Origin of the sequence: Phaeospirillum tilakii (genome assembly GCF_042683125.1) — a bacterium.
Lineage (GTDB): Bacteria > Pseudomonadota > Alphaproteobacteria > Rhodospirillales > Magnetospirillaceae > Phaeospirillum > Phaeospirillum tilakii.
This window is the reverse complement of the sequence record NZ_JBHUIY010000001.1, coordinates 171187-225304: the sequence shown is the minus strand read 5'-3', so window position 1 is coordinate 225304 and position 54118 is coordinate 171187. Positions and strand designations below refer to the sequence as shown.

Below are 54118 nucleotides of genomic sequence, written 5' to 3'. Positions count from 1 at the left end.
TCGGCAGCGCCGAGCGACGGTTGTTCGCCGAGGCCAACCCGCTCGGCTTCATTCTGTTTGGCCGCAACATCGACACGCCGGATCAGGTCCGCGCCCTGGTCGCCGAATTGCGCGCCTCGGTCGGGCGCGACGACGCCCCGGTACTGATCGACCAGGAGGGCGGCCGGGTCCAGCGCCTGCGGCCGCCTTACTGGCGCAAGGCCCCGCCCGGCGCCCCGTTCGCCCGGCTGGCCGCGCTCGACCCCGAGGCGGCGCGGCGGGCCCTGCGGCTCAATTTCCGGCTGATCGGGCGCGAACTGGCCGCGCTCGGGATCGACGTCGATTGCGCCCCGGTGCTCGACGTGCCGGTCGATGGCGCCCACGACGTGATCGGCGACCGCGCCTATGGCAGCGAGCCCGGGCAGGTCGCCACCCTGGCGCGCGAGGCGATCGAGGGGCTGCTCGACGAGGGGGTGATGCCGATCGTCAAGCACATCCCCGGCCATGGCCGCGCCACGGTGGACAGCCACGTCGCCCTGCCGGTGGTCACCACCCCGGCCGACCAGCTCGAAGCGTGGGATTTCGCCCCGTTCCGCGCCCTGGCCGACGCGCCATGGGCGATGACCGCGCATGTGGTCTATGACGCCTTCGACCCCGCCCATCCCGCCACCACCTCGGCCCGGGTGATCGGCGAGGTGATTCGCGGCCAGCTCGGCTTCGACGGGGTGCTGGTGTCGGACGACCTGTCGATGAAGGCCCTGGGCGGGCGGTTCGAGGACCGCGCCCGCGACAGCCTCGACGCCGGCTGCGACCTGCTGCTGCATTGCAACGGCGACATGGACGAAATGGCCGCGCTGGCCCGCGCCGCCCGGCCGCTGACCCCGGCGGCCGAGGCCCGCCTCGCCCGCGCCGACGCCCGCCGGCGCAAGCCCGCGCCGTTCGACGCCGAGGAAGCCGACGCCTGGATCGCCGCCCAGTTGGCCCGGGTCGGCGGATGAGCGAGCTGCTGGCCGGACTGGCGGTGTGGGCGCTGCCGGTGCTGCTGGCGATCACCCTGCATGAGGCGGCGCACGGCTTCGCCGCCCAGGCGATGGGCGACGACACCGCCCGCCGGCTCGGCCGGGTCTCGCTCAACCCGCTGCGTCATGTCGATCCGTTCGGCACGGTGATCCTGCCGCTGCTGCTGCTGGCGGCGGGGGGGATCCTGTTCGGCTGGGCCAAGCCGGTGCCGGTCGATTTCACCCGGCTGCGGCCGGCCCGGCTCGGCCTGATCGTGGTCGCCGCCGCCGGGCCGGCGATCAATCTGGCGCTGGCGGCGCTGGCGGTGCTCGGCTTCTGGCTGGTGCCCGAGGTGCCCGAGGCGTTCCAGGGCTGGCTGTTCGCCAGCCTGCGCGCCCTGATGGAAATCAACCTGCTGCTGGCGGTGTTCAACATGCTGCCGATCCCGCCGCTCGATGGCGGGCGGGTGCTGACCGGGCTGCTGCCGCCCCGGCTGGGCTGGCGGCTGGCGCGGCTGGAGAAGGTCGGCCTGCTGGTGGTGCTGCTCGGCCTGTTCGTGCTGCCGCTGCTGGGCGAACGGGCCGGGATCAATTTCGATCCGCTCGGCTGGCTGGTCGGCGGACCGGTCGACAGTCTGGCCGGCGCCCTGGTCGGGCTGCTGGGACCGCGATGAGTCCCTCCGCCCCGCCCGACGCGGCGCGGGCGGCGGCGCCCGCCGGGGACGCGGAGGCGACGGAAACCACCGCCTCGGAACGGCTGCATGTCGATCTCGACGGCTGGGAGGGGCCGCTCGACCTGCTGCTGGCCCTGGCCCGCGAGCAGAAGGTCGATCTGACCCGGCTGTCGATCCTGCGGCTGGCCGAGCAATATCTCGCCTTCATCCACCGCCTGCGCGCGGCCCAGATCGACCTTGCCGCCGATTATCTGGTGATGGCGGCGTGGCTGGCCTATCTCAAGTCGCGCCTGCTGCTGCCTGAGCCCGAACCCGACCCCGAGGACGCCCCCAGCCCGGAGGAGATGGCGGCGGCGCTGGCCTGGCGGCTGCGCCGGCTGGAGGCGATGCAGCGGGCCGGCGGCGGCCTGTTCGCCGGCGCCCTGCTCGGGCGCGACCGTCACCCGCCGGGAGCGGCGCCGGGGCTGCGGCGGGTCGATCGGCCGGTTTTCTCGCTCAGCCTTTACGCTTTGTTGAAGGCTTATGCCGATCATATTTCCCGACGCTCGGTGACGGTGCTGCGGGTCGAAGCCGCCGACCTCTGGTCGGTCGATGACGCGCTGGGCCGGCTCGAAGCGATGCTGGGAACGGGGCTGTTGCCCGACTGGTCGGAACTGATGACCCACCTGCCGCTGTTCGAGGGAGAACCGCTGCGCCGCAAGTCGGCGATGGCGGCGACCCTGGTCGCCGCGCTGGAACTGGCCCGGCAGGGGCGGCTCAGCCTGCGCCAGGACGGCCCGCCCGGCACGCCGATCTATGTGCGGGCCGGCGTGGCCCCCGAAGGACATCCCGATGACCCCGCCTGAACCGGACGACGACAGCCTGCGGCTGCTCGAAGCGGTGATCTTCGCCTCGGGCGAGCCGGTGGCCGAGCGCGCCCTCGCCCTCTATCTGCCGCCCGGCACCGCGCTGGCGCCGCTGCTGGAGCGGCTGCGGCGGGACTATCAGGCGCGCGGCATCGTGCTGGAACGGGCCGGCCAGGGCTGGGCCTTCCGCACCGCGCCCGACCTCGCCGGCCGGCTGACGCTGGAACAGCCGCGCGAACGCAAGCTGTCGCGGGCGGCGGTCGAGACCCTGGCGATCATCGCCTATCACCAGCCGGTGACCCGGGCCGAGATCGAGGAGATAAGGGGCGTCGCCCTGTCCAAGGGCACCCTCGACGTGCTGTTCGCCGCCGGCTGGATCCATCCGCGCGGCCGGCGCCAGACCCCCGGACGGCCGCTGACCTGGGGCACCACCGATTCCTTCCTCGATCATTTCGGGCTGGGCTCGCTCGACGAACTGCCCGGGCTGGCCGAACTGCGCGCCGCCGGCCTGCTCGATCTGGCCCCCGGTGCCGGCGCCTATGCCAATCGCGGCGGGCTGGGCGGCCCGGCGGCCGATCTGCTGCCCGAGCCGGCCGCGACCGAGCAGGACATCGCCGCCCTCGACGCCTTCGAGGCCGGGCTGGCGAGCGAGGACGAGAACGAGCGCTCCCCTCCCGGGGGACGGGCGGCTTGACAGCAAGCGGCGCATGACCTATGTGCGGCTGACGATAAGCCGAAGGTATGGAGATGGGAATGGGCCGAGGCGGGAGAACGGGATGGGCGGCGTCGGGATCGATCCCGGCGCTGGCCCTGGCACTGGCCCTGGTGCTCGGCCCGGCCAGCCGGGGCGACGCCACCGCCGCCCCGGCCGCCCCGGTGGTGGCGGTCAAGACCGATTCCTACGCCCTGGTCGAGGCCGCCCCGGTGCGGGAAGGCTTCGCCGCCTTCCGGCTGGAGGCGGCCGAACTGCAACCCACCCCGCGCGCGATCGATCTGCTCGGGTCCGAGACCGACACCCGCTTCTATGCCCTGCGCCGCAGCGTCGAGCGCATGCTGCAACGCAAGGGGATCGCCCGCGACTGGTCGCAGTCCAACCGCGCCGGCCTGTCCTTCGGCGACGAACTGCCCCGCGTCGCCGGGCTTGACGGTCTGGCCTATGCGGTCGAGGGCGAACTGGTGGTGCATGGCGACCGGCAGGTGCCGCTCGGGCTGCGGCTGGGCGGCGCGACCGATCGCCGGGTGCGCTATGCCGTCGGGCTGATGGTGGCCGATCAGGTGGTGATGAGCGAAAGCGGCGAACTGGGCGCCGACACCCCCTCGGCGCAATGGCTGGTGCGGGTGCAACCGAACGGCCCCGATGCCGCGGTGCCGGTGCGGGCGGTGTTCGCGGTCCAGGGGCTGGGCGACAGCGTCGATGAACGGCGCGAGGCGGTGGCGGCGCTGTCGGGCGGCATGATCTCCTCCGCCGACGGCCGGCTCGCCGTGGCGGAGCGGGCCGAACCGGCGGCACAGTGGCTGGTGCCGCTGCCGGCCTTCCTCAAGCCCGATCAGGTCGCCACCCCGGCGCCGGAAAAAGCCAAGCCGAAGAAGAAGAAGCAGAAGAAGGAAAACCCCGAAAGCGAGGGGGGGCATTAAGGCGGAGCGGGGCGAACGCGCGAGCCCCCGTGGCGGATCGCCGCCCGGACACACGCTTATGGCGCGTGACTCGGCCGGGCAATCGCGGGCATGCTGAGGTCCGATCAAATCCGGGGGCGCGTCCGCTTGCGCCGCCGATCCCGCCCTTGCCGTCCGGAGCTGTCGATGTTCGAGCGTGCCTCCTCCTCCCGCCCGCTGTCCTCGGTGCTGATGATCCCGCTCGGCGTCGCGGTGATGCTGGTCGAGGACTATGTCTGGAAGGGCCTCAAGCGGCTGATGGCCCGGCTCGGCCGGCTGGCCCCGATCGCAAGGATCGAGGCGGCCATCGTCGCCCTGCCCCCCACGGCCGCCCTGTTCGTCTTCCTCACCCCGACCCTGTTGATCCTGCCGGTCAAGCTGGCGGCGGTGTGGGCGGTGGCCACCGGCCACATCCTGGCCGGGCTGGGGGTGCTGATCGGGGCCAAACTGGTTGCCACCGCGCTGTTCGCCCGCATCTACACCCTGTGCCAGCCCGGACTGATGAGCTTCCGCTGGTTCGCCCGGATGCATGACGCCCTGGTCCGCGCCAAGACCTGGGCCCATGCCAAGCTCGAAGCCTGGCCGGCGTGGCGCCAGGCCCGCGCCGTGGTTCACGCCGTGACCGCCCGCGCCCGCGCCGTACTCGCCCGCCTGCGGACCCGGCCCGAGACCACCGGCCCGGTCTGATCGCCTCCCCCCTGCCCGATTCGTTGCCCCGGCGCCGCTCGGCCCCGGGGCTTTTGCCATTGGCGCGACGGGACGACACAAATCCCCCGGCAAATCAACCTCAAGGGAAAAGGCGTCATTACCATCAACGATACGACGCCGAACAAGGCTTTCCACTGTGGTCAGAGGATCTCGCTATGTAGTCAAACTGCCGCACGCCCCAATGACAGGCGCTTTATTGAAAATGTTTATTGACTGAGCAGGGCATGGTCCTACAATAACCCCATCAATCGTTTTAGGCCTGCGTCCAAAGGAGAGGGTTATGACACTCAGCGCTCGCAATGTCCTGGCCGGCAAAGTGACCGAAGTGACCAAGGGGCAGATCGTCGCCAAGGTGAAGGTCGATATCGGCGGTCAGACCGTGACCTCGGTGATTTCCAACGAAGCGGTGGACGATCTCGCCCTCGCCGTCGGCGACAAGGTCGAAGCGATCATCAAATCGTCGGAAGTGATCGTCGCCAAGGGCGCGGCGGGCATCAAGATCAGCGCCCGCAACATCCTGGCCGGCACCGTGACCGGCGTCACCAAGGGCCAGATCGTCGCCAAGGTCAAGATCGACATCGGCGGTCAGACCGTGACCTCGCTGATCTCCAACGAGGCGGTCGATGACCTCGCCCTCGCCGTCGGCGCCAAGGTCGAGGCGATCGCCAAGTCGTCGGAAGTGATCATCGCCAAGTAAGTTTCCCCCGGTCCCACAACCGGTCCCAGGGCCCCGGCCATCGTGCCGGGGCCTTGTTTTTTGGCGGGCTCTGCCCGCACCCGCCAAGGGCCGCAAGGCCCTTGGAACCCTTTCCCTGCCCTTCGCGCGGCAAGCACCCGCGCCCAAGCTGACAGGCCACTCCGCGCCCGACCATCAAGGGGTTCCAAGGGCCTTCCGGCCCTTGGCGGGGGTGGGCGGAGCCCACATCGCCCCGGTTGGGTTGGGACGAAAGCCCAACAACCAGCCCTATTTTTGGGCACAGACGAAGCGCGCCCAAACTTTGTGCTGCAAGGTCAAGCGGGGTGGGCCGACGGCTGGCATGATCGTGGCGAAGATCGAGCCACGCAGGAGCCGCCTCATGTCGCGCTTTGCGGTGATCGCCGGGGGCGAACGCCACGTTTTCAAGGATCTGGCCGGTGTGATGGCCTGCGCCTCGCCGCGCCGCTCGGGTGACGAGCTGGCCGGGATCGCCGCCGACAGCGAAAAGCGCCGGGTGGCGGCGCGGATGGTGCTGGCCGACCTGCCGCTGACCACCTTCCTCGACGAGGCGCTGATCCCCTACGAGGAAGACGAGGTGACCCGGCTGATCCAGGACGGCGCCGACCGCGCCGCGCTGGGGCCGGTGGCGGCGCTGACGGTCGGCGGCTTCCGCGACTGGCTGCTGTCCTATGACGCCACCCCCGAGACGCTGGCGGCGCTGGCGCCCGGCCTGACCCCGGAAATGGTGGCGGCGGCGACCAAGCTGATGGGCAATGCCGACCTGCTGGCGGTGGCCGGCAAGTGCCGGGTGGTCACCGCCTTTCGCTCGACCCTCGGCCTGCCCGGCCGGCTCGGCTCGCGGCTGCAACCCAACCACCCCACCGACGATCCGCTCGGCATCGCCGCCGCCACCCTCGACGGGCTGCTGTTCGGCATCGGCGACGCGGTGATCGGGATCAACCCGGCCAGCGACAATGTCGCCGACTGCGTCACCCTGCTGGAGATGCTCGACGAGGTGCGGCAACGCTTCGCCATCCCGACCCAGAGCTGCGTGCTGACCCACGTCACCAACAGCCTGCGGGCGATCGAGCGCGGCGCCCCGGTCGATCTGGTGTTCCAGAGCATCGCCGGCACCGAGGCGGCCAATCGCGGCTTCGGCGTCAGTCTGGCCCTGCTGGCCGAGGCCGAGGCGGCGGCGCGGTCGCTCGGGCGCGGCACGGTCGGCGACAACGTGATGTATTTCGAGACCGGCCAGGGCAGCGCCCTGTCGGCCGACGCCCATCACGGCATCGACCAACAGACGCTGGAGGCGCGGGCGCACGGGGTGGCGCGGGCGTTCTCCCCCCTGCTCGTCAACAGCGTGGTCGGCTTCATCGGGCCGGAATATCTGTACGATTCCAAGCAGATCATCCGCGCCGGGCTCGAAGACCATTGCTGCGGCAAGCTGCTCGGCCTGCCGATGGGACTCGACGTCTGCTACACCAACCACGCCGAGGCCGACCAGGACGACATGGACGTGCTGGCCACCCTGCTCGGCACCGCCGGCATCACCTTCCTGATCGCGGTGCCGGGCGGCGACGACGTGATGCTCAATTACCAGAGCCTCAGCTATCACGATCTGCTCGGCCTGCGTCACCGCCTCGGCCTGCGCCCCGCCCCCGAATTCGAGTCCTGGCTCGACCGGATGGGGATGCTGGCCCCGGACGGGCGGCTGGCGCCGCTCGATTCCGCCGCCGGCCCGGTGCGCGCCCTGCTGGCCCAGGGAGGGCGCTGACCATGACCGACGACCGCAACACCCCGCCGGCGCTCGACCCGTTCGCCCGCTTCCGCGCCGCCACCCGCGCCCGCATCGGCCTCGGCCGCGCCGGCGACGCCGCCCCGCTGGCGGCCCGGCTCGATTTCCAGCTCGCCCATGCCGGCGCCCGCGACGCCGTCCATGGCCGGGTCGATTGGGACCGGCTGGAGGCCGAGCTGCCGCCCTGGCCGTCGGGCCGGGCGGTGCGGGTGAAGAGCGCCGCCCCCGACCGCGATACCTATCTGCGCCGGCCCGACCTCGGCCGCCGGCTCGATCCGGCCGGCGCCACCCTGCCGGCGGCCGGCGACTGGGATCTCGCGGTGGTGATCGGCGACGGCCTGTCGGCGGCGGCGATCCAGGCCTGGGCCGCCCCGGTGCTGGCCGCGCTGCTGCCGCTGCTGCCGGGCTGGCGGCTGGCGCCGCTGGTGCTGGCCGAGCAGGCCCGGGTGGCGCTGGGCGACCCGATCGGCGCCGCGCTCGGCGCGCGGCAGGTCGCGGTGCTGATCGGCGAGCGGCCCGGCCTGACCTCGGCGGATTCGCTCGGGATCTACCTGACCTGGGATCCCCGCCCGGGGCGGCGGGATTCCGAACGCAACTGCATCTCCAACGTCCACGGCGCCGGGCTGCCCCCCGCCCGCGCCGCCGCCAAGCTGGCCTGGCTGGCCGGCGCGGCGCGGCGGCTCGGCCTGACCGGCATCGACCTCAAGGAGGATGCCGACGCCGCCCTGACGGCGGCACCGGCCGCCCCCACCCTCCTCTCTTCCGTCTCCTCCTGATCCTCCCCTGCCTGTCGCAAGGAACCTCACTCATGTCCAACCCCTCGAAAACCGTGCTGAACCGCAGCCTGACCGGGCTGCATCTGTGGGGCATCGCCGTCGGCCTGGTGATCTCCGGCGAATATTTCGGCTGGTCCTATGGCTGGGCGGCGGCGGGAACCCTCGGGTTCCTGGTCACCACCGTGCTGATCGCCCTGATGTACACCACCTTCATCTTCAGCTTCACCGAGCTGACCACCGCGATCCCCCATGCCGGCGGCCCGTTCGCCTATTCCTACCGCGCCTTCGGCCCGCTCGGCGGCTTCCTCGCCGGCCTCGCCACCCTGGTTGAATTCGTGTTCGCCCCCCCGGCGATCGCGCTGGCGATCGGCTCCTACCTCAACGTCCAGTTCCCCGGGCTCGACCCCAAGCTGGCGGCGGTCGGGGCCTATGTGGTGTTCATGGGGCTCAACATCGCCGGGGTGACCATCGCCGCCACCTTCGAGCTGTTCATCACCCTGCTGGCGATCATCGAATTGCTGGTGTTCATGGGGGTGGTGTCGCCCGGCTTCTCCTGGGCCAATTTCGTCGCCAACGGCTGGGCCGGCAGCGAAACCTTCTCGTCGGCCTCGCTGTCGGGGATCTTCGCGGCGATGCCGTTCGCGATCTGGTTCTTCCTCGCCATCGAGGGCGCGGCGATGGCCGCCGAGGAAACCCGCAATCCGTCGCGCACCGTGCCGATCGCCTACATCGCCGGCATCCTGACCCTGGTGGTGCTGGCCTTCGGCACGATGGTGATGGCCGGCGGCGTCGGCGACTGGAGCACGCTCGCCAACGTCAACGACCCGCTGCCCCAGGCGATGAAGATCGTGGTCGGCGCGGATTCGGGCTGGCTGCACATGCTGGTGTTCATCGGCCTGTTCGGCCTGATCGCCTCGTTCCACGGCATCATCATGGGCTATTCGCGCCAGATCTTCGCCCTGGCCCGCGCCGGCTTCCTGCCGCCCGCCTTCGCCGTGCTCAACCCCACCACCAAGACCCCGGTCAAGGCGATCCTCGCCGGCGGCGTGGTCGGCATCGCCGCGATCTTCTCCGACGAGCTGATCCAGATCGGCGGCCAGCCGCTGACCGCCAACATCGTCACCATGTCGGCCTTCGGCGCCCTGGTGATGTACATCCTGTCGATGGCCGCCCTGTTCAAGCTGCGCCAGAGCGAGCCCGGCCTGGCCCGGCCGTTCGCCGCGCCGTTCTATCCGGTGTTCCCGGCCATCGCCCTTGGCACCGCCCTGCTCGCCCTGGTGACGATGATCTACTTCAACGCGGTGGTGTTCGGGCTGTTCTGCGCCCTGTTCGTCCTCGGCGCGGTGTTCTACCACTTCACCGGCAGCCTGCGCGACAGCGCGGAAAGCGACTCGCTGCTGGCCGGCACCAGCTTCGACGCCGCCAATCTCGAAGCCCGCACCCTGGCCGACTGAGGACAGGGACAAAAAAACAAGACGTGGGCTCTGCCCACACAAGCCAAGGGCCGCAAGGCCCTTGGAACCCTGTGGAGGACGGGCGCGGCTGGCGTCCGTCCTTCACGGCGTTGAAGCGAGCCGGATCAGGTTTCGGGTCCTCCAAGCTTCAACAGGTCGAGGGCTGCCCGCACGCGGGGGCGGATGTCCCAGGCCGGTTGCGGCTCCGCGATCCCGATCGCGATCCGCCGCAGCGGTTCGGCCACCACCATCGACAGGATCAGGTCGGCCGCCAGCGCGGGATCAGCCATCCCGAGCACGCCGCGCGAGCGGTGGCGCGCCAGCCAGTCGCTCAGCAGGCCGCGCGAACGCTCGATCCCATTACGGCCGTAGATCGCCAGCACCGCGTCGCGGCCCGGCAGGTCATGGACCAGCAGCCGGAACAGGCCGACGGCTTCCGCCGTCAGAACCCGTTGCGCGATCAGCACCAGGAGGTTTTCAAGGACACGAATCGCCTCGGCGGGATCGGTGGCGTCGGCGGCGAAGGCGGGCGGAAAGGCATCGGTCCAGTTGGCGACGATGAGCCCGATCAGCTCTTCGCGGCTGGCCGCGAACCGGTAAACCGTTTTCTTGGCGATTTTGGCCTGCTGCGCCACCGCTTCCATCGTCATGGCCGGATAGCCTTGGGTCAGGATCAGGTGCGTGGCGGCCTCGACCACCTTCCCCCGCAGCACCTCCTCCGCCAGCGGCGGCCGGCCTCGCGGCTTCGGCGTGGTTTCCGACAAGGAATTCTCCGTTTGACAAAACGCCCGTCCCGGCATACCCCATATTTAGGAAACGATCAACGTTTCCTAAATAGCGAGGTGATCTCCCATGACCAGCAATGCGAACCCTCCCCCGGATGCGGCCCGAGCGGGCATGGCCTATATCGACGACCTGCTGGACCCCGCCCCGCTTCGCCTCGAAACCGGCCTCAGCCGGCTGGAAAGCGGTGCGCTGGTGGTGGCGGTGCGGACCGACCTGCACGGCTGCAAGGGACGGATGCTCGATTGGTGGTTCAAGCAGTTCGACACCGACCAGCATCTGAACTGGTGGCATCCGCTCGACCATGTCGCGCACCACGGCTGGGACCAGCATTGGCGGAAGGGAAAAAGCTATGTCGGCGCGACCATTCGCGCCGTCGAAGCCCTGGGCGACATTCCCCCCGTTCCCGCGATCATCAAGTTCCATCAGCCGACCGAGATCTTTGCCGAAGAGGCCTACCGTCAGGCCATCGCCAACCAAGACGTCTCCACCGTGGTTTACGCGCGCATCGGCTTCGGCGCGGCGGTGGCGCTCGACGCCAACGGCGACCCGACCGACGGCCAGATGGTCCATGTGGTGCGCGACACCAGCTATGGCGCCGTGCTGAGAAGCCGCTTCATTCTCGGCCAGAACGCGGGCGCCACCGGCCACCCTTTGCCCGACGCCATCGGCTTCGGGCTGCTCCAGCATTGCCATACCGAGTTCCGTTATCTGTCGAAGCTGCTGCCCTCGCTGTACTGGGGCGACCAAGCCAACCGCGACGAGGTGCCGCTGTTGTGGTGAAGCCCCAACGCCCCGAAAAAGGGAGGGGTTTCGGGGAGCGCCGCTCCCCGAAGCGGGTCCGGGCGGCAGCCCGGCGAAGGGCGGTCAGGGCCGAGCCGAGGCCACCGACAGCGGAAAATCGACCCCGCGTGAATCCGCCACCGGATATTGCGGATCGTCGCCGCCCCGGCTGCTGACCTCGGGGAGATAATCCTCGACGAAACCGACCAGCGAGCGAACGGTAACGGTCTGTCCCTGCCCGCCCGCCGCCTTGCCGGCCAGCCCCTGCAACAGGGCGTAGGTGAAGGCGCCATGGCCGACATCGGCCAGTTCGACCGCGTATTGTTCCTTGGCGGCGGCGGCGACGATGTGGGTCCCGGCGACGCGGGCCAGCCGCACCAGCGATTTGCGCGATTCGAACCCCTGCTGGCGGGCGGTGACGGCGGCGCCCGACTTGCAGGCATCGATCAGCAGCAGCACCTTCAGCGCCGGAATGCGTTGCAGCGCCGCGTGCAGTTCCTGGTTCGACAGGCCGCGCTGGCGGAGCTGGTCGCTCTGTTCCGGCGCGGTGACGTCGTAGGGGATGTAGTACCACTGGTCATTGCGGGTGTCGCCGTGGCCGGCGAGATAGACCACCACCGTATCCTCGGGCGCGGCCTTTTCCAGCCCGGCCAGCGCCGACAGCAGGGATTCGCGCATCACCTGATTGTTGGTCAGGCTGGTGACCTCGACCTTGGAGAACGGGGCGCGGCCGGCGGCGTCGGCCGAGAAGAACTTGGCGATGCCCTGGGCGTCGGGCACGCCGTAATTGAGCGACAGCGCCGGGTTGCGATAGTCGTTGATGCCGACCGCCAGCACATGCAGCACCGGCTGGACGCCCTGGCCGGCATAAGCGAGATGGAGCGCCGCCGGCCTGCTGGCGACGTGGCCGCGGCCGACCGCCACCGCCGACAGCTGATTGTCGCCGGGATGGAGGGTGACCTGGAAGCTGGCGCTGACCGGCTTGCCCTCGGCCACCGGCGAGGCGAGGCCGGCATGGGAGGAATCGCTGCCGACCTCGCGCTCGTCGTGATAGAGCCGCACCGTCTCGATCCCGTCGCCGAGGTCGCGGGCGGTGACGGTGACGGTCACCACCGCCTCGGCGCTGGTGCCGCCGGCGGCGGGGGCGGCGATGGTGACCTCGGCCGGTTCGACGAAGGATTGCGACACCTTGACCGGCTGGGCCGGGGGGACGCGTTCGAGGGTCAGGGCCAGCAGGCCGGGCTCGAAATGGCTTTCGGTGAACTGGGCGGCGCCGAACAGCTTGCCGTTGGCCTGCCACCCCACCGCGCCCTCGGCGTTGCGGGCGCTGTCGAAGCTGCCGTCGGGATTGATCACCACCCAACCCTGGCGGCCGGCGATCAGTTCGGCCACCGGCCGGGCGGCGGCGAGGTCGATCACCCCGACCGTGCCGGCCTGGTTGGCCGCCAGCAAGGCGGTGCCGCCGGCGGCGAAGGCCAGCGCCCGCAGCGGATGGTCCTGGCCGATCCGCTTGATCCGCTCGCCGTCGGCGGCCGCCAGCAGGGTCAGGTCGCCGGATTGGTCGGCCACCGCCAGCAGCTTGCCATCGGGGCTGAGCGCGGCGGCGGTGACGGTTTCGTCGATCGAGCGCAGACGCGCCACCGAGCCCTGGGCGAAATCGATCCGCCGCACCTCGCCCTCGACCGTCACCGCCAGCACCACGCTGCCGCCCGGCGCGGCGAACAGCGCCTTGACCGGCTGACCCAGGGCGACGGTGCGGGCGGAGCGGTCGGCCAGCGACCACAGCCGGACCTGCCCGGCCTGATCGGCCGCCGCCACCCAGGCGCCGTCGTCGGACAGGCTGAGGGCGGCGGGCGCGCCGTCGAGGCCGCCGAGCGGGGCCGGATCGAGCGCCCCGTTTTGCCACAGGCGCAGGGTGCGGTCGGCCAGGGCCAGCACTGCGCCGGAACCGTCGCGCCGCACCGCGACCAGGGCGGCGGCGGCCGGCAGGGCGATCTCGCCCGAGGCGACCGCGCGCTGGGGATCCCAGGACAGCGCCTTGCCGTCACGGCCGACCGACACCGCCAGCCCCTTGCCGAGGCCGAGCGCGGCGACACCGCCGGGATGGGCGGAGTGGCGGCGGATCTCGTTGCCCCGGCCGAGGTCCCAGAAGCCGATCGCGCCGTCATTGAGGGCGACCGCCATCCGCTGACCGCCGGCGGGATCGACCGCGACCGCGCCGACCGGCACGATCCGGCCGGGATCGACCACCATCCGCGCCCCCAGCGCCAGACTGGCCGCCCAGGAGATCCCCCCGGCGGTGGCCGAGGCGGCCTGGGACGAGCCCACCGCCGCCACCGGCGCGAACTGGGCCGAGGCCGGCGCCGCCATCACCAGCGCCAGCCCACCGGCCAGCCCGAACCCGATCCATCCGCGCGTTGCTGTCATCGCCCTCTCCTGAAGCCAGGCACCCGGCCGATCCGGCCGATCAGGTCAGCTTGCGCGGGCGAGCGGTACCGCCGGAAATAAAAATAATAAAATACACTGTAAATGATTCCGCCGATCCGCCGCCCTGCAAGAACGACCACCACAATAGCGGGATTCATCACACTTCGAAAGCCGCAAGGCGTGAAGATCACACCGCCAGACCGCCGTTAACTATTATTTATAGAAAATTTTACAGTGCGTTTATTTGAAAATTGTTCCGCCGTTCCCCAGGGCTCGGACAAAGCGGCGGCGGGCGGCCAGGTGCCGCCACGGATACCCTTGGAACGGGAAGAGGGGGCCGGAGCGTCGCCCCGGCCGATCAGAGGCCGGCGAGCAGACCCGCGACGAAGGCGGGAACGGTTTCCGAAGCCGGCCCGGTGCGGACCTCGTGGAACAGGCTGGCGCCGCGCGACGGTTCGAGGTTGAGTTCGACGGCGTGGGCCCGCCCGGCCTGCCGCACCGCCGCGACAAAGCCGGCGGCGGGATAGACATGGCCGGAGGTGCCGATCGAGACGAACAGGGCGCAGCGTTCGAGCGCGGCGATGATGCGGTCCATCTCGAACGGCACCTCGCCGAACCAGACGATGTGGGGGCGCAGGGTGCCGGCGCGGCCGCAATCGGGGCAAAGGCTGGCGCGGGTGACGTCTTCGCGCCAGGGCAGCGGACGGTCACAGCGTTCGCACCGGACCTTCAGCAATTCGCCATGCATGTGGATCAGGTTGACGCTGCCGGCGCGCTCGTGCAGGTCATCGACGTTCTGGGTCACCACCAGCACCTCGCCCGGCCATTCGCGTTCGAGCCGGGCCAGGGCGAGATGGGCCGGATTGGGCTCGACCCGGCCGGTGCCGAGTTCGCGCCGGCGGGTGTTGTAGAAATGCTGGACCAGATCGGGATCGCGGCGATAGCCCTCGATCGAGGCGACGTCCTCGACCCGCATCTGCGCCCACAGCCCGCCCTGATCGCGGAAGGTGTCGAGGCCGGATTCCTTGGAAATCCCGGCGCCGGTCAGGACAACGATCCGGCCCGGGGCGGATGGGTGGGACATGGCGCGTTGGCTCCCCTGCGCTATACTGGCCCGCCCGATCGAAAACCGGAAAGCCACGATGGTCAAGGTCCTGTTCGTCTGCACCGGCAATATCTGCCGTTCCCCCACCGCCGAGGGGGTGTTCCGCGCCCTGGTCGAACGGCGCGGGCTGGAGCACCGGATCGAGGCGGATTCCGCCGGCACCCACGCCTATCACATCGGCGAGCCGCCGGATGCGCGCTCGATCGCCACCGCCGCCCGGCGCGGGTTCGACCTGCGGCCGCTCCGGGCGCGCAAGGTGGCGATCGAGGATTTCGACCGCTTCGACCTGCTGCTGGCGATGGACCGCGACCATCTGGCGCGGCTGGTCCGCCTCGCCCCAATCGAGCGGCGCGACCGGCTGGCGCTGTTCCTGTCGTTCTGTCCCGGGCTCGGCGCCGACGAGGTGCCCGATCCCTATTACGACGGGCCCGGGGCGTTCGAGCATGTGCTCGACCTGATCGAGGCCGGCAGCACCGCCCTGCTCGACCATCTCGCCGCCGGGGGACGATGAGCGCGGCGGCGGGGCTGCCGGCGGCGCTGGCCGCCCGCGTCGCCGCCATCACCGGCCGGGCGGTCCGCGCCGCCCGGCCGCTGGCCGGCGGCTCGGTCGGCACGGTGCTGCTGCTGACCCTCGACGATGGCAGCCGGCGGGTCGCCAAGCTCGGCCCCGGGCTGGAGCCGGAGGCCTGGATGCTGCGCTTCCTCGCCAGCAACACCGCTTTGCCGGTGCCGGCGCTGGAGGAGGGCGACGACGACCTGCTGCTGATGGCCCATGTCGAGACAGCGGGCGGGCTCGACGCCGCCGCCCAGGCCGACGCGGCCCGCGCCCTGGCCGCGCTGCACGCGATCACCGCCCCATCCTACGGGCTGGAGCGCGACACGGTGATCGGCGGGCTGGCCCAGCTCAACACCCCGGATCCCGACTGGGTCGCCTTCTACCGCGACCGCCGCCTGGGCGACATGGCCCGCCGCGCCCACGAAGCCGGGCGGCTGCCGGCGTCGCTACTGGGCCGGATCGAACGCCTCGGCGCCCGGCTCGACCAAATCCTCGACCCGCCGGCCCGGCCGGGGCTGGTCCATGGCGATGCCTGGAGCGGCAACATCCTGTGCCGGGCCGGCACGGTCGCCGCCTTCATCGATCCGGCGCTGTATTTCGCCGACCCGGAGATGGATCTCGCCTTCGGCACCCTGTTCGGCAGCTTCGGCCCGGCCTTCTTCGAGGAATATCACCGCCTGCGCCCGATCCGCCCCGGCTTCTGGGAGGAGCGCAAGGATCTGTATCTGTTATGGCCGCTGCTGGTCCATGTCCGCCTGTTCGGCTCGTCCTATCTCGAGCCGGTCGCGCGGATCGTGGCGCGGTGGGAATAGAAGGAACCGCCAGGGATGAAGTTCCAGGTCGTGCTGCTGTCGCCGCCGGGCTATCGCCATGCCGGCGCGCTGGCCGAGATCGCCGAGACGGTGGCCTGCGGGCTGCGCGCGCTCGGCCATGCCGCGCCGCTGGTGGTCAACCAGTTCGCCCCCGACGCCACCAACATCCTGCTCGGCGGCCATCTGCTGCCCGAGGCGATGCTGGACGGGTTGCCGGCGGGAACGGTGTTCTACAATCTCGAACAGGTCGAGCCGCATCTGTTCGAATGGGCGCCGCAGCTCCGCACCGCCTTTGCCCGCTTCGAGACCTGGGATTACAGCCGGCGCAACCTCGACAAGCTGGCCGAACTCGGCGTGCGGGGGCGGTTCCACCTGCTGCCGGTCGGCACCGTGCCGGAGATGAGCCGGATCCGCCCCGCCCCTTTGCAGGACATCGACGTGCTGTTCTACGGCGCGGTCAACGAGCATCGCCGGGTGGCGCTGAAGGCGATCCAGGATCGCGGCCTCAAGGTGGCGGCGGTGTTCGGCTGCTACGGCGCCGAGCGCGACGGCCTGATCGCCCGCGCCAAGCTGGTGATCAACCTGCACAAGCATCAGGCCCAGGTGTTCGAGGTGGTCCGGGTCTCCTACCTGCTCGCCAACCGCAAGGCGGTGGTGACCGAGCTGACCCCCGACACCGAAATCGATCCCGACCTGCGCGCGGCGGTGGCCGGGGCGGCCTATGACCAATTGGCCGAGACCTGCGCCAGCTTGATCGCCGACGAGGCGGCCCGCGCCGAATTGGAACAACGCGGGTTCGCGGCGATCAGCGCTCGGCGCGAAAGCGACTATCTCGCGGCACTGCTGGCGGAGCGCTGACGCGCTTTCGCGGGCTCTGCCCGCACCCGCCAAGGGCCGAAGGCCCTTGGATCCCGCTCATTCCTCATCAAGCGCGGAAAAGCTCGCCCAGCACCTGGTCTGCCAGGATGGCGGTTCCGGCGCGACGCCATGCCGAAAAACTTTATGGGATCCAAGGGCCCTCGGCCCTTGGCGGGCGCGGGCGGAGCCCGCATCAAGCCTCAGCGCCGCGCGGCGATCACCTTGTAGAGCCCGGTCTCGGCCAGTTGACTCACCTGGGCGAAACGCTCGGCCAGGATCCGTTCGTAGGGCAACTGGCGGTTGGCGACCAGCAGCAGGCGGCCGCCGGGGCGCAGGGTGGCGGCGGCCTGGGCGATGAAGGCCTGACCGAGGGCGACATCGGTGGTCTTGCCGCGATGGAACGGCGGGTTCATCACCACGAAATCATAGGCCCGCGCCGGCAACGGGCTGGCGGCGACATCCCACCAATGCAGGCTGGCGCGAGAAGCAAACCCGGCCTGATCGAGTGCCACGGCGGCGGCATCGAGCGCCAGCGCCTCGGCCTCGTAGAGGTCGAGCCGGGTGGCGGGGGCGGCGCGGCGCAGGGTCTCGACCGCGAGATAGCCCCAGCCGGCGCCGAGATCGGCGCCGCGTCCGGCCAGATCCTCCGGCAGGGATTCGGCCAGCAGGCGCGAGCCGGGGTCGATCTCGCGCCAACTGAACATCCCCGGCCGGGTCAGGAAGCCGGGGCCGGGATGGGGCGCCGGCCGGGCGGCGTCGCGCCAGTCGGCCCAGCCGGGCGGCAGATCGGCCTCGGTGCGGCGCAGCCAGAACAGCCGGCAATGATGCTTGGCGAGGCTGCCGGCCAGCGGCAGCACGGCGGCAACCTCGGCCTCCAGGCTGGCGGCGCCGCTGTCCTTGGCCCCGCCGGCCAGCAGGATCCCGCCGGGGACAAGGTGGCTCCAGGCGCGGGCGAGGTTGGCGCGGTTCTCCGCCTTGTCGCCGGTCAGCCGGCACAGGATCAGGTCGAAATCCCCCTCGATCCGGCGGGTGACGGTGGCCCCGGCGGCGGCGAGGGCGTCGTGGGCCGGCTTGAAGCTCTGCTCGCACAGCAACCCGGGCGGCAGGGCCGGGTCGGGCTCGGCCCGCAGCAGCGCCGCCCGGCCGTCGGCCGGTCCATCGAGCAGGCCGCGCGCCAGCGGCAGCAGCAGCGCCTTGAGGACGGGATCGCTCATCGGCTCAGATCTTGTCGGCGGTGACCCGGTAATCGCCGCCGATCACCAGATATTCCGCCTCGCCCTTCAGCGGATAGAGCGGCAGCAGGGCGTTGAAGAACAACACCTTGACCGTCGGCACCCGCACGGTGAGGATGGTTTCGCCGAAACAGTCGGCCACCTCGCGGTCGCTGCTGAACGAACCGAGATTGTTGAAGCGCATCACCACGCTGCGGCGGTCGAGCCGTTCGACGATCTGGTGTTCCTCGAACGAATTGACCCCGCGATAGAGGGTGATGTGCTCGCCCAGCGGGGCGGTGCCGCTGGTGATCGCCCACTGGCAATATTCGTAGAGGATGTCGAGTTGGGCCCAGATCGAGTTGTTGTGGAACTTGCTGGCCATCTTCTGATCGACATAGGCGTCCCAGGCCGGCGAATCGGTGTCGCGGATCGGCTCGCGGTGGAAGGTCGGCACCAGCCCGAACCGGCTTTCGACCCAGCCCTTCAGCACCGCCCCCTCGGCCGAGTTCGAATCATAGCCCCAGCCCAGCAGCAGGCGGATGAAGCTGGCGCGGTAGGGGCGCGGGATGCCGCCGGCCGGCTCGACCGTGGTGCGCTGCTCGGGGTCGATGCCGAACATCGCCGTCATGTATTTGGAAAAGGCGTCGGCCGCCTCGTGCCGGCCGTCGGAGCGTCCCAGCATCTGGAACAGGCCGCGGTTCATCTCGCGCACCCCGGAGATGTGCAGCGGGCGCGGCAGATCGTTGAAGGCCGGACTGCCGAGCAGGCCGGTCGGCAGCCCGACCAGATTGGTGCTGTGGCCGTGGCTGCCCTTGCGGGTGATGACTTGGTCCATGCTCCCCTCCCCCGCCGCAAAAGTGTCACAGCGGCGGCGGCGCGGCCAGCCTGTTTTGCGGTTCGCCAGCCTCTTGCCTCGCCGCCGCCGGGTGCTAGGATCGCCCCACCCTTCCCCCCCGAGGACCGATGCCGCCGATGGATCACCCTTCCCGCCCGATCGACCGCCTGCTGGCGCTGATGGCGCGTCTGCGCCACCCCGAGCAGGGCTGCCCGTGGGACCGCGAACAGAATTGGGCCAGCATCGCTCCCTACACCATCGAGGAGGCCTACGAGGTCGCCGACGCCATCGCCCGCGACGACGTCGCCGCGCTGAAGGAGGAACTGGGCGACCTGCTGTTCCAGGTGGTGTTCCACGCCCGCATCGCCGAGGAAAGCGGCCGGTTCGATTTCGACGCGGTAGCGACCGCGATCGCCGACAAGATGGTGCGCCGCCACCCCCATCTGTTCGCCGCCGACGGCACCCCGCCGCCGGGCTGGGAGGAGATCAAGCAGGCCGAGCGCGCCGCCGCCGGGGGCAACGGGGTGCTCGACGGCATCGCCCGCGCCCTGCCGCCGCTGACCCGCGCGGTCAAGCTGCAACGCCGCGCCGCCCGGGTCGGCTTCGACTGGGACGATCCCCGCGCCATCCTCGCCAAGCTGGAGGAGGAAGCGGGCGAGGTGGTGGCCGAACTCGACACCGGCGCCGATCCCGACCGGGTCGAGGACGAGGTCGGCGACCTGCTGTTCGTCTGCGTCAACCTCGCCCGCAAGCTGGCGATCGATCCCGACCGCGCCCTGGCCCGCGCCAACGAAAAGTTCGAGCGCCGTTTCCGCCACATCGAGGCCGCCCTGCGCGCCGAGGGGCGCGACCCGGCCGCCGCCTCGCTCGACGAAATGGAGGCGTTGTGGCAGGCTGCCAAGCGTCTGGAACCGAAGGCGGGAGGGGCCGGTGGCGGCTGACTGGCTGAAACGGCTGATGGCGGTGGCAGTGCTGCTGACGCTGTCGTCCTGCTACATCCCCGACAAGTTCCGCGCCGAGCTGCGGCTGTCGCGCTTCGGCGATTACGACCTGACCTACAAGGGCGACCTGATGTGGGCGCCGATTCTCGACGATTACCGCACCGGCAAGATCACCCCGGACAACGAGGCGGAGAAGATCGAGAACATCCGCAAGGATCTCTCCCGCGACATCGCCTTCCGCAAGATCGAATCGCGCGGCCGCGGCCGCTTCGCGGTCGAATATGAACGCGCCGGCCGGCTCGGGCAGGTTCAGTTGGTGGCGCTGATCCGCCGCGATGCCCGCATCCTGATGCTGCGGGCCTTGCAGAACGGCGGCATCGTCGTCACCGCCAACAGTCTGCGCCCGTCCGATGCCCAGACCCTGGCCGAGCTCGGACTGACGATGGAAGGCGAGTTCCGCATCACCACCGACGCCAACGTGGTCGATCACAACGCCACCGAGGTGCGGCAGTTCGGCGCCTACCGGGTCTATGTCTGGAAGATCGACGGCCCGCTCGCCCCGGCGCCGCATCTGGCGATGGTGCGGGATTCCGATCCGCGCCGGCCGCTGCCGCCGCCGCCGTCGAGCAAGATGCAGCCCTGAACCGCCGGCCGCGCCAAGGAGATGCCATGAGCTGGACCGACCGCACCGTGATGATCACCGGCGCCACCGCCGGCTTCGGCACCGCCATCGCCCGCCGCTTCGCCGCGCTGGGCGCCCGGCTGGTGCTGTGCGGCCGCCGCGCCGACCGCCTCGCCGCCCTCGCCGCCGAACTGGCCCCGGCGCCGGTCCATGCCGCCCCGCTCGACGTGCGCGACCGCGCCGCGATCGCCGCCTTCGTCGCCGCCCTGCCGCCGGCCTTCGCCGCGATCGACCTGCTGGTCAACAATGCCGGGCTGGCTCTGGGACTCGACCGCGCCGACCGGGCCGATCCCGACGATTGGGACACCATGATCGACACCAACCTGCGCGGGCTGGTCCAGGTCACCCGCGCGGTGCTGCCGGGGATGGTGGCGCGCGACCGCGGCCACATCGTCAATATCGGCTCGGTCGCCGGCAGCCATCCCTATCCCGGCGGCAACGTCTATGGCGCCACCAAGGCGGCGGTGGCCCAGTTTTCCTACAATCTCCAGGCCGATCTGGTCGCCACCCGGCTGCGGGTCACCAACATCGAGCCCGGCCTGTGCGGCGGCTCGGAATTCTCCCAGGTCCGCTTCCACGGCGACGAGGGCCGCGCCGCCCAGGTCTATGCCGGCACCGAGCCGCTGACCGCCGAGGACATCGCCGAGACGGTGGTGTGGGCCGCCAGCCAGCCGCCCCACGTCAATATCGGCCGGATCGAGCTGACCCCGATCTGTCAGGCTCCCGGCGGGCTGGTCGTTCACCGCCGCGTCTGAGGTTGGTGGGCTCTGCCCACCCCCGCCAAGGGCCGCAAGGCCCTTGGATCCCGTCGATGGTCGGGCGCGGAAAAGCCGGTCAGCCTGGGCGCGGGCGTTGGTCGCGCGAAGGAGAGGGAATGGGTTCCAAGGGCCTTGCGGCCCTTGGCGGGTGCGGGCGGAGCCCGCCTGTCAGCGGCTGTGCGCCGGGCGGTCGCGGCGGGGCCGGGCCTGCCACAGCCACCAGACCCCCACCGCCAGCGACGGCAGCACCAGCAGGGCCTGGGCGGCGATTCCTTCGAGGGTGGGGTGGAAGCCGATCCAGCCATAGGTCGGCCAGCCGTCGAGCCCGGTAGCCGGCAGCAGGCGGGCGGTCTGCAACTCGACCACCCCGTCGCCGGCGAAGCAGATCGCGAGGTAATAAAGCAGGGCGGCGGTGGCGTTGAAGAACAGCCGCAGCGGCAGCCGGACCGACAGGAACCGCATCGTCAGATAGATCCCGGCCAGCGCCAGCACCGCCACGGCGATGCCCAGGCTGACGGCGGCCCCCTGCCCCGGCGCGGCGGCGGCCAGCGCCTGATAGAACAGCACCGTCTCGGCCCCCTCGCGGAACACGGCGAGGAAGGCGGCGAAACCGATCGCGAACAGCCGCCCGCCGGCGGCGGCCCGGCCGATCTGGTCCTTGATGTAGGCCTGCCAGCGTTCGAACTCGCGTTTGGCCACCAGCCACCAACAGCAATAGAACAGCACCGCCGCCGCCAGCAGCATGGTGACGCCCTCGATCACGTCCTCGTCCGGACCGGACAGCGCCAGCGCCTCGCTCAGCGCCCAGGCCATCGCCAGACTGGCCGCCACCGCCCACGCCACCCCCTGGAACACCACCCGTTCATGGCGCTCGGCGCCGGTGCGGTGCAGGAAGGTCAGCAGCGCCGACACCACCAGCAGCGCCTCGACCCCCTCGCGGATCAGGATCAGCGCCGATTGGCCGAGGGTCCTCCAGAAGCCGACGCCGCCGATCCGCACCGGGACCAGATCGAGCCGGCCGCGCAGATCGCCCCAGGCCGCCTGCACCGCCTCGGGCGGGGCGCCCCGGCGGGCGAGGCCGATCATCTGGGCGAAGCCGGCCTCGATCTCGCCCTTGAGGGCGGGATCGATCGCGCCGACCGCCTGATCGAGCGGCCCCTCGAACCGGTCGAAATACAGCGCGGACACCGCGTCGATCGTCTGTTGTTTCTGTTCGGGACGATAGGAAGCGGCCAGGGCGTCACCCTGGGCGGTGATCTGCCGGGTCGCCTCGATCGGATCGAAGATGTCGGCCCAGGCCGGCGGGATGGCCAGCCAGAGGGTCAGCAGCAGGGCCAGCAGGGCCAGACCGGATCGCTTCATCGCCACGCCTCCTCGCCGGCGACCGGTCCGGCGGGGCGGCGGGCCCGGCCCGCGACGCGGGACGCCGCGCGATCGCGTTTTCGCTGAGACTACCCTTTTTCGCCGAAAAATTCTGCAAATGCGTGTCCCCGTCGCCGGCCGCCGCCGGCGACGGGGACACGGATCACTCGGCGATGCCCGCCACCGCCAGTTGGGCGGCGGTCGAGGTCGCCGGACGCAGCGGGCAGGCCTCGGCCAGATAGGTTTCGACCAGACTGCCCAACTCGTCGAGCTGGGCGCCGAAGAAATGGTTGGCCCCCTCGATGGTGCGGTAGCCGACCCGGATGCTGCGCTGGGCGGCCAGCTTGGCCGCCAGCTTGGCGACGCTGGCCTCGGGCACCAGATCGTCGGCGGTGCCGTGGACGATCAGCCCCGAGGAGGGACAGGGCGCCAGGAAGGTGAAGTCGAACACGTTGGCCGGCGGGGCCACCGAGACGAAGCCGTCGATCTCGGGCCGCCGCATCAGCAGCTGCATCGCGATCCAGGCCCCGAACGAGAAGCCGCCGACCCAGCAGGCCTGCGCGTTCGGGTTGAACGACTGCATCCAGTCAAGCGCCGACGCCGCGTCCGACAATTCCCCCTGGCCATTGTCGAACTTGCCCTGACTGCGGCCGACGCCGCGAAAATTGAAACGGAGGGTCGAGAACCCCCGCCGCACGAAGGCGTGATAGAGAGCGAACACCACCTTGTTGTTCATCGTTCCGCCGTGCTGCGGATGAGGATGCAACAGGAGGGCCAGGGGTGCGTTGGACGACTTTCCGTGATGATAGCGCCCTTCGAGACGGCCGTCCGGTCCGTTGAAAATCACTTCAGGCATGGTTCACCGCACTCATCTCCCACTCCCGTCGCCGCCCGAAAGCCGAGCGGACGAATCAGGATAAAAAGCACAAAATCCGCCCTAAAGCCGGCCAAACTTGACCTGCCTTGTCGGACATAGTACAGTCCACCGCGATGTGCTGGCGCGCCGGAATGATCACTTCCCCCGACGGCCGATCCGGCCGTCCTGGCTCAGATTAACATATTGAGAGCTATGATTTTCAAGAGGCTTCGCGAAGACATCGATTCGATCCGCGCCCGCGACCCCGCCGCCCACTCCCGGCTCGAGGTCGTGCTGTGCTACCCCGGCCTGCACGCGGTGACGATCCACCGCCTGTCGCACTGGTGCTGGCAACGCGGCGCCCGGGTGCTCGGCCGGTTTCTGTCCCATCTCGGCCGGCTGTTCACCGGGATCGAGATCCACCCCGGCGCCACGGTCGGGCCCCGGCTGTTCATCGATCACGGCACCGGCGTGGTGATCGGCGAGACCGCCGAGATCGGCGCCGACGTCACCCTCTATCACGGCGTCACCCTGGGCGGCACCTCGCTGCACCGGGGCAAGCGCCACCCCACCCTGCAAGACGGGGTGATCGTCGGTTCGGGCGCCCAGGTGCTCGGCCCGGTCACCGTCGGCCAGGGCGCCCGGATCGGCGCCAACGCGGTGGTGCTGACCGACGTCCCCCCCGGGGTGACGATGGTCGGCATTCCGGCGCGGATGGTGATGCGCCGGGCCAAGGGGGTCGAATTCTGCGCCTACGGGCTGCCGGAGAATTCCTCCGCCCTGCCCGATCCGATGGTCCGGGCGATCGACAGCCTGCGCGGTCAGGTCGCCACCCTGGTCGAGCGGGTGCGCGAGCTCGAAACCGAACTGCACGGGCACCCGGCGCTGGGGTGCTCGCGTCTGCCTCATCTGGTGTCCGGCGAGACGACGCCCCCGGCCGCCGGCCATCCCCCGCCCCATCCCGCTCCCGCCGGCGGGACGGCACCGCATCGGGAGACGGGATCATGAAACTCAGCACCAAGGGACGCTACGCGGTGATGGCGATGGTCGATCTCGCCAGCCATTCCCACGGCAGCCCGGTCGCGCTGGCCGACATCGCCGAGCGCCAGGAGATTTCCCTGTCCTATCTGGAACAATTGTTCGGAAAGTTACGCAAAGGGGGGCTGGTCAAGAGCGTGCGCGGCCCGGGCGGCGGCTATCTGCTGTCGCGGCCGGCGCAGCAGATCCGCATCTCCGACATCATCCTGGCGGTGGACGAGCCGATCCAGACCACCCGCTGCTCGCCCGGCACCCCGTCCGGCTGCCATGACGACAAGGGGCGCTGCCTGACCCACGATCTGTGGGAGGAACTGGGCAACCAGATCTATCTCTACCTCAGCTCGGTGTCGCTGGCCGACGTCTGCGAACGGCGTCTGCTCGGCACCTCGGGAATGTTCCACGGCGGCGACCGGTCCGGCACCGTCGCGGCACAATAGCCCGGCCCGGAGGCCCGCACCGATGGCCACGGTCTATCTCGATTACAATGCCGGCGCCCCGCTGCGGCCCGAGGTCGCGGCGGCGATCGCCGCCGCCTGGGCCGCGCCGGGCAACCCCTCGGCGGTGCACGGCCCCGGCCGCGCCGCCCGCGCCCGGATCGAGGCGGCGCGGGCCGAGGTGGCGGCGCTGGTCGGGGCCGATCCGGCCGGATTGATCTTCACTTCGGGCGGCACCGAGGCCAATGCCGCCTTGCTGGCCGGGCTGGCGGTGCCGCGCCTGCTGCTGTCGGCGATCGAGCATCCCTCGCTGGCGGTGGCGGCGGCGGCACGCGGCGGCGAGGAAATCGCGGTCGGCCCGGACGGGGTGATCGACCTCGCCGATCTCGACCGCCGGCTCGCCGCCGATCCGCGTCCGGCGCTGGTGTCGGTGATGCTGGCCAACAACGAGACCGGGGTGATCCAGCCGGTGGCCGAGGCGGCGCGGCTGGTCCACGCCCGGGGCGGCTGGCTGCATTGCGACGCGGCCCAGGCCGCCGGACGGATTCCGGTCGCGCTCGACGCGCTCGCTGCCGATTTTCTCACCCTGTCCGCCCACAAGATGGGCGGTCCGCCCGGAATCGGCGCGCTGGTGCTGGCCGATCCGTCGCGACAATTGGCATCCCTCTTGCTTGGAGGGGGACAGGAGAGCGGACGCCGCGCCGGCACCGAGAACCTGCCCGGCATCGTCGGCTTCGGCGCCGCCTCGGCGTTGGTAGGGGATGATTTGGCGCCCGACGGCCCCACATTTCGAGTGGGCGCGCTGCGGGACCGGCTGGAAAAGCTGGCGCTGGCGCGGGTGCCGACGGCACGGGTGATCGGGGCCGGCGCGCCCCGGCTGGGCAACACCAGTTGCCTTGCCCTGCCCGGTCTGGCCGGGGCGACCCAGGTGATGGCGCTCGACCTCGCCGGGATCGCGGTCAGCAGCGGCCCGGCCTGCGCCTCGGGCCGGCAGAGGTCGAGCCGGGTGCTGGCGGCGATGGGCCTGCCCGACACGGTGGCCGGATCGGCGATCCGGGTCAGCCTGGGTTGGGCCAGCACGGATCAAGATGTCGACCGGTTCGTCGCCGCCTGGGGCGAACTGGCCGGACGCAAGGGATTTACGGTCAGCGCGCCCCAGGCGGCGTGACCGGAGGACAGAAGAAGGAAGGAATGCAGCCATGACCGCCCACGTCCCCCCGACGACCTCGCCTTCGCTCGAACCGGGCGTCACCCCGGCGCTGCCGCGCCGCCCCGGCATGCCGATCTATCTCGATTACCAGGCCACCACCCCGTGCGACCCGCGGGTGGTGGCGGCGATGCTGCCCTGGTTCACCGAGAAGTTCGGCAACCCCCATTCGCGCAACCACGCCTATGGCTGGGAAGCCGAGGAGGCGGTCGAGCAGGCCCGCGCCGAAATCGCCGCCCTGATCGGCGCCGACGCCAAGGAAATCGTGTTCACCTCGGGCGCGACCGAATCCAACAATCTGGCGATCAAGGGCGCCGCCCGCTTCCTGCGCGACAAGCGCGACCACATCATCACCGTCACCACCGAGCACAAATGCGTGCTCGACACCTGCCGCCATCTCGAACAGGACGGCTTCCGCGTCACCTACCTGCCGGTCGGCACCGACGGGCTGATCGACCTCGACCAACTCGCCGCCGAGATCACCGACCGCACCGCCGTGGTGTCGGTGATGGGCGCCAACAACGAGATCGGGGTGATCCAGCCGCTGGCCGAGATCGGCGCGCTGTGCCGGTCGAAGGGGGTGCTGTTCCACAGCGACTGCGCCCAGGCCGTCGGCAAGATCCCGCTCGACGTCAACGCGATGAACATCGACCTGATGAGCATCTCCGGCCACAAGATCTACGGGCCGAAGGGGATCGGCGCCCTTTACGTCCGCCGCCGCCCCCGCGTCCGGCTGGTGCCGTTGATCAATGGCGGCGGCCAGGAACGCGGCATGCGCTCGGGCACGCTGGCGACCCCGCTCTGCGTCGGCTTCGGCACCGCCGCCGCCCTGTGCAAGGCCGAGATGGCCAGCGAGGCCGAACGGCTGCTCGGGCTGCGCAACCGGCTGCTGTCCGGGCTGGAGCAGCGGCTGCCCGAGATCTACGTCAATGGCGACCTGGAACGCCGCCTGCCCGGCAACCTCAACGTCTCGTTCGCCTTCGTCGAGGGCGAGGGGCTGATGATGGGAATCAAGGGCCTCGCGGTGTCGTCGGGCTCGGCCTGCACCTCGGCCTCGCTCGAACCCTCCTATGTGCTGCGGGCGCTGGGCCTCAGCCCGGAAATGGCGCATACCAGCCTGCGCCTCGGCCTCGGCCGCTTCACCACCGAGGACGAGGTCGGCACCGCGATCGACCAGATCGCCGAGGCGGTCGAGCATCTGCGCGGGTTGAGCCCGCTGTGGGAGATGCACCAGGAAGGCATCGACGTCAGCACGGTGCAGTGGGCCGAGCATTGATCGGCGGGCTGCCGCCCGCACCCGCTTGGGGCAAGGCCCCAAACCCCCTCTTTTTTCAGCAAAAAGAGGGAGGGAGCGGCGGTGGCCATCAGGACGGGATTGAGCGCGGGCCGATAATTTGGAATAATTCTCGAAAGATCGGCATCCGCAACGGGGAGTAGAGTAACATGGCATACAGCGACAAGGTCATCGACCATTACGAACATCCGCGCAATGTCGGCTCGCTCGACAAGAACGACGAGTCGGTCGGCACCGGTCTGGTCGGCGCCCCGGCCTGCGGCGACGTGATGAAGCTCCAGATCAAGGTCAACGCCGAGGGCATCATCGAGGACGCCAAGTTCAAGACCTTCGGCTGCGGCTCGGCGATCGCGTCGTCGTCGCTGGTGACCGAATGGGTCAAGGGCAAGAGCCTGGACGAGGCCGGCCAGATCAAGAACACCGACATCGCCCAGGAACTGGCGCTGCCGCCGGTCAAGATCCATTGTTCGGTGCTGGCCGAGGATGCGATCAAGGCGGCGATCGCCGATTACCGCGCCAAATCCGGCAAGGACGACAGCGCGGCGGCGGAATAAGCTTGGCCGCTCCGGGTTTCCTGTTCAGACTTACGCGAGGATCCGCATCATGAGCCCTGCCCCCCTGATCGTCACCGACGCCGCCGCCGAGCGGGTCAAGGCCCTGCTGGCCAAACGCGGCAAGCCGTCGGCCGGCATCCGCATCGGCGTCCAGTCGAAGGGCTGCTCCGGCCTGTCCTACACCCTCGAATATGCCGACGAGCGCACCCCCTACGACGAGGTGGTCGAGCATAACGGCGTCACCGTGCTGATCGATCCCAAGGCGACGATGTTCATCCTCGGCACCGAGATGGACTTCGTCGAGGACAAGATGCAGTCCGGCTTCGTCTTCCGCAACCCGAACGAGAAGGGCCGCTGTGGCTGTGGTGAATCCTTCCACGTCTGAGGCGCCGGGCGCGGCGGCGTCCGCCGCCCGGATCGTCCCCTGCTGGTCCTGCAAGGGACCGGTGGCGGCCCGCGCCCTGTTCTGCTCGGTCTGCGGCGCGGTGCAGGGGCCGGGGGCGGTCGATCCGTTCACCCGGCTCGGCCTGATCGCCTCGTTCGACCTCGACCTCGCCCAGCTCGAACGCCAGTATCTCGGCCTCCAGATGCGGCTGCATCCCGACCGCTTCGCCGCCCGCGCCCCGCGCGAGAAGGCGCTGTCGCAGGCCCAGGCCACCGCGATCAACGAGGCCTACGAGACCCTCAAGGACCCGCTGAAGCGCGCCGCCGCCCTGCTGGCGCTGCGCGGCCGGCCGGTCGATCTGACCGCCTGCGGCACCATCAACGACCGCGCGTTGCTGATGGAGCAGATGGAACGGCGCGAGGCGCTGGCCGAGGCCGCCAGCGCCGACGAGGTCGCCCGGCTGGCGATGGAGGCCGAATCGGCGGTGCTGGCCTGCCAGTGCCGGATCTCCGCCGCCTTCAACGCCGCCGAGCTGGAGCAGGCCGCCCATCTCGCCATCCGCCTCAAATACCTGGTCAAGCTGGCCGAAGAGGCCCGCGCCAAGAAGTCCCGCCTGACGAGGATGCCCTGAATGCTGCTGCAACTGCATGAACCCGGCGAGAGCCCGGCCCCCCACCAGGAGGAACGCGGCCTCGCCGTCGGGATCGATCTTGGCACCACCAATTCGGTGGTGGCGCTGGCCCGCAGCGGCGCGGTCGAGGTGCTGCGCGACGCCGAGGGCAAGGCGCTGGTCCCCTCGGTCGCCTGCTATGACGACCAGGGCGGGGTGATCGTCGGCCGCGAGGCGCGGCGGATGATCCTGGAAGCGCCCGAGCGGGTGGTCAGTTCGGTCAAGCGGCTGATGGGGCGCGGCGCCGACGACGTCAAGGCGCTGGCCGGCACCCTGCCCTACCAGCTCGACAGCGCCGCCGAGGGCGGCATGGTGCGGCTGCGCGTCGCCGGCCGCACCCTGACCCCGGTCGAGGTGTCGGCCGACATCCTGCGGGTGCTGCGCGCCCGCGCCGAGGAGGCCCAGGGCAAGCCGGTCGATCGCGCCGTGGTCACCGTGCCGGCCTATTTCGACGACGCCGCCCGCACCGCCACCAAGGACGCCGCCCGCCTCGCCGGGCTCGAAGTGCTGCGCCTCGTCAACGAACCGACCGCCGCCGCGCTGGCCTACGGGCTCGATCACGGTTCGGAAGGGCTGTACGCGGTCTATGACCTCGGCGGCGGCACCTTCGACCTGTCGATCCTGCGGATGGAAAAGGGGGTGTTCCAGGTCCGCGCCACCGGCGGCGACGCCGCGCTGGGCGGCGACGACATCGACCATGCGGTGGCCGAGCATTTCCTCGCCGAACGCGAGGGGGCCGAGCGCGAGGGGGCCGAGCGCGACGGCGCCAAGCCGGTCCTGACCGAGGGCGAGGTCAAGCAGATCCTCGCCGCCGCCCGCGTCGCCAAGGAATGCCTGTCGACCCAGGCCGAGGGCGAATGGCGGATCGAGCTGGGCGGGGTGTCGAGCCGGCACAGCCTGACCAAGGATCAGTTGGAGGCGCTGGCCGCGCCGTGGATCGACCGCACCATCGCGATCTGCCGTCAGGTGATCGAGGATGCCGGGATCGAGATCGGCGACATCCACGGCGTGGTGCTGGTCGGCGGCGCCACCCGGATGCCGCTGGTGCGGCGGTCGGTCGAGGCGCTGTTCGGCCGCCCGCCGCTGGCCGACATCAATCCCGACGAGGTGGTGGCGGTCGGCGCCGCGTTGCAGGCCGAGGCACTGACCCGCGGCGGCGACACCCTGCTGCTCGACGTCACCCCGCTGTCGCTCGGGCTTGAGACGATGGGCGGGATCGTCGAGAAGCTGATCCCGCGCAACACCCCGATCCCGGTGGCGATGGCCCAGGACTTCACCACCTATCAGGACGGCCAGACGGCGATGACCATCCACGTCGTCCAGGGCGAGCGCGAGATGGTCGATCAGACCCGCTCGCTGGCCCGCTTCGTCCTGCGCGGCATCCCGCCGATGACCGCCGGCGCCGCCCGCATCCGCGTCACCTTCACCGTCGATGCCGACGGGCTGCTGACCGTCTCGGCGCGCGAGGACACCACCGGCACCGAGCAGCAGATCGCGGTCAAGCCGTCCTACGGCCTGACCGACGACGAAATGGCGACGATGCTGCGCGATTCGCTCGAACATGCCCGCGAGGACATGGAAAGCCGGCTGCTGGCCGAGGCGGTGGTCGAGGCGCGCCGCTCGGTGCTGGCGGTCCAGGCCGCGCTCGGGGTCGATGCCGACCTGCTGTCGGCCGCCGAACAGGCCGAGATCGAGGCCGCGATCAAGGCGATCGACACCGCCATCGCCACCAACAGCCGCGAGGCGGTGCTGGCCGCCACCGAGGCGCTGGAAGCCGCCACCAAGACCTTCGCCGAACGCCGGATGGATCGCGGCATCCGCAACGCCCTGGCCGGCGTCGCGGTCGATGCGCTCGACAGCTGACCCGTCACCACCGACTCAACAGGGACCCTCATGCCCAAACTGACCTTCATCAATCCCGATGGCTCGCGCACCGAAGTCGAGGCCGCGCTCGGCCAGTCGGTGCTCGAAGCCGCCCATCGCGGCCATGTCGAACTCGAAGGCGCCTGCGAAGGCTCGCTGGCCTGCTCGACCTGCCACGTCGTCGTCGCCAAGGAATGGTATGACCGCCTGCCCCAGGCCAGCGAGGACGAGGAAGACATGCTCGACCTCGCCTTCGGCCTGACCGCCACCTCGCGCCTCGGCTGCCAGATCATCATGACCGAAGACCTCGACGGGCTGGTGGTCACCCTCCCCGCCGCCACCCGCAACATGATGATCGGCAAACGCTGAACGCTCCTTATTGGGCTTTCGCCCAAACCCAACCGGGGCGATGCCCCGGACCCCCTTCTCTTTCGTCTGTTGGCCGGGATGCCGCCTTGCGGGTATCATCGCCGCCGGCGCAAGCGAAGGGGGGCGTTCCGGTCATGGTCCGCAAATATTTCCTGTGTCTGGCCGTGCTGGCCCTGACCGCCTGCGCCCAGGCGCAGGTCACCGCGCGACACGAGGAGGCGAACGCCGCCGCGACGGCGCCGCCGGTGGTCTATGTCGCCGATTTCGACCTCCAGGCCGGGGAGATCCAGTCCGACTCGCCGCTGGCGGGGCTGCCCCGGCCCGGCCTGCTCGGCAACGGGCCGCTCGGGCTGCTGAAGTCGCGCGAGTCGCAGGCACGGTCGCTGGTCGATCTGATGGCCTCGACCATCGTCGCCGATCTGGCCAAGGCCGGCATCCCCGCCCGGCGCTGGAATGACGGCACGCCGGTGCCGACCAGCGGCTGGATGGTGCGCGGCGCGTTCCTGACGGTGGACGAGGGCAACCGGCTGCGGCGGGCGGTGATCGGCTTCGGCAGCGGCCAGACCGACCTCCAGGTCGCCACCAGCATCGATCAATTGTCGGCAGAGGCGGCGCCGGCCCCGCTCTATCAGGTTGATACCGCCGCCGACAGCGGCCGGATGCCGGGCGCGATCGTCACCCTCAATCCCTACGCGGCGGCGGCGCGCTTCGTCCTGAGCGGCCACGACCTCGACCGCGGCACCAAGGCCACCGCCGGCAAGATCGCCGAGGAGGTGGCGCAACGCCTGCGCGCCGCCCCACCCGCCCCGGAGTGAAGCCCCCCCATTGATGGGATCCAAGGGCCTTGCGGCCCTTGGCGGGTGCGGGCAGAGCCCGCCTTTTTGCCTTTCATCGCCGCTTCGCTTGACAGCCCGCCCCGAATCCATCACCCTTCCATCTGCAAACGATTCGCATTTGCATAATGGAGGGGACCGATGGAGGATTACCGTCGTTTCGAAGAGGCCGTCGCCCTGGTCCGCCGGGCCGGGGTGATCCCCACCCCCGCCCGGCTGGCGGTAGCGCAATTGCTGCTCGACCATCCCGGCGGCGCCTCGCTGGAACAGCTGACCGATCAGGCCGCCGAGCGCGATCTTGGCCTGTCGGCGGACGGGGTCGCCGCCGCCGTCGCCGTGCTGCGGCCACGGCGCGCCGCCGGCGTTGCGCTGGAGCGATAGACCGCCCTCTCCCGCCCCGGTGGCGGAAACCGGCTTGACGGCGCCGCCGCTTTGCCGTACCCCCGACTCTGAGAATGGGAATCAGAGTCAGTCACATTGAAATCCAGTCCTCTTGATCGCTGTCGTTCCCGTGCCCATGTCCGTAGCGACAGGGTCACCGGCCTCCAGGGGCCGGTGCCGACGGCGTTGACCAACACCTGAACATTATCAAAAAAAGCACTCGGGACTCCTTGACGGGGCCGCAGTGTCATCGTACCGTCATCGACAGCGATATTTGAACCGGCACAACATAACCTCTGCTTTTATTTAGCACGAACGACAGGAACGCCATGGTTATTGCCTCGCACATCCCAGGCCGCCTTCGTCTGCGCGGAGATGATCTTCGCGACACCGCGCTGTGCCGGTCGCTGATCCAGCAATTGTCCGAGCTTGACCCCACGGTGACCGTCACCGCCGGGCGCCATTGCGGCAGCCTGCTGATCGGCTACGACCCCGCCCGCCTCGCCCCGGCCCGGCTGACCGCCTGGGCGACGGCGCGAACCGCCCCCCGACCCGCCCCGGCCGCGCCACGCGGCGAACGCCGCGCCGTCGCCGGCTGGAACCGGACCCTGACCGGGCGCGACGCCAACCGCGTCGCCAAATACGGCCTGCTCGCCAGCACGGCGGTGATGCTGCTGGCCCTGGCCGGCAACACCCGCCTGCACGCCGCCGCCGGGGGGCTCAACATCGCCTTTCTGCTGGTCCACCTTGCCCACCATCGCGGCAAATGGCTGAGGTAGCCCCGTCGATGTCCACCGCCACCGCCTGGGTCGCCACCCCCGCCTTGCTGCTCGACTGGACCAGCCGCCTGTCGATCGCCCACCACATTCCCGGCCGGATCCGGCTCAAGCTGCGCACCGACGGGATCGACCTGTCCGGCCTCGGCGACGGGGTGCGCGCCTTCACCGCCGCCCTCGGCGCCTGTGCCGCGATCGATCAGGTCCAGGTCAACCTGTTGGCGCGGTCCTGCACCATTACCTACAACGCCCGGGACCTGGCCCCATCGACCTGGTCCGATCTGATCGAGGGTCAGGACACCGCGCCGGTGCGGGACCTGATCGAGGCGATCGCCGCCGCCGCCCGCGCCAACGAAAAACGGGCCCGCGCCGGCTGAGTCAGGGGCGTCCGCGCCCGCCCAGAGGGGAAAAGGAGGAAGGCATGCACCCTGTCCTGATGTTTTCCGCCGGTCTGCTGACCGGCATCGTCGGCATCCGTCTCGCCAAGAAGGCCGGGACCAGCGCCACCGCCCACGATCTGGGCGAGAAGACCCGCCACGGCGTCGGGCAGGCCCGCGACGGCCTGCGCCAGGCCACCGTCGATGGCCTCGCCGCGGTCGAGCGGGCCTCGGCCTCGCTGCGCGGCCGGCTGGAGAGCCCGCCCGCCGCCGACGCGCCCGCCCCCGGCGCGGACGAGGCCAAGCCGGCCGGCGATGGAGCGAAATCGTGAAGAAGGTCAAGGCCCTGGGTCGGAAGGGCAAGGGTCTGGCCTCGCTCGGCGAGAGCCCGACCGAGATCTTCCTGCGCGGGTTCCTCGCCGCCGGGCTGCTGACCGCCGTGCGCGACCGGCTCGACCCCGACGAACCCACCGCCAATTCCCGCAAGGTGCTGCGCCATGCCCTCCAGGGCGGTTTCGCCCTGACCGGGGCCACCCTGGCCGCGCGCGGCCTCGCCCGGCGCGATTACGGTCTGACCACCCTCGCCGCCGGGCTGGCCACCGCCGGGGTGATCGCCGCCGAATATGCCCTGCGTCCGGCCGAAACCGCCGGATTTGTCCCCGCCATCGAGGAGCCGAACCGTGTCGAAGAAGAAGAAGAATAAGGGCAAAAAGAAAAACTGGACGGTCTGCCCGGTCACCGGCCGGCGCGTGCCGCCCGGCTATGTCTACGCCCCGCCGGGCGGCGCCGGCACCGGACTGTTCGCCGGGCTGGGCCGGCTGCTGCCGTCGGGCCGGACCGAACAGTTCCTGGTCGGCGCGGCGATCGGCGCCGCCGCCGCCTATGTCCTGTCCGACGACGAATTGCGCGGCAAGCTGCTGGCCTCGGGGGTCAAGCTCTATAACGGTCTGCTCGGCGGGATCGAGGAGATGAAGGAGCAGATCGCCGACATCCAGGCCGAGATCCAGTCCGGTCAGGGCGGAGTGGACTGAGATGACCAGCACCGCCCCGGATCTGTCGGTCGAGATCGTTCACCGCCTGCCGGGGCGGGTCCGCCTGCGCTATCGCTCGCGCCCGCATCACGGGGTGCTGTGCCCCGACACCCTGCGCGCCGCCGCGCTGGCGCTCGACGGGGTGCGCTCGGCCCGGGTCAACCCCGCCGCCCGCGCCCTGGTGCTGGAATTCGATCCCGCCCGCGCCACCCCGGCCGGCCTGCGCCGCCAGATCGCCGCGCTGGGGCGGATCGACCTCAGCCTTTCGCCGCCGGTGGCGGTGCCGCCCTCCCCGCCCCCGGGCGGGCTCGGCGGCGCCCTGATGGCGCTGGCCGGCACCCTGATGCTGCCGGCGCCGCTGCGGCTGCCGCTGACCCTGGTCGCCTCGCTGCCGCTGCTGCGCCACGCCTGGGAGGATTGGCGCGACAACGGCCTGACCTCGCACGGGCTGGAGGGGCTGGCGGTGTCGATCTCGCTGGCGCGCGGCGACAGCATCGCCGCCGCCACCACCATCTTCCTGGTGACGCTGGGCGAGGTGCTGGAGGAATCGATCGCCCGCCGCTCCGACGCCCTGCTGAAGACCCTGCTGCGCCCGGCCGCCGACAGCCTGTGGCTGCTGCGCGACGGGGTCGAGATCCAGATTCCGGCCGACGAAGTCCAGGTCGGCGACACGGTGATCGTCGCCACCGGCGCGGTGATCCCGATCGACGGCACCGTGCTCAACGGCGAGGCCACCGTCAACGAAGCCACCATGACCGGCGAAAGCGTCTCGGTGGCCAAGAGCCGGGGCGACGGGGTGCTGTCCGGCACCCTGGTCGAGGAAGGCCGGCTCGCGATCTATGCCGAGCAGGTCGGCGCCGGCACCGCCGCCGCCCGCATCGCCGATTACGTCGAACAATCGCTCGCCGCCAAGAGCGAGGCGCAGATCGAGGCCTCGCGCCTCGCCGACCGCCTGGTTCCCGGGGTGATGCGGCTGGCCGGGGCGACCTATCTGCTGACCGGCAACTGGCGCCGCGCCGCCTCGGTGTTGCAGGCCGATTATTCCTGCGCCCTCAAGCTGGCCACCCCGGTGGCGTTCAAGGCGGCGATGTACGGCGCCGGCCGCAGCGGGGTGCTGGTCAAGGGCGCCAGCGCGCTGGAACGGCTCGCCCAGGCAGACACCTTCGTGTTCGACAAGACCGGCACCCTGACCACCGGCTGCCTGGAGGTGACGGATTCGATCGCCTTCGACCGCGCCTACAGCCCGGACGACCTGATCTGCCTCGCCGCCTCGGTCGAGGAGCATTACTTCCATCCGCTGGCCCTGGCGGTGGTCAACGCCGCCCGCGCCACCCAGAACCACCACCATTTCGACCATCAGGAGGTACAGTTCATCGTCGCCCACGGCGTCGCCAGCACCATCGACGGCCGCCGCATCGTGATCGGCTCGCGCCATTTCGTCGAGGAGGACGAGGGGATCGACGTCTCTTCCTGCGCCGAACTGATCGACACGCTTTATCAGGACGGCAAGACCCTGCTGTTCATCGGCTTCGGCGGCCGGCTGCTCGGGCTGATCGCGCTGAAGGACCGGCTGCGCCCCGATTGCGCCGAAGGGCTGGAGCGCCTGCGCGGCCTGGGGGTCGAGCGGATCCTGATGCTGACCGGCGACCATCCCGACCGCGCCGCCGAACTGGCCGCCAGCCTCGGGCTCGACGGCTTCCATGCCGGGCTGCTGCCGCAGGACAAGGCGCGGATCATCGGCGAGCTGGCCGCGCGCGGCCACCGCATCGCCTTCGTCGGCGACGGCATCAACGACGCCCCCGCCCTGGCCGGCGCCCATGTCGGCATCGCGATGCACAAGGGCGCCGACATCGCCCGCCTGACCGCCGACATCGCCCTGCTGGAGGACCGTTTCTCCGGCATCGTCACCGCCAAGGCGGTCGCCAACGCGGCGATGGCCCGCATCGCCGGCAATTACCGCCTGACCGTCGGCTGCAACACCGCGATCCTGGCCGCCGCCGCCGGCGGGCTGCTGTCGCCCACCCTGACCGCGCTGCTGCACAACGGCACCACCCTCGGCCTGCTGCTCAACGCCCTGCGGCCGATCCGCTGAGCCGCCGGCCGGCTTTCCTGTCGCCGATTTCATCCTCGACGCCGCCGCCGGCGCTTGGCCGGCGGCGCGGTTCAGGGCAGTCTGCCGGGTGAAATCCCCATCACCAGGAGAGCCTTGATGACCTCTGCCCCCGACACCGCCGGCTGGCGCCTGCTCCACACCATGATCCGGGTCGGCGATCTCGACCGCTCGATCGATTTCTACACCCGCCTGCTGGGGATGAAGCTGCTGCGCCGCACCGACTACCCCGAAGGCCGCTTCACCCTGGCCTTCGTCGGCTATGGTGCCGAATCCGATCACACCGTGGTCGAACTGACCCACAATTGGGATACCGCCAGCTACGATCTCGGCACCGGCTTCGGCCATCTCGCCCTCGCCGTGCCCGACATCCATGCCGCCTGCGCCGCGCTGGCCGAGGCCGGGGCCAGGATCGTCCGCGCCCCCGCGCCGATGAAGCATGGCAGCACCGTGATCGCCTTCGTCGAGGATCCCGATGGCTATCGCATCGAGCTGATCGAGAGAATCTGACACGACGGAAGATAGAAAAACTTATCACTAACGTTCATTGGTAGAGTTACGTACATTCCTCTGGACCGAATGAGGTTTGTCGTATATCCCCACCGGAGGGCGGATACGTTCCGTTACCGACCGTTACGATGGGGTACGGCATGGAGATCACGGGCATCGGTGGAGGGCAGACCGCCCTGGCGTTGGCAGTGACGGCGGGAGTGGCCTATACCGGGCTCGGTCTGCGTCAGGTGCTGGGTTGGCGGGGCAACCGCCCGCCCGGCCCGGCGCGGTCCTGGCGCTGGCGCGAAGCGGCGCCGGAGCTGCCGCCGCTGTCGGTGCTGAAGCCGCTGTGCGGCGCCGAACCCCGGCTGTACGAATGCCTGCGCTCGTTCTGCCAGCAGGATTACCCCGATTTCCAGATCGTGTTCGGCGTCCGCCATGCCGACGACCCGGCGGTGGCGGTGGTCGAGCGGCTGCGGCGCGACTTCCCCGAGCGCGAGATCGCGCTGGTGTGCGACAGCCGGCTGCACGGCAGCAATCTCAAGATCAGCAATCTGGTCAACATGCAGGCGGCCTGCCGCCACGACCTGATCATGCTGTCGGACAGCGACATCGAGATCGCGCCGGGCGCGCTGCGGGCGATCACCGCCGAGATGACCGCCAACCCGGCGGTGGGCGCGGTGTCGTGCCTGTATGTCGGCCAGTCCACCGCCGGCTGGGTGTCGCGGCTGGGGGCGCTCAACGTCAATGGCTGGATCCTGCCCTCGGTGCTGCTCGACAAGGCGATCAACGGCATCGATTGCGCGATGGGAGCGGTGCTGCTGCTGCGGCGGGCAGCACTCGATTCGGTCGGCGGGCTGGAGGCGGTGGCCGATCATTTCGCCGACGATCACGAGATCGGCGAGCGGCTGACCGAGGCGGGCTGGCTGGTGCGGCTGTCGGCCCATCCGGTCACCACCATGGTCAACGAGACCCGGCTGTCCGACCTGCTGCGCCACGAGATCCGCTGGGCCCAGACGGTGTGGGTGACCCGTCCGTTCGCCCATCTGCTGTCGGTGGTGTGCTTCCTGCTGCCGGTCCAGCTCGCCCTGCTGGCGCTGGCGCCGAGCTGGCCCGGCGCCCTGGCGGTGCTGGGCTACATCCTGCTGCGCCTCGGGCTGGTGGCGTCGGTCAACCGCCGCTTCGCCCTGCCCCGGCCGGATTCGCTGTGGCTGGTGCCGCTGCGGGAATGCCTGTGCTTCGTCGGCTGGCTCGGCTGCATGACCCGCCGCACCATCGTCTGGCGCGGCCATGCCTTCCGCCTGCGCCGCGACGGGCGCCTGATTCCGGCCTGAAAAATCCATTCGCGGGCTCTGCCCGCCCCCGCCAAGGGCCGCAAGGCCCTTGGAACCCTTTCCTTGCCCTTCGCGCGGCAAGCCCCCCCCGCCCCAGGCGGGGCGCCCGTTACAGCGCCAGCCAGGGCGCCAGATCGGCGCGGGCGCGGGCGGCGTAGAGCGCCTTGCGCTCGCGCCCCTTGACCCGGCGGCCGTTCTCGTCGCGCTCGGGCGGCGGCGGGAACAGGCCGAAGGTGACGTTCATCGGCTGGAAGCTGGCGGCATCGCCACCGCCGGTGACATGGCCGAGCAGCGCGCCGAAGGCGGTGGTCGGCGGCGGCGGCGGCAACTCGCGCCCCTGGGCGCTGGCGGCGGCGAACCGCCCGGCCAGCAGCCCGATCGCCGCGCTTTCGACATAGCCCTCGCAGCCGGTGATCTGGCCGGCCAGCCGCAGCCGGGGCAGCGCGCGCAGGCGCAGATCCGGAGTCAGCACCCGGGGGCCATTGACGAAGGTGTTGCGGTGCAGCCCGCCCAGGCGGGCGAATTCGGCGTTTTCCAGCCCGGGGATAGTGCGGAACAGCCGGGTCTGCTCGCCATGGCGCAGCTTGGTCTGGAAGCCGACCATGTTGTAGAGGGTGCCGAGCGCGTTGTCCTGGCGCAACTGGACCACCGCGAACGGCTTGGGCCCGTTGGGGTTGGTCAGCCCGACCGGCTTCATCGGCCCGAACGCCAGGGTGCCGCGCCCGCGCGCCGCCATCACCTCGATCGGCAGGCAACCCTCGAAATAAGGGGTGTCCTTTTCCCAGTCGCGGAACGGCACCGTCTCGCCGGTCAGCAGGCCGTCGATGAAGGCGTCGTACTGCTCGCGCGACAGCGGGCAGTTGATGTAGTCCGAGCCCTCGCCCTTGTCGTAGCGCGACTGGAACCACGCCTTGGAGAAATCAATGCTGTCGCGCACCACGATCGGGGCGATCGCGTCGAAGAACGACAGCGAATCCTCGCCGGTGACCCCGGCCAGGGCCGAGGCCAGGGCGGGCGCGGTCAGCGGGCCGGTGGCCAGGATCGCCTCGCCCCATTCCTCCGGCGGCAGGGTCTCGACCTCCTCGCGCACCAGGGTGACGTTGGGATGGTCGGCCAGCGCCGCCTCGACCCGGGCGGAGAACGCCTCGCGATCGACCGCCAGCGCGCCGCCGGCCGGCACCCGGCAGGCGTCGGCGGCGGCCAGAATCAGCGAATCCGCCCGCCGCATTTCCTCATGCAGCAGGCCGACCGCGTTGTGGTCGGCATCGTCGGAGCGCAGGCTGTTGGAACAGACCAGTTCGGCCAGCCCGTCGCCATGATGGGCCGGGCTGCGCCGGTGCGGACGCATTTCGTGGAGGATCACCGGCAGGCCGGCGCGGGCGAGCTGCCAGCTGGCTTCGCAGCCAGCCAGACCGCCGCCGATGACATGGAGGGGGCGCGCATTCATGGCGCCGGAAATAGCCGCTTCGGCGCCCCCTGTCCAGCCCGGCTTGGACCGCCTAGGTATAAAGCTGCGCCATCCAGCCGGTCGAACCGCCATTGACGCCGCTGGTCGAACTGGTGCCGGTGACGGCGGCGCCGGTGGCGACGCTCTTGCCGCCACTGAGGTCGAGCGGCCCGAAGGCGTACTGGGCGAAGGCGCTGGAGGGGCCGGTCTGCCCCGCCTGCTCGGTCTTTTCGGTCTTGTCCTTGGCGTCGTCCTTGCGGTTGAGCAGGAGGTGGGCGGGAACCGCGGTAACGTTCTGCATTGCGAATCCTCCGGAGGAGATCGTTTGGGCAAAACCCAAGCAGAAAGCATGCCAGCCGCGAAACCGTTGCGAATCAAGGCCAAGGCCGCCGGCAAGACGGCAGATTTTGCCGCCGGGGCGGGCGATGGGAGATTTCTTCCCGGTCGATTGTCGGCTATATAGGGAAAAATCAAACGCGGAGGCGCCATGTCGCGCAAATACTATGTCGTCGGCGGCGAATACGCCGACACCAGCTTCACCACGCTGGCCCCCGGTCAGGTCGAGGAATGTTTCGGCCCGTTCGCCGAGCGCGAAGCGCACGAATGCTGGCGGGCCCTGACCGGCAAGACGGTCGACAATGCGATGGTGCGCTATTTCCTGCGCGCCGAGGAAGGCGGCGGCGACGGCGGCTGGTACGTGGTCGGCGGCGAATATACCGGCACCGACTTCACCACCATCGCTCCCGGCCGCTCGCTCGAGGTGCGCGGCCCGTTCGACCGCGCCACCGCGCTCGCGACCTGGCGCGAACTGACCGGGCGGACGGTGGACAGCGCGCTGACCCGCTATGACCTGTGCAGCGAGGCGGAAATGACCCGCCGCCACGCGGCGGGCTGAGCGATCCCCGGCGCGCCCCCGAACGGGCGGCGCGCCGGGCCGCGATCAGGCGATGCGGTGAATCAGATGATAGCCGAACGCGGTCTCGACCACGCCGCTGACCTCGCCGGGGGCGAGGGCGAAGGCGGCCTTGTCGAATTCCGGCACCATCGCGCCGCGGCCGAAGGCACCGAGATCGCCGCCATCCTCGCCCGAGGGACAGTCGGAATATTCGCGGGCCATCTTGCCGAACTCGGCGCCCTCGCGGATCTGGTCGAGGATCTCGGAGATGGCGGTCAGCGCCTCCTCCTTGCTCCGGGTCGCTTGCGAGCGCATCGAGCCCTTGTACATCAGCAGGATGTGGGCGGCGCGGATCTGATCGGACATGCGAAACTCCGAGGAATGAACAAGGCGGCCACTCTAGAGCCGTTTCCCGCCAAATGGAACCGGCAGCAAATCAACGAGGCGCCATGCCCCCCCGCCTGATCCTGTTCAACAAACCTTACGACGTGCTGTGCCAGTTCACCGATCGCGACGGTGGCCGGGCGACGCTGAAGGATTACATCGACCAGCCGGATTTCTACCCCGCCGGCCGGCTCGACCGCGATTCCGAGGGATTGCTGGTGCTGAGCGAGGGCGGCGCCGCCACCGCCCGGATCGCCGATCCGCGCGCCAAGATGGCCAAGACCTACTGGGCCCAGGTCGAGGGTCTCCCGACCGAAGCGGCGCTGGCCGCGCTGCGCCAGGGGGTGATGCTGAAGGACGGCCCGACCCGCCCGGCCGGCGCCCGCCGCATCGCCGAGCCGGAAGGACTGTGGCCACGCACCCCGCCAATCCGCTACCGCGCGGCGATTCCCACCAGTTGGATCGAACTGACCCTGCGCGAGGGCCGCAACCGCCAGGTCCGGCGGATGACCGCCGCGGTCGGCTTCCCCACCCTGCGCCTGATCCGCTGGGCGATCGGCGACTGGACCCTGGCCGGCCTCGCGCCCGGCGAATGGCGCAGACTCCCGTGACCCCCCCCTGCGGGGCTGCCGCCCCGGCCCCGCCTGGAGGCTGGCGCCTCCAGACCTCCCCTTGTTTTATCAATAAAATCAAAGGGGGTTTGGGGCATCGCCCCAAATGGGTTTGGGCGATAGCCCAATAACGGAGCGTCAGAGTGCCGCGAGGATCGCCTCGGCGGCGCGATCGCTGGGCGAGGCCCCACTCCCCAGCCCGAGCCGTCCCAACGCCAGTGCCGCTCCCTCGCGCTGGGCCGCCACCGCCGCCGGATCGTCGAGCAACTGGCCGACCGCCGCATGCAGCTTGTCCGGGGTACAGGCCTCCTGCAACCGCTCCGGCATCACCTCGCGCCCGGCGAGGATGTTGACCAGCGAGACGAAGCGCAGATCGAGGCCGAGGAAGCGGGTGGCGACGAAGGCCGACAGCGGCGACACCCGGTAGGCGATCACACTCGGCACCCGGGCCATCGCCAATTCCAGCGCCACGGTGCCGGAGGCCGCCAGCGCCGCCGAACTGGCGGCGAAGGCGGCGTAGCGTTCCGCGCGGCCATGGACGATCCGCACCGGCAGCGCCCAGTCGCGGGTGGCGGCTTCGACGGCGGCGGCGACGGTCTCGACCGTCGGCACCACCAGACCGAGCCCGGGATGGCTGGCGGCGAGACGGGCGACGGTGGCGCCGAACACCGGCAGCAGGCGCGAGGTCTCCGACCGCCGGCTGCCGGGCAGCAGGCACAGCAATTTCTGCTCCGGGGCGAAACCGTGCGCGGCGCGGAAGGCGGCGGCGTCACCCTGCCCCGCCGCGCCCTCGATCACCGGATGGCCGACATGGACCGCGCGCAGCCCTTCCTTCTCGAACCAGACCGGCTCGTCGGGCAGCAGGGTCAGCAGCAGGTCGAGGCAGCCGGCCAGGGTGCGCGCCCGCCCGGCCTTCCACGCCCACACCATCGGCGCGACGTAATGGATGCGGCGGCAGGGCAACCCGCGCTGTTTCAGCCCGGCCTGGATCCGGCCGCAGAAGCCCCAGGAATCGATCGTGACCACCGCCGCCGGAGCGCGGGCCTCGATGTCGGCGAAGGTCTGGCGCAGGCGCTTGAGGATGCGCGGCAGGCGCGGCAGCACCTCGACCAGCCCCATCACGCTGAGATCGGCCATCGGAAACAGGGATTGCAGCCCGGCGGCGCGCATTTCCTCGCCACCGATGCCGGCGAAGCGGACCCGGCCGCCGCTCTGGCGGGTCAGCGCCGCCATCAGCCGCGCCCCCAGCAGGTCGCCCGACGGCTCCCCGGCAATCAGATAGATCAGCGGGGGTTCGCTCATGGCGTGATCCCCACCACGAACAGCCCGAGCCGCTCGGCGGCGGCGGCGACCTCGGCCCGGCCCAGCACCAGCGCGCCGCCGGCCTCGACCGCGATGCCGCGCAGCCCGGCGGCGGCGGCGGCCTCGACGGTGCGGACCCCGATCGCCGGCAGATCGACCCGCCGCTCCTGCCCCGGCTTCTTCAGCTTGACCAGCACCCCGCCGACCCCCGCGCGCGCCAACTCGCCGCAGCGGGCCAGCAGCCGGTCGGTGCCCTCGATCGCCTCGACCCCCAGCACCAGCCCCTGCTGCACCACCACCGACTGCCCGACATCGACCGCGCCGAGGGCGCGGGCCACCACCACCCCCCGGGCGATGTCGGCCTCGGCCTGCTCGTCCGGCGCCGGCCCGGCCTGCCGCCCGGCCTCGGCCAGACAGCCTTCCAGCACCTGATCGACCCCGACGACGCGGAACCCTTCGCTCTCGATCTCGCCCACCACCGCCCGCAGCAGGCCGTCATCGCCCAGCGCCTTCAGCCCGACCCGGGCGAAGAAACGGGCGGTGCGCCAGTCGGGCGCCAGTTCGGCCAGCGAGGGCCGCCGCACCGGCCCGACCATCACCACCTCGGCCACCCCGGCCCGGCGCAGATGCGCAAAGCCGGTGCCAGCCTCGCCCAGCCGGATCCAATCCACCGGCAGCCCGGCCGCCGCGATCACCGCCGGATCGGCATGGCCCGACAACGCCAGCAGATGCGCCGGCCGCCCCTCGGACCGGCAGGCCGCCGCCACCAGACCGGGCAGCATCCCGCCGCCGGCGATGATCCCCAGGGTCGAACGCTCGCTCACCGGTGTTGTGTCCTTTCAAACGTGGGCTCCGCCCACACCCGCCAAGGGCCGAAGGCCCTTGGATCCCATCGATAATCAAAGGGGTCCAGGGGCCTTCGGCCCTTGGCGGGTGCAGGGCGGAGCCCTGCGATCAGCTAGCGTCGCCGAAACGGGGGGTGCTGAGCGAGCGCGAGGTATCGGAGCGGATGAAGGCGATGATCTCCATCACCACCGGATTGGCGTGGAACTGCTCCTCGACGTCGCTGAGCCGCTCCTGCAACGTCCCCTCGGGGGCGAACAGCAGGCGGTAGGCGTTGCGCAGGGTGTGGATGTCATCGCGCGAGAAGCCGCGCCGCTTGAGCCCGACGATGTTGAGCCCGTTGAGATAGGCGCGGTTGCCGATCACCATCCCGAACGGGATCACGTCGGCCTCGACCCCGGTCATGCCGCCGATCATCGCGTGCTTGCCGATGCGGACGAACTGATGCACCGCCGACAGCCCGCCGAGAAACGCGTACTCGCCGACGGTGACATGGCCGGCCAGGGTGGCGTTGTTGGCCATGATCACATGGTCGCCGACCTGGCAATCATGGGCGACGTGGGCGCTCGCCATCAGCAGGCAGTGATTGCCGACGCGGGTGATCATCCCGCCGCCCTCGGTGCCGGGATTGATGGTGACGTGCTCGCGGATCTGGGCGTCGGTGCCGATCTCCAGCGTCGAGGGCTCGCCCTTGTATTTGAGGTCCTGCGGGCGGTGGCCGATCGAGGCGAACGGGAACACCCGCGAGCGGGCGCCGATCCGGGTGCGGCCGGCGACCACCACATGGGACAGCAGTTCGACCTCGTCGTCGAGCACGACGTCGGGGCCGACCACGCAGAACGGGCCGATCCGGACGGTATCGGCGATCTGGGCGGCGGGATCGACCACCGCGGAAGGATGGATCTCGGTCATTATTCGTCCAGGATCATGGCGGCATAGGTCGCCTCGGCGACCAGGGTGCCGGCGACCTTGGCCTCGGCACGGAACTTCCAGACGTTGCCGCGGCTGCGTTCCTTGAAGACGTGGATCATCAGCTGGTCGCCCGGGCCGACCGGCTTGCGGAAGCGGCAGGTATCGACGCTCATGAAATAGACCAGCTTGCCCTCCGCCGACGGGCCGAGCGTCTCGACCACCAGCACCGCGGCGGTCTGGGCCATCGCCTCGATGATCAGCACCCCGGGGAACACCGGGCGCGAGGGGAAATGGCCCTGGAAAAACGGCTCGTTGATGGTGACGTTCTTGATGCCGACCGCGCTTTCGCCAGCGATGACATCGACCACCCGATCCACCAGCAGGAAAGGATAGCGGTGGGGGATCATTTGCAGGATCCGGTTGATGTCGATGACCTTGCCGCGGTCGGTAACGGTGCTGTCCATATCTGTTCCCTGCCTTGTCTGTCCTTTCTGGCCGGCCGGCGCCCGGCCGCCGCGCCGGGCGCGGCCGGGGCGTCAGCCCGGCTTGCGCCGCGCCATCCGCCCGATCATCGCCGACGCCCGCAGCCATTCCGCCATCGGCACCGCCGGCGCGCCGCCGACGGTCTCGCCCGGGGCGACGTCGCGCATCACCCCGGCCTGGGCGGCGAGACGGGCGCCGCTGCCGATATGCAGATGGCCGGTGATGCCCGCCTGTCCCCCGGCGGCGACGAAATCGCCGAAATGGGTCGAGCCGGAAATGCCGACCTGGGCGACGATCACGCAACCGCGCCCCAGATGGACGTTGTGCCCAATCTGAACCAGGTTGTCTATCATGCAGCCGTCGCCGATCACCGTATCGGGGCCGGCGCCACGGGCGATGGTGGTGTTGGCGCCGATTTCGACCGCGTCGCCGATGATCACCCGGCCGAGCTGCGGCACCTTGAGGCAGCCTTCCGGCCCCATCGCGAAGCCGAACCCGTCCTGACCGATGCGGGCGCCGGGCTGGATCGTCACCCCCCGGCCGACCAGGGCATGCGACAGGCTGACATGGGCGCCGATCCGGCTGCCGGCACCGATCACCACCCCCTCGCCGATCACCGCGTTGGCGCCGATCACACAACCGGGGCCGATCTCGGCCCGGGCGCCGATCACCGCGCCGGGCTCGATCCGGCAGGGCTCGCCGATGCGGGCGTCGGGATCGATCCAGGCGGTCGGCGCCCGCCACGGCTCGACCGTGGCGGCGGGGTAGAACGCCTGGGCGACGCGGGCATAGGCGCGATAGGGATCGGCCGCCACCAGCAGCGCCATCCCGGCCGGGGCCTTGTCGACCATCGCCGGAGCGACGATGCAGACACCGGCCTGGCTGGCGAGGAACGCGGTGAAATATTTGCGGTTGTCGAGGAACGACACCTGATCGCGCGCGGCATGGTCGAGCGGGGCGACGTCGGTGTAGCGCGCGTCCAGATCGACGGTCCCGGCCGGGGTGGCGCCGGCGATCTTCGCCAGCTCGGCCAGGGTGAACGGCCCGGCGACGGTAAAGAAACGTGAATCGGCCATGGGCGGCTATTTTCTCCCCGATTTGGCCGGCGCGGACTCCTCCACCACCGGCTCAGGAAACGTGATGCTGGGCAGGCGGCGGTTGACCCGTTCGATCACCTGGGCGGTGATGTCCATGCTCGGCTCGTGCAGCACCACCTGCTGCTTGGGCAGCACCAGGGCGGCACCGCGTTCGCTGGCGATCTCGCCGGTGGCGCTGAGGATGGCGTTGGTCAGTTCGGCGGCGGCGGCCTCGCTCGATTTCTCGAGGGCGCGCACCGCAAGCTGGGTGCGGCGCTGGAACGCCACCACCTGCTGTTCGAGTTCCTTGACCTTCTGGTCGTAGGCCTCCTGCGACATCGTCCCCTTCTGGCGGGCCAGCGCCTGATCGCTGGCCTCCAGCCGCTGGCGGGCGGCGTTGAAATCGGCCTGGAAGCTCTGCTGATAGCGGTCGCGCTGACCGATCAGCGCCTTGCCGGCCTGGGACTCGCGCTGGGCCTGCTGGACGTCGACGATGATGATCGAAACCGGCGGCACCGGGGCGGCGGCCGGCGCCCCCTCGGCCGCCCGGCCCGGGCCGGTCAGCAACAGCGCCGCCGCCAGCACCAGCCAGGCCGCCGCGCGACGCGGCGCCGGCGGGGTGCCCGGCCCCGATCCAAGTCTGTTGGTCATTGCCGCCATGGGTATCCGCCGCGATCCGCCGGGGCGTTCGGCCCCGGCCGGGATCAGAATTTGGTGCCGAAGTTGAACTTGATCAGTTCCTTCTTGTCGTAGTTTTCCTTCATCAGCGGGATGCCGAAATCGAGGGTCAACGGCCCCATCGGCGACTTCCAGCCGACGCCGACGCCGATCGACATCCGCATCGCACTCGACTGCTCCACCCCCGAACTGTCGTTGACGTCGGTCGGGCCGACGGTGCCGACATCGGTGAAGGCCTCGCCGGTGACGCCGAATTCCTCGGGCAGGCCGAGCGGGAAACGGACCTGGGCGCTGCCGGTGGCCATCCACACCCCGCCCAGCGCGTCGCCGGTGTTCTTGTCGCGCGGACCGACGCCGCCGGTGGCGAAGCCGCGCAGGCTGTCGCCGCCGACGAAGAAGCGGTCGGTGATCCGCACCTTCTGGCCCAGGCCGGCGATGTAGCCGTTGGTGGTGGTCAGCGCCAGCACCACCTTGTCGGCCAGGGTGAAGTACTGACCGCCCGACAGCATGCCGCGGACGTAACGGGCATCGCCGCCAAGGCCGGCGAATTCGGCCGAGCTGCGGAGGAAATAGCCCTCGCCCGGGTCGATCCGGCTGTCGCGCTGATCGTAGGTCAGGCCGGTGGAAACCGACGAGGTGACGCGCGAGCCGAGCTGTTCCAGGATGTAGGGCGAGGTCGAATCGACGTTGGTCACCTTGTCCTGCTTCAGGGTGTATTTCCAGTCCTGACGCAGGTGGTCGTTGATGGCGTAGGCCATCCGGGTGTCGCCGCCGATGGTGCGGGAATTGTACGAGCTGCTGGTTTCGTTCTCGCGCACCACCGCGAACAGGTCGAAGCCGGCGGCGATGTCGTGATCGAGGAAATAGGGCTCGGTGAACGAGAAATTGAGCTGGGACCGGCTGGCGGCCAGCGTGCCGGACAGGGTGACGTCCTGGCCACGGCCGAGCAGGTTGCGCTCGCGGATCGAGGCTTCGAGCAGCGGGCCGATCTGGCTCGACCAGCCGACGCCGAAGCTCAGTTCGCCGGTCGATTTCTCCTGCACGTCGACCTTGATCACGGTGCGGTCGGGCGCGGTGTCGGACGGAACGTTGGTGACCTCGGCCTTCTCGAAGAAATTGAGGTCCTTCAGCCGCTCGCGCGAGCGGCGCAGCTTGGCGGTGTTGAAGGCGTCGCCCTCGACCAGCCGGAACTCGCGCCGGATCACCTTGTCGAGGGTGCGGACGTTGCCGTTGATGTCGATCCGCTCGACGAACACCCGGGGGCCTTCCTGGATGTCGTAGGTGACATCGATGATCTTGGTGTCGCGGTTGCGGTTGACCTGCGGCCGCACATCGACGAAGGCGTAGCCCTTGGTGCCGATCGCGTCGGTCAGCTTCTGGACGATGTCCTCGACCTGATCGGCGTTGTACCAGTCGCCTTCCTGGCTGACCACCAGCGGCTGGAGGTCCTCGACCTTGAGGTCGCGCAGGCTGCTGGTGATGGTCGATTTGCCGAACTTGTACCGTTCGCCCTCGTCGAGGGTGTAGGTGATGAAGAACCCCTCGCGGTCGGGGGTCAGTTCGGCGATCGCCGAGGCGACGCGGAAATCGGCATAGCCGCGCTTCAGATAGAAGCGGCGCAGCAGCTCGCGGTCATAGGTGACGCGATCGGGATCGTAGGTGTCGTCCGAGCTGAGGAAGCGGTACCAGCGTTCCTCCTTGGTCTGCAACACCTCGCGCAGATTGTCCTCGGCATAGCGGCGGTTGCCGACGAAGGCGATGCGGCGGACGTAGGTCGGCTGGCCCTCGCTGATCTCGTAGACCAGATCGACGCGGTTCTGTTCGAGCTGGATGATCTTCGGCTCGACCGTCGCGGCGAAACGGCCGTTGCGGCGGTAGAGGTCGAGGATGCGCTTGACGTCGGCCTGGACCTTGGTGCGGGTGTAGACCGTGCGCGGCTTGAGCTGGACCTCGGACAAGAGCTGGTCCTGCTTGAGCTTGCGGTTCCCCTCGAAGGCGATGCGGTTGATGATCGGGTTTTCGACCACCCGCACCACCAGGGTGTCGCCGTCCTGGCGGATGGTGACGTCGGCGAACAGGCCGGTGTCATACAGCGCCTTCAGCGACCGGTCGATCCGCTCGGGATCGAATGGATCGCCCTCGGTCAGGGTCATGTAGGAACGGACGCTATCCACTTCGATGCGCTGGGTGCCCTGCACCACCACCGAGCGGATCTGGCCGGACGCCTGGGCCCAGACGGGGCCCGCGGCCGAGACCATCACCAGGCCCGCCACCACCCCGGTCCACAGCCTTACGCCCATCGGTGTCTCCCTTGCCAGCCCAATGCTCCGCCCCGGCGTGGGGTCACGAGAACAGCCGAACGACCGCGTCCCAGACCGGCAAGGCCACAATGTCATTGCGGGTCGCGAAGATCATTAAGGCCAATACCAGAAACAGCCCGATTCGAAAACCATATTCTTGGGCGCGCTCGCCAAGAGGCCGGCCAAGGATCGCCTCCACGGCATAGAAAAGAAGGTGGCCGCCATCGAGAACCGGGATAGGAAAAAGGTTGATCAGACCAAGATTCAGCGACAGCAGGATGGTGTAGTAGATCACGCTCGACAGGCCGAGCTGGGCCGCCTCGCCCGCCCCCTTGGCGATGCGGATCGGCCCGCCCAGTTCGTCGGAATTGCGGGTGCCGCTGATCATCTGGCCGATGCCGACGAAGGTGGCCCGCACCATCGCCCCGGTTTCGGACAGGGATTCGCCCAGCGCCGAAATCGGGCCGTGATGGATCACCCGGGTGCTGGCCGGATTGGCCGACACGCCGAGCACCGGCACCTTTTCCATGTCGCCGAACAGGCCCTTGCGCAGGTCGATGCGCGGCCGGGCGCTGATGGTCAGGGTCTCGTCGCCGCGCTTCAGCGTCAGTTCGAGCGGCTGCTCGATCTCGAGCCGGACGATGCGCTGGATGTCCTGGAACCGCTCGACCGCGCGGCCGTTGATCGCCACCACCCGGTCGCCGACCTGGATCCCGGCGGCCTCGGCGGCGGTGCCGGGGAACACGCCGCCCACCACCGGCTCGGTCACCGGCTGGCCCAGCACCATGAACAGCCCGGCCAGACCCAGCACCGCGAACACCAGATTGGCGGCCGGCCCGGCCGCCACCACCGCCGCCCGCTGCCCCAGCCGCTTGTGCTGGAACGACCAGGATTTCTCCTCCTCGGTCAGCTCGCGCGGCTCGGGCGTGGCCGAGGCGGCGTCGGCGTCGCCGAAGAAGCGGACATAACCGCCGAGCGGGAACAGCGCCACCCGCCAGCGGGTGCCGGTCCTGGTGTTCCAGCCCCACAATTCCGGGCCGAAGCCGATCGAGAACACCTCGACCCGCACCCCGTTGGCCCGCGCCACCAGGTAATGCCCCAACTCGTGGACGAACACCACCACGGTGATGATCACCAGGAAGATCACCACGTAGTACCACACGCCATGCAGCACGTTGGTCAGCAGAAGGGACAAATCCATCGGGCGGGCCTCTGGTTGTTCAAAGCTGCCCGATCACCGACTCGGCATGGCGCCGCGCCGCCTGATCCTGGGCGAGAACGTCCTCGATCGAGCCGAGGTCGCGATGATTGACGCCGTCGATGGTCTTCTCGACCACCCGGGCGATGTCAAGGAAGCCGATGCGGCGGCCGAGGAAGGCGGCCACCGCCACCTCGTTGGCGGCGTTGAGCACCGCCGTCACCGACGAGCCGGCCCGCATCGCCTCGCGCGCCAGCCGCAGCGCCGGGAAGCGCTCGGGGTCGGGCGCCTCGAAGGTCAGGGTGGCGATGGCGGCCAGATCGAGCCGCGGCACCGGGGCCGGGATGCGGTTGGGCCAGCCCAGCGCCAGGGAAATCGGGGTCCGCATGTCGGGCGAGCCGAGCTGGGCCAGCACCGAGCCGTCGCGATAGGCCACCAGCGAATGCACCACCGACTGCGGATGCACCACCACGTCGATCTGCTCTTCCGGCATGCCGAACAGGTGGTAGGCCTCGATCATCTCGAGCCCCTTGTTGAACATCGAGGCGGAATCGACCGAGATCTTGGCCCCCATCGACCAGTTGGGATGGGCCACCGCCTGTTCCGGCGTCACATTCGCCATGTAGGCGCGGTCCTTGGTGCGGAACGGCCCGCCCGAGGCGGTGAGGATGATCTTCTCGACCTGATCGCGCTGGCGGGTGTCGAGCACCTGGAAGATCGCCGAATGCTCGGAATCGACCGGCACCAGGGTGGCGCCATGGGTCTCGATCTCGGCCATCACCAGCGAGCCGGCACAGACCAGCACTTCCTTGTTGGCCAGCCCGATGGTGGCGCCGCGCCGGATCGCCCGCAGCGTCGGCGCGAGGCCGGCGGCGCCGACGATCGAGGCCATCACCCACTCGGCCGGCAGATCGGCGGCATCGGCCACCGCGGCGGCGCCGGCGGCGACCTCGGTGCCGGTGCCGGCCAGCGCCTCCTTCAGCGCCGGATAGGCGGATTCATCGGCGACCACCGCCACCCGGGGCTTCAGCCGGCGGACCTGATCGGCCAGGATGTCGACGCGGGAATTGGCCACCAGCGCCTCGACGCGGTACAGCTCCGGACTGGCCTCGACCAGTTCGACGGTATTGCGCCCGATCGAACCGGTCGAGCCGAGAATCGTCACCCCACGCCTTGCGCTCATAACCCCCCTCACTCTCATCAGGAAAAGATGGTCGTCACGACCAGCTCAGAACCGCGCGACCGGTCAGCAGGGCCAGCAGGGCCACCGCCGCCGCCGCCGCCAGCAGGCCATCGACGCGGTCGAGCACCCCGCCATGGCCGGGAATGATTCCGCTCGAATCCTTGACCCCCCAGCGGCGCTTGACCCAGGATTCGAACAGGTCGCCGGCCTGGGCCACCACGGCAAGGCCGGCGCTGGCCAGCGCCACCCACGGCAGGCCCGCCACTCCCTCGGCCCAGGCCACCCCGGCCCCGGCCAGGGCGGCGCAGCCCATCCCGCCGAGCAGGCCGGACCAGGTCTTCTTCGGGCTGACCCGGGGCATCAGCAGCGGCCCGCCGAAGGTGCGGCCCGCGGCATAGGCGCCGATATCGGTCGCCCACACCGCCAGCAGCAGCCACCACACCGTCGCCGCGCCATGCACCGGCTCGCCGCGCAGCCACACCAGCGCCACCGTCGGCAGGCCGACATAAAGCGCCCCCAGCCCCGACCACAGCCGGCGGCCATGCACCGGACAGACCAGCAGGAACGACAGCAGGCTGGCGACGCCGACCATCACCAGCGCCGAATCCGGATCATGCACCGTCCACAGCGCGGCGACGGCACAGAACACGGCCGACAGCTTGCCGGCGGTGCCGAAGCCGCCGCAGGCGATGCGGTGCCATTCCCAGCACATCAGCGCCGAGGCGACGGCGGCGAGCAGGGCGAAGGGATAGCCGCCGGCCCAGGCCGCCAGCAGGGCGGGCGGGGCCAGGACCAGGGCCGACAGGGTACGGGTCTTCAGCAAGTCGCGCTCTACCTCGCCCCGCCGAAGCGCCGGTCGCGACGATGGAAGTCGCGCAGCGCGGTTTCCAGTTCGGCCCGGCCGAAATCCGGCCACAGGGTCTCGATGAACACCAGTTCGGCATAGGCGCCCTGCCACAGCAGGAAATTGCTGATGCGCTGCTCGCCGCTGGTGCGGATGATCAGATCGGGATCGGGGATCCCGGCGGTGAACAGATGGGCGCCGACCACGCTTTCATCGACCTGATCGGGAGCGAGGCCGCCGGCGGCGACGGCGCGGGCCACCGCCCGGGTCGCCTCGACGATCTCCTGCCGCCCGCCATAGGACAGCGCCAGCACTAGGGTCAGATCGACGTTGCCCTCGGTGCGGGCCTCGGCCTCCTCGATCATCCTGACGATGTCGGGGCCAAGGCGCGACCGCTCGCCGATCACCTTGAGGCGGATGCCGTTCTTGTGCAGCGCGTTGATCTCGTTGCGCAGATACAGCCGCAGCAGCCCCATCAGATCGGCGATCTCGCCGGCCGGACGTTTCCAGTTTTCCGACGAGAAGCCGTAGAGGGTCAGATAGGACACCCCCATCTCCCGCGCCGCTTCGACCGTGCGCCGCACGGATTCCGCCCCGCGCTTGTGGCCGGCGGTACGGGGCAGGCCACGGGAACGAGCCCAGCGGCCGTTGCCGTCCATGATGATGGCGACATGGACCGGCGGCGGCGGCGGATCGGCGGCAAGGGGAGAGGAGGCTTCCATGCCCGTCACACCTGAATGATTTCTTTTTCCTTGGCGGCAAGCAGATCATCGATCTTCTTGATCGTGTCGTCGGTGATCGCCTGGACTTCCTTTTCGTGCTTCTTGATCTCGTCCTCGGAGAGATGCCCCTCCTTTTCGAGCTTCTTGAGGCTGTCCATGCCGTCGCGGCGGACGTTGCGGACCGAGATGCGGGCCTGCTCGCTGTACTTGCCGGCGACCTTCTGGAGTTCCTTGCGGCGCTCCTCGTTGAGCGGCGGAATCGGCACGCGGATCAGCTGGCCGTCGGCCTGCGGGTTGAGGCCGAGGCCGGCATTGACGATCGCCTTCTCCACCGCCTTGACCAGCCCCTTGTCCCACACCTGCACGGTCAGCATGCGCGGCTCGGGCACGCCGACGGTGCCGCACTGGCTGAGCGGCATGGTCTGACCGTAGGCCTCGACCACCACCGGGTCGAGCAGGTTGACCGAGGCGCGGCCGGAGCGCAGGCCGGAAAAATCCTTCTTGAGCACATCGACGGCGCTGTCCATGCGCCGGACGATGT

The 54118-nt window shown here is 70.2% G+C and carries 60 protein-coding genes (2 of these 60 running past the window's edge); 38 read left to right on the top strand and 22 right to left on the bottom strand.

Annotation, left to right across the window (positions count from 1 at the left end):
* The 10 genes from nagZ to eat form a co-directional block, all read left to right on the top strand.
* Positions 1-977: the 3' portion of a beta-N-acetylhexosaminidase gene (nagZ, locus tag ACFSNB_RS01050; RefSeq protein WP_377313638.1), read on the top strand. The gene continues 58 nt to the left of window position 1, outside the view; the window shows 977 of its 1035 coding nt (coding positions 59-1035); the start codon falls outside the window, past its left edge; its stop codon occupies positions 975-977.
* Positions 974-1651, top strand: coding sequence for a site-2 protease family protein (locus ACFSNB_RS01045; RefSeq protein ID WP_377313636.1), 678 nt, complete (start codon positions 974-976; stop codon positions 1649-1651). Before nagZ ends, ACFSNB_RS01045 begins: the two co-directional genes overlap by 4 nt.
* Positions 1648-2496 (top strand): segregation and condensation protein A, encoded by an 849-nt coding sequence (locus ACFSNB_RS01040; RefSeq protein WP_377313634.1) that lies wholly within the window; start codon positions 1648-1650, stop codon positions 2494-2496. The genes ACFSNB_RS01045 and ACFSNB_RS01040 overlap by 4 nt, the downstream gene beginning before the upstream one ends.
* Positions 2483-3190: an SMC-Scp complex subunit ScpB gene (gene scpB / locus ACFSNB_RS01035; protein WP_377313632.1), complete on the top strand. Its 708-nt coding sequence runs from the start codon at positions 2483-2485 to the stop codon at positions 3188-3190. Before ACFSNB_RS01040 ends, scpB begins: the two co-directional genes overlap by 14 nt.
* Before the next feature lie 59 nt (positions 3191-3249).
* On the top strand, positions 3250-4131 hold the full coding sequence (locus tag ACFSNB_RS01030) for a hypothetical protein (RefSeq protein WP_377313631.1): 882 nt from the start codon (positions 3250-3252) through the stop codon (positions 4129-4131).
* Positions 4132-4296: 165 nt separating this feature from the next.
* Positions 4297-4836, top strand: a complete 540-nt coding sequence (locus tag ACFSNB_RS01025; RefSeq protein WP_377313629.1) for a hypothetical protein — start codon at positions 4297-4299, stop codon at positions 4834-4836.
* Positions 4837-5137: 301 nt separating this feature from the next.
* Positions 5138-5554 (top strand): TOBE domain-containing protein, encoded by a 417-nt coding sequence (locus ACFSNB_RS01020; protein WP_377313628.1) that lies wholly within the window; start codon positions 5138-5140, stop codon positions 5552-5554.
* Between the two features lie 379 nt (positions 5555-5933).
* Positions 5934-7328, top strand: coding sequence for an ethanolamine ammonia-lyase subunit EutB (locus tag ACFSNB_RS01015; protein WP_377313626.1), 1395 nt, complete (start codon positions 5934-5936; stop codon positions 7326-7328).
* 2 nt (positions 7329-7330) lie between these two features.
* The gene (gene eutC / locus ACFSNB_RS01010) at positions 7331-8125 is read left to right on the top strand and encodes an ethanolamine ammonia-lyase subunit EutC (RefSeq protein WP_377313624.1); all 795 of its coding nucleotides are present in this window, start codon (positions 7331-7333) and stop codon (positions 8123-8125) included.
* Positions 8126-8157: 32 nt separating this feature from the next.
* A complete protein-coding gene (gene eat / locus ACFSNB_RS01005; RefSeq protein WP_377313622.1) occupies positions 8158-9579 on the top strand; it encodes an ethanolamine permease in 1422 nt (473 codons plus the stop codon).
* A gap of 125 nt (positions 9580-9704) precedes the next feature.
* Here eat and ACFSNB_RS01000 read toward each other — a convergent pair whose 3' ends face one another.
* The gene (locus tag ACFSNB_RS01000; RefSeq protein ID WP_377313621.1) at positions 9705-10343 is read right to left on the bottom strand and encodes a TetR/AcrR family transcriptional regulator; all 639 of its coding nucleotides are present in this window, start codon (positions 10341-10343) and stop codon (positions 9705-9707) included.
* Between the two features lie 133 nt (positions 10344-10476).
* Between ACFSNB_RS01000 and ACFSNB_RS00995 the strand changes: the two genes are divergently transcribed.
* Positions 10477-11145, top strand: coding sequence for a DAPG hydrolase family protein (locus ACFSNB_RS00995; protein WP_377313620.1), 669 nt, complete (start codon positions 10477-10479; stop codon positions 11143-11145).
* A gap of 84 nt (positions 11146-11229) precedes the next feature.
* On the opposite strand, the gene ACFSNB_RS00990 is transcribed toward ACFSNB_RS00995, so the two are convergent.
* Positions 11230-13572, bottom strand: coding sequence for a caspase family protein (locus ACFSNB_RS00990; protein WP_377313618.1), 2343 nt, complete (start codon positions 13570-13572; stop codon positions 11230-11232).
* Positions 13573-13930: 358 nt separating this feature from the next.
* The gene (locus ACFSNB_RS00985; protein ID WP_377313617.1) at positions 13931-14656 is read right to left on the bottom strand and encodes an NAD-dependent deacylase; all 726 of its coding nucleotides are present in this window, start codon (positions 14654-14656) and stop codon (positions 13931-13933) included.
* Between the two features lie 58 nt (positions 14657-14714).
* Here ACFSNB_RS00985 and ACFSNB_RS00980 point away from each other — a divergent pair, with 58 nt between their 5' ends.
* From ACFSNB_RS00980 to ACFSNB_RS00970, 3 genes are read left to right on the top strand one after another with little or no spacing between them, the layout of a single operon-like run.
* Entirely contained in the window at positions 14715-15188 is a 474-nt protein-coding gene (locus ACFSNB_RS00980; protein WP_377313616.1) for a low molecular weight protein-tyrosine-phosphatase, read from the top strand.
* Positions 15185-16045 carry a fructosamine kinase family protein gene (locus tag ACFSNB_RS00975; RefSeq protein WP_377313615.1) on the top strand — a complete coding sequence of 287 codons (861 nt, stop codon included), beginning with the start codon at positions 15185-15187 and terminating at the stop codon, positions 16043-16045. Before ACFSNB_RS00980 ends, ACFSNB_RS00975 begins: the two co-directional genes overlap by 4 nt.
* A 15-nt stretch (positions 16046-16060) precedes the next feature.
* Positions 16061-16903 (top strand): CgeB family protein, encoded by an 843-nt coding sequence (locus ACFSNB_RS00970; RefSeq protein ID WP_377313613.1) that lies wholly within the window; start codon positions 16061-16063, stop codon positions 16901-16903.
* A 200-nt stretch (positions 16904-17103) separates the two neighbouring features.
* On the opposite strand, the gene ACFSNB_RS00965 is transcribed toward ACFSNB_RS00970, so the two are convergent.
* Both ACFSNB_RS00965 and ACFSNB_RS00960 read right to left on the bottom strand, forming a co-directional pair.
* Positions 17104-18117: a class I SAM-dependent methyltransferase gene (locus tag ACFSNB_RS00965; protein ID WP_377313611.1), complete on the bottom strand. Its 1014-nt coding sequence runs from the start codon at positions 18115-18117 to the stop codon at positions 17104-17106.
* 4 nt (positions 18118-18121) lie between these two features.
* Entirely contained in the window at positions 18122-18952 is an 831-nt protein-coding gene (locus tag ACFSNB_RS00960; protein WP_377313609.1) for an NAD(+)--dinitrogen-reductase ADP-D-ribosyltransferase, read from the bottom strand.
* 137 nt (positions 18953-19089) lie between these two features.
* Between ACFSNB_RS00960 and mazG the strand changes: the two genes are divergently transcribed.
* The 3 genes from mazG to ACFSNB_RS00945 are packed head-to-tail and all read left to right on the top strand — an operon-like array spanning position 19090 to position 21330.
* Positions 19090-19893 carry a nucleoside triphosphate pyrophosphohydrolase gene (gene mazG, locus ACFSNB_RS00955; protein WP_377313608.1) on the top strand — a complete coding sequence of 268 codons (804 nt, stop codon included), beginning with the start codon at positions 19090-19092 and terminating at the stop codon, positions 19891-19893.
* On the top strand, positions 19883-20536 hold the full coding sequence (locus tag ACFSNB_RS00950) for a hypothetical protein (protein WP_377313607.1): 654 nt from the start codon (positions 19883-19885) through the stop codon (positions 20534-20536). The genes mazG and ACFSNB_RS00950 overlap by 11 nt, the downstream gene beginning before the upstream one ends.
* A 26-nt stretch (positions 20537-20562) precedes the next feature.
* Entirely contained in the window at positions 20563-21330 is a 768-nt protein-coding gene (locus ACFSNB_RS00945) for an SDR family NAD(P)-dependent oxidoreductase (RefSeq protein WP_377313605.1), read from the top strand.
* 171 nt (positions 21331-21501) lie between these two features.
* Here ACFSNB_RS00945 and ACFSNB_RS00940 read toward each other — a convergent pair whose 3' ends face one another.
* Both ACFSNB_RS00940 and ACFSNB_RS00935 read right to left on the bottom strand, forming a co-directional pair.
* Complete coding sequence (locus ACFSNB_RS00940; protein WP_377313603.1) at positions 21502-22695, bottom strand: FTR1 family iron permease; 1194 nt, start codon at positions 22693-22695, stop codon at positions 21502-21504.
* Between the two features lie 163 nt (positions 22696-22858).
* Complete coding sequence (locus ACFSNB_RS00935; protein ID WP_377313602.1) at positions 22859-23551, bottom strand: alpha/beta hydrolase; 693 nt, start codon at positions 23549-23551, stop codon at positions 22859-22861.
* 213 nt (positions 23552-23764) lie between these two features.
* Here ACFSNB_RS00935 and cysE point away from each other — a divergent pair, with 213 nt between their 5' ends.
* The 19 genes from cysE to hpnI all read left to right on the top strand — a co-directional run bounded on the left by cysE (position 23765) and on the right by hpnI (position 38699).
* A complete protein-coding gene (gene cysE, locus ACFSNB_RS00930; RefSeq protein ID WP_377313601.1) occupies positions 23765-24559 on the top strand; it encodes a serine O-acetyltransferase in 795 nt (264 codons plus the stop codon).
* Positions 24556-25026: an Rrf2 family transcriptional regulator gene (locus tag ACFSNB_RS00925; protein ID WP_377313600.1), complete on the top strand. Its 471-nt coding sequence runs from the start codon at positions 24556-24558 to the stop codon at positions 25024-25026. Before cysE ends, ACFSNB_RS00925 begins: the two co-directional genes overlap by 4 nt.
* Positions 25027-25048: 22 nt before the next feature.
* Complete coding sequence (locus ACFSNB_RS00920) at positions 25049-26191, top strand: cysteine desulfurase family protein (RefSeq protein WP_377313599.1); 1143 nt, start codon at positions 25049-25051, stop codon at positions 26189-26191.
* A 31-nt stretch (positions 26192-26222) separates the two neighbouring features.
* Positions 26223-27506, top strand: a complete 1284-nt coding sequence (locus ACFSNB_RS00915) for an IscS subfamily cysteine desulfurase (protein ID WP_465264556.1) — start codon at positions 26223-26225, stop codon at positions 27504-27506.
* 167 nt (positions 27507-27673) lie between these two features.
* The gene (iscU, locus tag ACFSNB_RS00910; protein ID WP_377313598.1) at positions 27674-28078 is read left to right on the top strand and encodes a Fe-S cluster assembly scaffold IscU; all 405 of its coding nucleotides are present in this window, start codon (positions 27674-27676) and stop codon (positions 28076-28078) included.
* A gap of 49 nt (positions 28079-28127) precedes the next feature.
* Positions 28128-28463, top strand: a complete 336-nt coding sequence (locus ACFSNB_RS00905; RefSeq protein WP_377313597.1) for a HesB/IscA family protein — start codon at positions 28128-28130, stop codon at positions 28461-28463.
* Positions 28444-29094: a Fe-S protein assembly co-chaperone HscB gene (gene hscB, locus ACFSNB_RS00900; RefSeq protein WP_377313596.1), complete on the top strand. Its 651-nt coding sequence runs from the start codon at positions 28444-28446 to the stop codon at positions 29092-29094. The genes ACFSNB_RS00905 and hscB overlap by 20 nt, the downstream gene beginning before the upstream one ends.
* Positions 29095-30996: a Fe-S protein assembly chaperone HscA gene (gene hscA, locus ACFSNB_RS00895; protein ID WP_377313595.1), complete on the top strand. Its 1902-nt coding sequence runs from the start codon at positions 29095-29097 to the stop codon at positions 30994-30996.
* A gap of 30 nt (positions 30997-31026) precedes the next feature.
* Positions 31027-31365, top strand: coding sequence for a ferredoxin family 2Fe-2S iron-sulfur cluster binding protein (locus ACFSNB_RS00890; protein ID WP_377313593.1), 339 nt, complete (start codon positions 31027-31029; stop codon positions 31363-31365).
* 134 nt (positions 31366-31499) lie between these two features.
* Positions 31500-32180 (top strand): DUF4410 domain-containing protein, encoded by a 681-nt coding sequence (locus ACFSNB_RS00885; protein ID WP_377313591.1) that lies wholly within the window; start codon positions 31500-31502, stop codon positions 32178-32180.
* Between the two features lie 159 nt (positions 32181-32339).
* Positions 32340-32579, top strand: coding sequence for a hypothetical protein (locus ACFSNB_RS00880; protein ID WP_377313589.1), 240 nt, complete (start codon positions 32340-32342; stop codon positions 32577-32579).
* A gap of 329 nt (positions 32580-32908) precedes the next feature.
* Positions 32909-33358, top strand: coding sequence for a hypothetical protein (locus ACFSNB_RS00875; protein WP_377313587.1), 450 nt, complete (start codon positions 32909-32911; stop codon positions 33356-33358).
* Positions 33359-33366: 8 nt separating this feature from the next.
* Entirely contained in the window at positions 33367-33732 is a 366-nt protein-coding gene (locus tag ACFSNB_RS00870; RefSeq protein WP_377313585.1) for a hypothetical protein, read from the top strand.
* 44 nt (positions 33733-33776) lie between these two features.
* Complete coding sequence (locus ACFSNB_RS00865; protein WP_377313584.1) at positions 33777-34064, top strand: hypothetical protein; 288 nt, start codon at positions 33777-33779, stop codon at positions 34062-34064.
* Entirely contained in the window at positions 34061-34435 is a 375-nt protein-coding gene (locus ACFSNB_RS00860; protein ID WP_377313583.1) for a hypothetical protein, read from the top strand. Before ACFSNB_RS00865 ends, ACFSNB_RS00860 begins: the two co-directional genes overlap by 4 nt.
* Complete coding sequence (locus tag ACFSNB_RS00855) at positions 34413-34763, top strand: YtxH domain-containing protein (RefSeq protein WP_377313581.1); 351 nt, start codon at positions 34413-34415, stop codon at positions 34761-34763. The genes ACFSNB_RS00860 and ACFSNB_RS00855 overlap by 23 nt, the downstream gene beginning before the upstream one ends.
* A gap of 1 nt (position 34764) precedes the next feature.
* On the top strand, positions 34765-36855 hold the full coding sequence (locus ACFSNB_RS00850; protein WP_377313579.1) for a heavy metal translocating P-type ATPase: 2091 nt from the start codon (positions 34765-34767) through the stop codon (positions 36853-36855).
* Between the two features lie 117 nt (positions 36856-36972).
* Complete coding sequence (gene gloA, locus ACFSNB_RS00845; RefSeq protein WP_377313577.1) at positions 36973-37383, top strand: lactoylglutathione lyase; 411 nt, start codon at positions 36973-36975, stop codon at positions 37381-37383.
* 140 nt (positions 37384-37523) lie between these two features.
* Positions 37524-38699: a bacteriohopanetetrol glucosamine biosynthesis glycosyltransferase HpnI gene (gene hpnI, locus ACFSNB_RS00840; RefSeq protein WP_377313575.1), complete on the top strand. Its 1176-nt coding sequence runs from the start codon at positions 37524-37526 to the stop codon at positions 38697-38699.
* A gap of 109 nt (positions 38700-38808) precedes the next feature.
* Here the strand turns inward: hpnI and trmFO are convergent, their stop codons facing one another.
* Positions 38809-40146: a methylenetetrahydrofolate--tRNA-(uracil(54)-C(5))-methyltransferase (FADH(2)-oxidizing) TrmFO gene (gene trmFO / locus ACFSNB_RS00835; protein WP_377313574.1), complete on the bottom strand. Its 1338-nt coding sequence runs from the start codon at positions 40144-40146 to the stop codon at positions 38809-38811.
* A gap of 52 nt (positions 40147-40198) precedes the next feature.
* Positions 40199-40447, bottom strand: coding sequence for a hypothetical protein (locus ACFSNB_RS00830; protein ID WP_377313572.1), 249 nt, complete (start codon positions 40445-40447; stop codon positions 40199-40201).
* Positions 40448-40633: 186 nt separating this feature from the next.
* On the opposite strand from ACFSNB_RS00830, the gene ACFSNB_RS00825 reads away from it, so the two are divergent.
* On the top strand, positions 40634-41041 hold the full coding sequence (locus ACFSNB_RS00825; RefSeq protein WP_377313570.1) for a DUF4170 domain-containing protein: 408 nt from the start codon (positions 40634-40636) through the stop codon (positions 41039-41041).
* Between the two features lie 45 nt (positions 41042-41086).
* Here ACFSNB_RS00825 and ACFSNB_RS00820 read toward each other — a convergent pair whose 3' ends face one another.
* Positions 41087-41407, bottom strand: a complete 321-nt coding sequence (locus ACFSNB_RS00820) for a peptidylprolyl isomerase (RefSeq protein WP_377313569.1) — start codon at positions 41405-41407, stop codon at positions 41087-41089.
* Positions 41408-41490: 83 nt separating this feature from the next.
* On the opposite strand from ACFSNB_RS00820, the gene ACFSNB_RS00815 reads away from it, so the two are divergent.
* The gene (locus ACFSNB_RS00815) at positions 41491-42036 is read left to right on the top strand and encodes a pseudouridine synthase (protein WP_377313567.1); all 546 of its coding nucleotides are present in this window, start codon (positions 41491-41493) and stop codon (positions 42034-42036) included.
* 138 nt (positions 42037-42174) lie between these two features.
* On the opposite strand, the gene lpxB is transcribed toward ACFSNB_RS00815, so the two are convergent.
* From lpxB to frr, 12 genes are all read right to left on the bottom strand, one after another.
* Entirely contained in the window at positions 42175-43338 is a 1164-nt protein-coding gene (gene lpxB / locus ACFSNB_RS00810; RefSeq protein ID WP_377313565.1) for a lipid-A-disaccharide synthase, read from the bottom strand.
* Entirely contained in the window at positions 43335-44162 is an 828-nt protein-coding gene (locus tag ACFSNB_RS00805; protein ID WP_377313563.1) for an LpxI family protein, read from the bottom strand. The genes lpxB and ACFSNB_RS00805 overlap by 4 nt, the downstream gene beginning before the upstream one ends.
* Positions 44163-44292: 130 nt before the next feature.
* Positions 44293-45093, bottom strand: coding sequence for an acyl-ACP--UDP-N-acetylglucosamine O-acyltransferase (lpxA, locus tag ACFSNB_RS00800; protein WP_377313561.1), 801 nt, complete (start codon positions 45091-45093; stop codon positions 44293-44295).
* A complete protein-coding gene (fabZ, locus tag ACFSNB_RS00795; RefSeq protein WP_377313559.1) occupies positions 45093-45557 on the bottom strand; it encodes a 3-hydroxyacyl-ACP dehydratase FabZ in 465 nt (154 codons plus the stop codon). Before fabZ ends, lpxA begins: the two co-directional genes overlap by 1 nt.
* 72 nt (positions 45558-45629) lie before the next feature.
* The gene (gene lpxD, locus ACFSNB_RS00790; protein WP_377313557.1) at positions 45630-46652 is read right to left on the bottom strand and encodes a UDP-3-O-(3-hydroxymyristoyl)glucosamine N-acyltransferase; all 1023 of its coding nucleotides are present in this window, start codon (positions 46650-46652) and stop codon (positions 45630-45632) included.
* A 6-nt stretch (positions 46653-46658) separates the two neighbouring features.
* Positions 46659-47303 carry an OmpH family outer membrane protein gene (locus tag ACFSNB_RS00785; protein ID WP_377313555.1) on the bottom strand — a complete coding sequence of 215 codons (645 nt, stop codon included), beginning with the start codon at positions 47301-47303 and terminating at the stop codon, positions 46659-46661.
* 53 nt (positions 47304-47356) lie between these two features.
* On the bottom strand, positions 47357-49630 hold the full coding sequence (gene bamA / locus ACFSNB_RS00780; protein ID WP_377313553.1) for an outer membrane protein assembly factor BamA: 2274 nt from the start codon (positions 49628-49630) through the stop codon (positions 47357-47359).
* Positions 49631-49673: 43 nt separating this feature from the next.
* Positions 49674-50831 carry an RIP metalloprotease RseP gene (gene rseP, locus ACFSNB_RS00775; protein ID WP_377313551.1) on the bottom strand — a complete coding sequence of 386 codons (1158 nt, stop codon included), beginning with the start codon at positions 50829-50831 and terminating at the stop codon, positions 49674-49676.
* 19 nt (positions 50832-50850) lie between these two features.
* Positions 50851-52011 (bottom strand): 1-deoxy-D-xylulose-5-phosphate reductoisomerase, encoded by a 1161-nt coding sequence (locus ACFSNB_RS00770; protein ID WP_377313549.1) that lies wholly within the window; start codon positions 52009-52011, stop codon positions 50851-50853.
* A 34-nt stretch (positions 52012-52045) separates the two neighbouring features.
* Positions 52046-52834: a phosphatidate cytidylyltransferase gene (locus tag ACFSNB_RS00765; protein WP_377313547.1), complete on the bottom strand. Its 789-nt coding sequence runs from the start codon at positions 52832-52834 to the stop codon at positions 52046-52048.
* Positions 52835-52842: 8 nt separating this feature from the next.
* Positions 52843-53577 (bottom strand): isoprenyl transferase, encoded by a 735-nt coding sequence (locus tag ACFSNB_RS00760; protein ID WP_377313545.1) that lies wholly within the window; start codon positions 53575-53577, stop codon positions 52843-52845.
* A 5-nt stretch (positions 53578-53582) separates the two neighbouring features.
* A protein-coding gene (gene frr, locus ACFSNB_RS00755; RefSeq protein ID WP_377313544.1) for a ribosome recycling factor crosses the window boundary here: on the bottom strand, positions 53583-54118 show its 3' portion. It continues 37 nt past the right edge of the window; the window shows 536 of its 573 coding nt (coding positions 38-573); the start codon falls outside the window, past its right edge — the gene reads right to left on this strand; the stop codon is at positions 53583-53585.

Bases quoted from the DNA above. Each gene is read 5' to 3' on its own strand.
- lpxA (WP_377313561.1), bottom strand. From the start codon at position 45,093: ATGACCGAGATCCATCCTTCCGCGGTGGTCGATCCCGCCGCCCAGATC.
- ACFSNB_RS00820 (WP_377313569.1), bottom strand. From the start codon at position 41,407: ATGTCCGATCAGATCCGCGCCGCCCACATCCTGCTGATGTACAAGGGC.
- ACFSNB_RS00825 (WP_377313570.1), top strand. From the start codon at position 40,634: ATGTCGCGCAAATACTATGTCGTCGGCGGCGAATACGCCGACACCAGC.
- hpnI (WP_377313575.1), top strand. From the start codon at position 37,524: ATGGAGATCACGGGCATCGGTGGAGGGCAGACCGCCCTGGCGTTGGCA.
- eat (WP_377313622.1), top strand. From the start codon at position 8,158: ATGTCCAACCCCTCGAAAACCGTGCTGAACCGCAGCCTGACCGGGCTG.
- eutC (WP_377313624.1), top strand. From the start codon at position 7,331: ATGACCGACGACCGCAACACCCCGCCGGCGCTCGACCCGTTCGCCCGC.
- ACFSNB_RS00995 (WP_377313620.1), top strand. From the start codon at position 10,477: ATGGCCTATATCGACGACCTGCTGGACCCCGCCCCGCTTCGCCTCGAA.
- ACFSNB_RS00785 (WP_377313555.1), bottom strand. From the start codon at position 47,303: ATGACCAACAGACTTGGATCGGGGCCGGGCACCCCGCCGGCGCCGCGT.
- ACFSNB_RS00935 (WP_377313602.1), bottom strand. From the start codon at position 23,551: ATGCCTGAAGTGATTTTCAACGGACCGGACGGCCGTCTCGAAGGGCGC.
- ACFSNB_RS01020 (WP_377313628.1), top strand. From the start codon at position 5,138: ATGACACTCAGCGCTCGCAATGTCCTGGCCGGCAAAGTGACCGAAGTG.
- scpB (WP_377313632.1), top strand. From the start codon at position 2,483: ATGACCCCGCCTGAACCGGACGACGACAGCCTGCGGCTGCTCGAAGCG.
- gloA (WP_377313577.1), top strand. From the start codon at position 36,973: ATGACCTCTGCCCCCGACACCGCCGGCTGGCGCCTGCTCCACACCATG.
- ACFSNB_RS00980 (WP_377313616.1), top strand. From the start codon at position 14,715: ATGGTCAAGGTCCTGTTCGTCTGCACCGGCAATATCTGCCGTTCCCCC.
- ACFSNB_RS00975 (WP_377313615.1), top strand. From the start codon at position 15,185: ATGAGCGCGGCGGCGGGGCTGCCGGCGGCGCTGGCCGCCCGCGTCGCC.
- ACFSNB_RS00985 (WP_377313617.1), bottom strand. From the start codon at position 14,656: ATGTCCCACCCATCCGCCCCGGGCCGGATCGTTGTCCTGACCGGCGCC.
- mazG (WP_377313608.1), top strand. From the start codon at position 19,090: ATGGATCACCCTTCCCGCCCGATCGACCGCCTGCTGGCGCTGATGGCG.
- ACFSNB_RS00885 (WP_377313591.1), top strand. From the start codon at position 31,500: ATGGTCCGCAAATATTTCCTGTGTCTGGCCGTGCTGGCCCTGACCGCC.
- ACFSNB_RS00815 (WP_377313567.1), top strand. From the start codon at position 41,491: ATGCCCCCCCGCCTGATCCTGTTCAACAAACCTTACGACGTGCTGTGC.
- trmFO (WP_377313574.1), bottom strand. From the start codon at position 40,146: ATGAATGCGCGCCCCCTCCATGTCATCGGCGGCGGTCTGGCTGGCTGC.
- ACFSNB_RS00850 (WP_377313579.1), top strand. From the start codon at position 34,765: ATGACCAGCACCGCCCCGGATCTGTCGGTCGAGATCGTTCACCGCCTG.
- ACFSNB_RS00945 (WP_377313605.1), top strand. From the start codon at position 20,563: ATGAGCTGGACCGACCGCACCGTGATGATCACCGGCGCCACCGCCGGC.
- bamA (WP_377313553.1), bottom strand. From the start codon at position 49,630: ATGGGCGTAAGGCTGTGGACCGGGGTGGTGGCGGGCCTGGTGATGGTC.
- rseP (WP_377313551.1), bottom strand. From the start codon at position 50,831: ATGGATTTGTCCCTTCTGCTGACCAACGTGCTGCATGGCGTGTGGTAC.
- ACFSNB_RS00905 (WP_377313597.1), top strand. From the start codon at position 28,128: ATGAGCCCTGCCCCCCTGATCGTCACCGACGCCGCCGCCGAGCGGGTC.
- ACFSNB_RS01025 (WP_377313629.1), top strand. From the start codon at position 4,297: ATGTTCGAGCGTGCCTCCTCCTCCCGCCCGCTGTCCTCGGTGCTGATG.
- fabZ (WP_377313559.1), bottom strand. From the start codon at position 45,557: ATGGACAGCACCGTTACCGACCGCGGCAAGGTCATCGACATCAACCGG.
- ACFSNB_RS00890 (WP_377313593.1), top strand. From the start codon at position 31,027: ATGCCCAAACTGACCTTCATCAATCCCGATGGCTCGCGCACCGAAGTC.
- ACFSNB_RS00915 (WP_465264556.1), top strand. From the start codon at position 26,223: ATGACCGCCCACGTCCCCCCGACGACCTCGCCTTCGCTCGAACCGGGC.
- hscA (WP_377313595.1), top strand. From the start codon at position 29,095: ATGCTGCTGCAACTGCATGAACCCGGCGAGAGCCCGGCCCCCCACCAG.
- lpxB (WP_377313565.1), bottom strand. From the start codon at position 43,338: ATGAGCGAACCCCCGCTGATCTATCTGATTGCCGGGGAGCCGTCGGGC.
- ACFSNB_RS00965 (WP_377313611.1), bottom strand. From the start codon at position 18,117: ATGAGCGATCCCGTCCTCAAGGCGCTGCTGCTGCCGCTGGCGCGCGGC.
- ACFSNB_RS01015 (WP_377313626.1), top strand. From the start codon at position 5,934: ATGTCGCGCTTTGCGGTGATCGCCGGGGGCGAACGCCACGTTTTCAAG.
- lpxD (WP_377313557.1), bottom strand. From the start codon at position 46,652: ATGGCCGATTCACGTTTCTTTACCGTCGCCGGGCCGTTCACCCTGGCC.
- ACFSNB_RS01045 (WP_377313636.1), top strand. From the start codon at position 974: ATGAGCGAGCTGCTGGCCGGACTGGCGGTGTGGGCGCTGCCGGTGCTG.
- ACFSNB_RS01040 (WP_377313634.1), top strand. From the start codon at position 1,648: ATGAGTCCCTCCGCCCCGCCCGACGCGGCGCGGGCGGCGGCGCCCGCC.
- ACFSNB_RS00970 (WP_377313613.1), top strand. From the start codon at position 16,061: ATGAAGTTCCAGGTCGTGCTGCTGTCGCCGCCGGGCTATCGCCATGCC.
- cysE (WP_377313601.1), top strand. From the start codon at position 23,765: ATGATTTTCAAGAGGCTTCGCGAAGACATCGATTCGATCCGCGCCCGC.
- ACFSNB_RS00760 (WP_377313545.1), bottom strand. From the start codon at position 53,577: ATGGAAGCCTCCTCTCCCCTTGCCGCCGATCCGCCGCCGCCGCCGGTC.
- ACFSNB_RS00865 (WP_377313584.1), top strand. From the start codon at position 33,777: ATGCACCCTGTCCTGATGTTTTCCGCCGGTCTGCTGACCGGCATCGTC.
- ACFSNB_RS00940 (WP_377313603.1), bottom strand. From the start codon at position 22,695: ATGAAGCGATCCGGTCTGGCCCTGCTGGCCCTGCTGCTGACCCTCTGG.
- ACFSNB_RS00870 (WP_377313585.1), top strand. From the start codon at position 33,367: ATGTCCACCGCCACCGCCTGGGTCGCCACCCCCGCCTTGCTGCTCGAC.
- iscU (WP_377313598.1), top strand. From the start codon at position 27,674: ATGGCATACAGCGACAAGGTCATCGACCATTACGAACATCCGCGCAAT.
- ACFSNB_RS01030 (WP_377313631.1), top strand. From the start codon at position 3,250: ATGGGCCGAGGCGGGAGAACGGGATGGGCGGCGTCGGGATCGATCCCG.
- ACFSNB_RS00875 (WP_377313587.1), top strand. From the start codon at position 32,909: ATGGTTATTGCCTCGCACATCCCAGGCCGCCTTCGTCTGCGCGGAGAT.
- ACFSNB_RS00960 (WP_377313609.1), bottom strand. From the start codon at position 18,952: ATGGACCAAGTCATCACCCGCAAGGGCAGCCACGGCCACAGCACCAAT.
- ACFSNB_RS00990 (WP_377313618.1), bottom strand. From the start codon at position 13,572: ATGACAGCAACGCGCGGATGGATCGGGTTCGGGCTGGCCGGTGGGCTG.
- ACFSNB_RS00925 (WP_377313600.1), top strand. From the start codon at position 24,556: ATGAAACTCAGCACCAAGGGACGCTACGCGGTGATGGCGATGGTCGAT.
- ACFSNB_RS00830 (WP_377313572.1), bottom strand. From the start codon at position 40,447: ATGCAGAACGTTACCGCGGTTCCCGCCCACCTCCTGCTCAACCGCAAG.
- ACFSNB_RS00880 (WP_377313589.1), top strand. From the start codon at position 32,340: ATGGAGGATTACCGTCGTTTCGAAGAGGCCGTCGCCCTGGTCCGCCGG.
- ACFSNB_RS00770 (WP_377313549.1), bottom strand. From the start codon at position 52,011: ATGAGCGCAAGGCGTGGGGTGACGATTCTCGGCTCGACCGGTTCGATC.
- ACFSNB_RS00920 (WP_377313599.1), top strand. From the start codon at position 25,049: ATGGCCACGGTCTATCTCGATTACAATGCCGGCGCCCCGCTGCGGCCC.